The sequence below is a fragment of the Candidatus Peregrinibacteria bacterium genome, from assembly GCA_030700255.1.
Classification (GTDB): Bacteria; Patescibacteriota; Gracilibacteria; order UBA1369; family JABINC01; genus JABINC01.
In genome coordinates this window covers 1-56,134 of record JAUYJN010000015.1, presented here as the reverse complement: position 1 = coordinate 56,134, position 56,134 = coordinate 1, and the positions used below count along the sequence as shown (strand labels likewise).

The window sequence follows — 56,134 nt, the reverse complement described above, 5'->3', positions numbered from 1 at the left end:
TTTTTGTGGTAGAATATTTAGATTTAATAGTTAAATTAAAACGTTATGGCTCAAATATCTCATGACAAAGGTTTGGATCTGGCTTCTAAATTGAAGGCAAAGTGGAGTTTTTCACATAAAATAGTTGCTGTTTTGACAGTAGCTACTGTTTTCTATGCGGTGTTTTTGGCTTATTCGATAGCAAATGTTGCCGGTGAGCAATCTTTGGTAGATTCTGAAATGAAAGAAGTTGAAGCGGAAATGACTAAGTTGGAAGCTGATCAAATAGAACATTTGATGATTGCGAGCCAAGCTGTTGAAAAGATAAATTCAGTTGATGTGAAATGGTCAGAAATTTTGACATTGTTACTTGATGCGACACCTGATGATATTGTTTATCGTTCTTATTCAGGTAATGAAAATGGGACAATTACTACTGCAGTACTCGCTCAGTCGTTCAATAGAGTGGCTGATCTTATAAATATTTTGGATAACAAACCATTTGTTAAAAATGTTTTTGTACCATCCGTAGTAAAGGGCACTAGCCCTACAAATGCAGCTGTTTACAGCTTCGCACTGAATGTTGAATTTGAAAAATGACGCAAGGCGTGAAGCTTGCCTTGCGAAAAAAGGTACGAAGTAACAATTAAATCAATAAAAACTAATTATTAAATCCAATGCAAAATAAGAAAAACATCATTTCGCTTATATTAGTACTTGCCATACTGGTGGTTTATATGTATTATATACAACCTTCGCGCGGAGTTTTGGCTCAAGATACACAAAACTTGGTAGCGTCGGAGCAAAAGCTTAATGATCTTAAAAATTCGGTTGCCGAGTTGGAGAGTTTGAAAGCTTCAATTCCGGAGAGCGCGGCGCAGAGACAACTGCTACTTGCACAAGTACCAACTGAGGTTGACCAAGATGGTCTTATAAAAGATTTAAACAGATTGGCTCAAAGTAGAGGTATCGAGCTCAAAAATATCGGGTTTTCACTCGCTAAAGCAGATCCTAATACAAAAGTTGGAGTGATCACGATGTCGACAGGTTTTGAAGGGACTTATCAAGATCTTATCAATCTACTCGCAGACATTGAAAAGAATGCGAGAAGAATGAGAGTCAAAAATATTTCCGTACAAGTACTAGAAGTTTCACGTGATGTATCTGCAAATGTAACGTTTACGCTCGCAATCGAAAGTTATTACCAAGAATAAATATAAAATAATATCATTTGTATATGCCAAATAGAGACGATTCAAAAGATACTAAAAAAATTCTAAATGAGTTAAATTTAGGAGATACCTCTAACAGAAAAGATATCGTATATGGTGTTTATGATAACTCGGATGATACTCTTTTTTCACGAATTAATGATTTCTTTATAGATAATCATAACGTTAGTTTAAAAGAGAAATCATACTTTTTCCATTTACTTGCAGTAATGCTTGATGCCGGTATGTCGATACTTGAAGCTCTCAAAACTCTTTCAAAGAAATTTGAAAATGAGAGGCTTAGACGTATTATCAATACGCTTGCATACAATGTTGAAAAAGGTAAGACGCTTTCTGCTGCGATGGAGAATTTTCCTGAAGTTTTTGATGATAGTGAAATTGGAATAGTAAAAAGTGGTGAATCCGTTGGGCATTTGGATAGAATGCTTTTTAAACTTTCAAGTCAGCTTGAACGGTCTTATGGTATGGGTCTTAAACTCCGCTCCGCACTTGTTTACCCGGCGACAGTACTTATCGCTCTTTTCTTGTCCGGTGGTGTGATTGTACTTTTTGTATTACCAAAACTACTTAAGTTTTTCTCTGAATCAGGGCATGCACTTCCATTTTTGACTAGATGTCTACTTTGGATTTCAGACTTCCTTACAAATTATTGGATTGCTGTTGTTATTGTTTCGATCGGACTCGTCATTGCATTCAATGCTTATCGTTCAAGTGTGATGGGTAGATTTAAATTAGATTATTTGAAATTAAAACTTCCGGTTATAGGAGAACTGTTTAGACATTCTGAAATTGTTCGTTTTGTAAGTTTACTTGGAATTTTGGTTGAATCAGGGCTTCCAATCACGAAGTCTCTTAAGATTTTGAGTGAGTCTATGAAGAATGTTTTATATAGTGAGAAAATTTCTGATGTGCAGATGTCAGTTGAGAGAGGTGAGAAGATTTCTTCATCCCTTGAAGATGCGCCATTGCTTTTTCCATCTACAGTTACTCAGATGATTGCGATAGGTGAGAAGTCAGCGACACTTGCTTCTATTTGTGAAAAAATAGGAAGTCAGTATGAAAAAGAACTTGATCACTCGATCAAGAATTTGATGACTATACTTGAGCCGCTTGTAATTTTGTTCGTAGGTATACTTGTGGCAATTATGGCTTATGCAATTCTTGGACCAATTTTCCAATTGAGTCAGTTTGTTTAGCATCTAACTCAATTGAAGATGAAGTCCCCGAATTCAAAAAAAGGTTTTACACTAATCGAATTGCTAGTTGTGATTACTATTTTTGGTCTTATCATGCTCACTGCTTTTTATACTCTTGGGAGAGCTTCACAGCAGGTGAAGTTGCAAATGTCGGTGGAGCAAGTAGCTAGTAATCTAAGGTTTGATCAAACTGAGGTTAAGAGTGGATTCCTCTCACCAAATGGAAATCAAATTTGCAGAGGATATACTTTTGAAGAAAATAAAAATTCTTATGTTCCGGTTTGGAGTAATTATGCTGCCGGTCAATGTAGTAATACTTTGAATGTTTCTTCAGCACTTTCTCATGCATCCGGAGTTGAACTTCAATCGATCGTTCCTTTGAATAGCTTACCTATTCATGTTTTGACTGTTTTGTTCCAGCCGCCTACGGGGTCAGTTCAATTCTTTGATGGAAGTGGTGTATCACTTGGAAATAATTTAGGATTTGGGTCAGTTGATTTGACTTTTGCATATACATTGTCGGATTATCCGAATGATGGAATATTAACTATTAATAAATCAGGGCAACTTAACTTTCGATATCAGTGACTTTTTTTCTAACAAGTTAAATGAAATTATGAAAATATCTTCGATAAAAAATTGGTTTAAGAAAAGAAGCTTATGTAGTGAGCTCCGCCACGTTCGTGGCTTCGCTCTTGTAGAAGTATTGCTCGCGATCTCACTTCTGTCGGCAACTATTATCACGATTTCATCGTTGACTATATCTATGATGCGTGCGAATTCTTTGAATCAAAATCATCTAATTGCAACTGAGCTCGCTCGTGAAGGAATTGAAATTACTAGAAATATTCGCGACACAAACTGGAGGAATTATAGGAATTGGTTGACTGATATTTATAGTGGATCCGGATCTTATGCTTTTGCAGTTGATTCACATGGTCAGATTGGAGAGGATTTTAATGTTTTCGCCCCTTCACCTCCTGATGATGATTTATTATATAAGGATGTTAATCTAAATGGTAGTTATACTGAGTACTCACATTTGGAAAGCGAGGATGCTACACCTTTTCACAGGATTATTACTGTGACACCTGTACTTTTAAATTCAGATGCTCCTGGTGGCTCATACGATTTGACGCTTCCTGACAACTATATTTTGAAAGTATTGGTGGAGAGCAAAGTTTACTATGTGGATAGGGGGAACGATAAAGAAATAAAACTTTATACAGAATTAACCGATTGGAATAATTAATTATGAAAATATCTTCGATAAAAAATTTGGATTTGAAAAAAAACCGAGGTAATCGTAAGGCTTTTACTTTGATCGAACTTCTAGTTGCGATGACTGTATTTGCAATGTTTATTGGAGCGCTTGCGAGTAGCTATTTGTTTTTGACGCGCGCAGCGCGCGATACAAATGAGCTCCGCAAACTTTATTCTGAATCTCGTTTCTTGATGGATGAAATGATAGAAGTCGCGCGTGGAGCTAGCATCGCTTACGACTGTTATCAACCTGGAAATGCAACTTGTGAAGGTTATACTATTGACGCTTTTGGTGAATCTATAAATGGGAATGTTCTCGCAATTATAAGACCGGACGGCAAGAGAGTTGTTATAAAATCAGAGGATGCTTGCGACTCTACCGGTGATCCATGTGTCGTACTGAAAAAAATCGTACAAGAATATAATGAAGGTCAAAACGGCTGGGTGCCAAGTAATGCGGATGGATATTATGGTCCTGCAGATAATGGTTTCCAAAATATGAATCTTGAAAAATTAGAAGTTCAAAATGCATATTTTGTTATTAAGCCGGCTCAGCCCGATCCATCTGTTTCACCATATGTACAGATTTATTTATCACTTACCGGGGATAGTCAAATTCGAGATAGTATTTCTTTTGACATTCAAACGACAGTTTCATCACGCATGCCGTGAAGCGAAGCGAACTGGCTATGCGCAATAAGGCGCGAAGTAACAATAAAATTATGAATAAATTAGTTTCAAAGAAAGGTTCCGCACTGGTTATGTCATTGTTTTTTATGTCGATACTTATCGTGCTTTCTTTTGCAGTGAATTACATGCTTCTCAACGAAGTTCGCTCAGAGCGAAATTTCTTGGAAGGAGTGAAGGCTTATTATAGTGCAGAGGCCGGCGTTGAAGATGCACTTTTGCAAGTTAGTGTGAACAATGCAGGCGAAGATATCTCGCAAACTTCTTCTATCCCATTTGTTACAGATGCGTTTGATGAAGAAGATATCTCTCAAGTTTCACAATCAAAATATTCTTATACAGTTACTGCACGAGGTGGTAGGAATCCATGTGTGTTTGAAAATAAAACAGCAGATGGTTTTGCAGTTTTGAAATCCGGAGAATCAGTCGTGATTCCACTGAATGGTAATAATGTTTTTAATGTTGAATATTATATAGTGAACACTGCTTATCCTGATAATACCACGAGCAATGATCCTTCACTCATTATGTTAAACGACGTGCTTCGTTGGAAGATTTTGGGTAATCGTTCGTTAGGTGATTCCTTGGGTGCCCTTGAAGCGATTTCTGATTATTTCCCAATTAATGATGTAACTCACAATACTCCGGATACTCCATCTACATTTGGTACAAGTGCTGATGCCCTACCTTTTCAAAAAGGTAAGTATTACGACATTATAGAGGGTGCAACTTTCGATGCTACCGCTGATTCGCTTTATCTTGATATAGATGCATATAGTAATAATTTTGCGGATGGTGGATTCCATTATATTTTCCATCCGGATTATATGATTTCTGATTTCCTCTCTTCACATGGAAATAACGAACTGATGCTGACTAATTATTTGAATGTTATACCGCCAACAGACCCTGAACTTCCGCTTATTTACAATGCAAATGACTATGATCTTTATTATAGGGTTAATCCAAACCCTGACATAGCGGCCGGAGAACGCTTTACTATCGCCTGTAGCGCAGTTCACATTAGTGCAGATGGGCATAGTCCAAATGAAGATTTTGTTCAGAGTATTGATGTTATTCGCCCACTAGACCAAGCTTCACCATTTACGGACTTCGTTTGGTATCAAAATCAGCCTGAGATTCACTAAATATAGTGCATCTTGGCTTGTTAGATGTGTTATCTTTGGTATAGAGTGTGGTTACTTTTTTACGAATTTCAAAATTTATGCAAAAGAAGATTACTATTCAGACAGCTATAGCTTATCCAAATGCGAAACCGCATATTGGGCATGCTCTTGAATTTGTGCAGGCGGATGCTTTGGCACGATTTTATAGATTAGCCGGTTTTGACGTGATGTTTACAACCGGTACCGATGAGCATGGGACAAAAATTTATAAAACTGCAAAAGAAGAAGGTATGACCCCTGAAGAATTACTTGATCACAATGTGCCATATTTCAAAGATATGTGTGAAAAGTTAAATATAAGCAATGATCTTTTTCTTCGAACTTCAGACGAAATGTTAAAAGCCGGAGCTCAGAAACTTTGGAGATTACTTGTTGATGCAGGTGATATATACAAAGCTGCGTACGAAGGGCTTTATTGCTCAGGGTGTGAAAATTACATGCTAGAGAAGGATTTGGTAGATGGTATGTGTCCAAATCACATGCGTGCGCCTGAAGTACTCAAAGAAGAGAATTATTTTTTCAAACTTTCAAAATATATTCCTTGGTTAAATGAACATATTGGCATAGAACTTCAGGTTGTTTCTGAGTTTCGAGTTTCGGAAATAAAAAATATGTTAAAGGATTTGAATGATATTAGTTTTTCTCGTCCAAAATCAGTACTTCCTTGGGGAGTGCCTGTTCCTGACGATCCTGAACATGTGATGTATGTTTGGTCGGACGCTTTGGCGAACTATCTGACTGGACTTGGGTATGCGCAGGACTCTGAGGATTATAAAAAATTCTGGCCAACAGATATAAATATTATTGGGAAAGATATTATGAAATTTCATGCGATATATTGGCCGGCTATGCTTAAATCTGCAAATTTACCGTTACCAAAAAAATTATACGTGCATGGATTTGTCACTTCAGAAGGTAAAAAAATGAGTAAGTCACTTGGGAATGTAGTTGATCCGATAGAGTTTGCGGCTGTTTACGGGGCGGATGCGCTTCGTTATTATTTGCTTTCTCAAGTGCCAACTCAAGATGATGGGGATTTCTCAAAAGATCGTTTTCTCGAAAGCTACGAAGCGCATCTTGCAAACAATGTTGGGAACCTGGTTTCTCGTACAGTTGCAATGGTGGAGAAATATTTTGATGGCAAGATAAGTAAATCAATGGCTGATAAAGGTGGTGAACATTCATTAAAAACGATTGAAGAATTGTATGCTGATTATGCCAAGGCTTTTGAAGATTATGATATCAAGCTTGCAACTGAAAAATCTATGCAGGTCGCTGAATACGCAAATAAATTTGTAGAAGATAACAAGCCTTGGGCACTCGCAAAGCTTGCCGCCGAAGGAGACAGCTCAAAAAACGATGAACTGGCATTTGCATTATTTCACTTACTTGAAGTGATACGTGTGATGGCGGTTATGTTGCTTCCATTTATTCCTGATAAAGCTGTTTTAGTTTTTGAATCACTTGGCTTATCCACAGATGATTTCAATTTTGAAAACATGTTTGAAGTTCAAGGAAGTTATAGCGTAAAAAAAGGTGAATCACTTTTTCCCAGGATAGAAGTGATTTAAAAAGTATCGACTTCGATGACGAGTGAGATGACGCTTTTAATGATTACAAATGAAAGTATCACCATTAGGATTCCGAAGATTGTGTATTTGATGATTTCTTTGGCTTTGTCTATTCGGCCTTGGTCACCGCCTGCGGTGACGAACATATAACCTGCGATAACAAGTACGAAAATCGCTACCCCTGCTGTGAGTTCTATAATACTTCCGGCAAGGAATTGTAGAAATGCATTCACTGTGTCACTCGTGTAATTTTGATTTATTGCCTCGGGTGCATTGATAGGTTTGAAAGCATTGTTTATACGTATGCCCGTCTCTTGATCGAGTGTTGAAAGGTCTGTACCTGGTGGAGGTGCCGTTGTTGGGCCTGTGTCTCCGGCGGCATTCGCCGCCGCATCAGTTGCCGCATCAGCATATGCAAGTTTTACTGATGACAATTGCACTAGCAACATTATTCCAAGATAACTTAATTTTTGTAGAATTTTTTTCATGCAATTATACGTTATATTTTATTGTGGTGATTCCGTAGACGATTGCGTAAGCGGACATGATTATAATAACTCCGACAACTGACCAGATCATTGTTTTCTTTGCATTCTCAAGCATTGTCCCGTCACCTTCACCTCTCGAAATTATGTACATTATACCACCGATGCTTAGTGCCAAGAATGTAAGTATGCCGGATATTCGTAATATTATTTTTATAATCTCTATAATTAAATCGATTACATCCGGATCCGGCAAATTCGCCACATTGTTGAGTTCGCTGTATTCAGTCCTACCGTTGATTCTGTATTTTTTGAATACACTTTCCAAGTTAACTTTTGCATTAACTATTTGTGGTAGTGCGAGTAGGCAGAGAACCATTGCTGAAGTTCGAATTTTATTGAATAATTTTTTCATGATTTTTTATGGTACCTGGTATGTAGTATCACTTGTTGCTTCCGGGATTTCATTTGTACTAGAAAGTGGTACGTCGCTAATTATACGAACTATTGTGTATGAGAACATTGCTATCATCAAACCTATTATTGCATAGATAAGATTTTTCTTTGCGGCCTCAAGTTTTGTGTCATCTCCAAATGCTGTTAGGTATTGGATACCCGCATACATGATAGCGATAATAGTTATTCCCCCGAGGAGATTTATAGCTCCGCGAATCAAGGTTGGTATGAGATCAGTGATCAAATATCTTTCATGATTGAGCCCTGTGTCAGTAGCAGTGCTCGGGCCTGGCAATGTGTCTGGTTTTGGGATAGTTGGTGGAACAACGCAAGGGTTGCTGACAGCCGTCCCCGTATCATTACTATCTTGTGTATTGTTTGCACATGTTGTGTCTTCCGCATGAACTATTACCGGTTGCGCAACTGCAATTAAGCATAATATAAGACTAAGTGTAATTATACTTTTTTTGAAAATCTTACCAATTGTGTGGATTGTTTTTTTCATTTGTTTATCCGGCTTGGAAAAAGTTTGGATTGATAAAATATAAGAAGATTGCTGATAAGAAGAGTACGGCGAGTCCACTCAAAGAATTGATAATTCTTTTTTTTGCTTCCTCCGCAGATTCAGAATTAAATGCATATTGCATTCCACTTACTGCGATAACTAGTACACAAATTATTCCGACCATTGCAGCTCCGTAGTTATACATAATTCTCAAATATTGAACGATAAATCCCATTGCTGTTTCTGATTGAACTATGGCGACGTCTCCAATTGGCTCATTGAGCTCAACTGTTATTTTTGTGCTTTCACCCGGTGCATCTGTTCCCGCTGCAAATGTTGTTACGATTTGTATACAACTTAGAGTATAGAACAGTCCCAGTAATCCGATTTTTTTAATTGTTTTTTTCATATTTTAATAAAATAGTCCTTCAACTGCATTTACTATTATGTACGCAGAAAAGGCAACCACCAAGGAAACAATTGATGATTGTAAAATTTCTATAGCTTTTGATCTTTGGTTTTCATCTGCCGGACTAGTTATCATCATAAGCCCTGCAATGACTATAAGTAACATTGCGACAGATCCGATAGTTGCCATTAGATAATTTATAGCTTTGATGATTACTTTTTCGATTGGAGCCGTCCGCCACCCCCAATTAAAATAAGATTGATCTTGTTCGTCTGTATCTAGAATACAATCTATCTTAAGTGCAAAATCCGAAGAATCCGTACTATCCCCATTTGGATATCCGTAGCAATCTTCGTTGAACATTTGTGATCCTGTTAAAGATTCTCTTCTTAGTCGTTCAGCATCTGCATCATTGTGTTCTGAGGGCCCACTGATGGAGCCTTCATCATCTACACCGTATGATTCAGAGTCTAAAGCACTATTAAAAGTTTCTCCTTCATCCAATGCTAGGTCTTCTTCTCCAGGGACTGAATCACCAGGCCCTGCAAATGCTGTTAGTGGCATTGTTAGCTGTAGGATTAAGAGTGTGAGTAGCCAAATTGTAAGAAATAATTTTTTCATTATTGTTGCTGTTGGTTATTTGGTTCGTCTTCCATGATTTCACCGAGGTGGTACATCATTTGATTCTCCGTGATGTGGCCTTGTTGGACGAGTGTTCGCAGTGCGGTTGACATTGTCTGCATACCTTCACGCATTCCGGTTTCCATTGATGAGTAAATTTGATGAGTCGATCCTTTGCGGATCAGGTTTGCGATAGCATTTGTATTCATCATTATTTCGATTGCGGGGATGCGAGTCTTACCATTGATCGTTGGAATTAGTTTTTGCCAGATCACGGCTTTCAGACTCATCGCAAGTTGCGTTTTGATCTGAGATTGTTGATTCGGAGGGAATACATCGATAATACGGTCAATTGTATTAGGAGCCCCTGCTGTATGCAGGGTGCCGAAGACCAGATGGCCTGTTTCAGCAGCTGTTACCGCCATAGCGATCGTTTCAAGGTCTCGCATCTCTCCGACTAGGATTACATCCGGGTCTTCGCGGAGGGCGGCGCGGAGCGCCGTCCCAAAACTATCTGTATGTGTACCAACTTCCCTTTGTTCTATAATTGACATTTTGTTGTCATGTACAAATTCGATTGGATCTTCAATTGTAATAATATGTTTGGCATTTGCTGTATTAATTTCATTTATCATTGCAGCTAGCGTGGTGGATTTACCGGAACCGGTTGGCCCTGTAAGCAATATAAGTCCACTTTCTAATTTGGTTATATCCTTAAGTTGTTCTGGTAGATTAAGCTCATCTATGGATTTTATGTTATGTGGAATTGGCCTAAGTACTGCTGAAGGGCCTTTTCTTTGGACAAACATATTTACTCTAAATCGTCCTAGATTTTCTATATGTATTGAAAAATCCAAATCTCGTGTTTCTGCAAATTTATTTTTTTGGCTATCTGTCGCCAAAAAGTTCAAATATTCCTCGAATATCATCTCATCAACTTCATCATGTTGATCGATAATCACCAAATCCCCATTAATACGTAAAGATGGCTTACTACCACAGGAAATGAACACGTCAGAAGCCCCATATTCAACCGCCGTCTTAAGAATTTTGTTTACTTGGTCACTCATGAGTGGATTTACTTATTAATATCTATATATATTAGCAGAAAATCCCCTTTATTTGAAGGGTAAGAAGTAATTTCATGAGTTGTTTTGGGAGATTTTGAGGGCTTGCGCTTGACGTGGGATTGGTTTTCTTGGTTAAAACTACTTGCGTGTCACAATCATAGCGAAGCGAGTATGCGCAAAGGTGATTAAACGCCACTTCACGACAGTTGTCCAAATTTTCTGCGCAGAAATTTTTGACTGATGTGTTTTTTTGTTATGTTATCAGCATATTGGCTTCAAAATTTAGGAATGCGTAATTACTTCTACTTGCTTGATTACTTAATATAGCTTTACAATTCTCTTGATTAGAATTTCTCTTGTATAAGATGGTATCTGAATTCGCTAGAAAACTGTATGAAAAACTGGGAATGGGCCATGTATATGCCAAAAATCCAAATTCGCGTGAGCGACTTCGGGCGGTTATGGCTTGGTATCCGAATAAAAAGTTTTATAAACGGCAGTCAAATAAATCTGGGAAAACGATAATTTCAGTTTATCCACCAGAAAGTACTTGTCCGATTTATTCTCATGATGAATGGTACAAAGACGATTGGATGTCTCCAGGTATAGAAATTGATCCTCAAAAATCTGTATTTGAGCAGTTTGCTGATCTTCAAAAAATCGCTCCTGTCGTGACTCTGCTTTCCACTCAACAACAAAATGCTGAATATTGTCATGATGTCGAAGGTCTTAAGAATTCATATATAGTTTTTGATGCGATCACTGGGGAGGATATTTATTACTCTGTGAGAATGTATAATTGTAAGTCTTGTGTGGATTGTTATTTTGCAATGGAATCAGAGCTTCTGTATGAGTGTGTATATATGTTTAATTGTTATAATACGCGGTATAGCTATAACTGTAAGCAGGCGACAGATTCGTATTTTCTTTTTGATTGTAGGAATACTCAGAACTCGTTTATGTGCTCAGGGCTACGCAATCAGCAATATTGTATTTATAATCAACAGTATACAAAGGAGCAGTACGAAGAGTTTATTTCAAAAATTGATTTTTCGGATTTTGAAACAATGGAAGAGTTTAAAAAGTATTTCAGAGATACTATTGTTGGAAGTAAAAATCTTGAGGAAGAGTGGCTTGAGAATTGTGAAGATGTTTCTTCAAGTAAATATTTAAAAAATTCAAAGGATTGCGAGAGACTTTTTGAAAGTTTTGATCTGAGGGATTGTTTCAATGGTTTTCAAAATGCTAAGGGCAAAGATATCATTGATTCGTATATGTGTAATGATCGAATTGAAATGTGTTATCAGTGCATCGCCACAGGAATTGATTCTCAAAATGTTTATAACTGTGCTTTTACCTGGCATAGCTCAAACATGAGATATTGTTACTTAACTATTAATTGTCAGGATTGTTTTGGTTGTATTGGGCTCCGCGGTAAGAAATATCATATTTTTAATAAAGAATATTCTAAAGAAGAATACGATATTAAAGTTGCCGAGTTGATTGAAAAAATGCGCATTTCTGGTGAATTTGGGCGATTTTTCCCAATGAATTTAAGTCCGTTTAAATACGAAGACACAATTGCATATGATCTTTTTGATGCAGATATGGCTGTGAGATGGGGCACTGTTACGGATTTCTGTGATTTGAATTATTCAAAGCAAGAATTAGAATTTTATGAAAAGCATGGGATTCCAAAACCGGTAGAGCCTTTTGAAGTAAGATATAGAAAAAGAATGGAATTGATGGGGACTAAGTTTTAGTCCATCATAACCACTTTGGTCTCCAAATCTCCGAAATGTTCGTTTATTTCGAGGAGGAGTTTTTTTGCTTCGTCATAAGTCTCCATTCGGACGAGGCGCTGGCGGTATTCGGATGCTCCATGGAAGTCTTTTACGCTCATCGCAAGGTATTTGCGCATTTCCATGACTCCGCGTTTTTCGCCTTTGGTCTCGACAGAGAGCTCCATGTGTTTGAGTGTCCATGGGAGCTTTTCGGAAAAAGTGAGTGGGGGTACATATGGTGTGTAATCTGGGGAGTTTTTGTCGTCATGAAAAGCATGCCAAACCTCAGCCATAAGCCATGGGTTGCCCATGGTGCCACGGCCGATCATGAGGCCGTCCAGGTTTCCTAGCTTTTCTTTTGCGGATTCTACGGAAACGACGTCACCATTCCCTATTACTGGGATTTTTACATTCTTTTTTACTTCATAAATTAATTCATAATCAGCTATTCCTGTGTACATTTGTTTTGCAGTGCGGCCATGAATAGTAATCAAAGCAGCTCCGCATGATTCCATTTCTTTACAGTAATCAATTAGAAATTTTGCATCCTTATCTTTGGTTCCAAGTCTCATTTTTATTGATACCGGCAAAGATGTCGCCTTTGCAGTGGCTTCTACTATTTGTGCAGCCAAGTTAGGGTTTTTGAATAGTGCAGACCCGTGATCCGAAGATACAACTTTTTTCGCAGGACATCCCATATTTATATCTATTGCATCAACTCCCATTTCTTCTAGCATTTTTGCCGCTCCTGCGAAATCATCAGGTTCTTTTCCAAATATCTGGGCAACTATTGGTCGTTCTATTTCCGGGTTAAATCCAACTTGAGCTAGCGTTCTTTTGGAACCATATTTGAGACCTTTGACATTTGTAAATTCAGTAAAACAAATAACCTCCGGGGCTATCATTTTGATGAGTTGGCGATACGCTGAATCTGTATAACCCGCCATCGGAGCGAGGCAAATAATTGGGTGGGGCAAATTGTTCCAGGAGAATTTTGGCATGCTACGCTTTTGGTATTACATTTTCAATAGCGCCCCATTCTGAATTATCATCTTCCGGTATGATAAGTGTGATCTGGTCGTTGATAGTAGCTTTGAAATATGTCACAGATGCCAGTAATACTTTATAGCTTTTTGAACCTACTATAACTTTGTATTGTCCATCATCGTTGATTAACTGTCCTATGATATGTTTACGTGGGATAGGTCCGATTTGTTTGTATAAGAACTTTCCATCGTCTTTTATAGTTAATTTTAGAACATCTCCCTCTATAAGTTTCGATTTTGATGCATAATTAGCAGGTACCGGGTACATTTTTTCATTTGGTCCGATCATTTGTTCACCATTGAATACACCTTCTATTATCGTACCTTCTTCTGTACTACTTTCAGACATAGAGGCTGCGAAACTTGCATAGTCTTTTGTACTTTCAATTTTACCACCGGCAAGCTCAATAAGTAGGCTACGAGCGGATTTAAGACTACTCTCTGCTGAGTCCAACATCTCTTTCAATAGAGCTATTGTGTCTTTTGAGTTTTCCATTTTTGTTTTCTTTGAGAGGTTAATTTGTGTTTTATTTCCGTGTAATTATACCAGGGAAAGCATTTAAGCACAATGTTTTGGTTTTTAACAAGCCTTTTTAAGTTGTTTTTACTTTTTGTTTGTCTTTACAGTTTTTTCACTTATCCACTTTTCAATCATAACTCTTCTAACTATTCCAACATTTGAGAAGATTCTGAACGTAAATACAACAGTTGCAGCAAGATATAGATCAAGTCCAAGTCTGTCTCCCAGATATGTAATACCTACTGCTAGCACGGTGTTAAAAAACAGACCTGTAAGGAAAATAAGCGGATCATAGTCGTCTTTGGTGAATTCTGCACGGATAGCCCCAAAAAGAGCATCTAGCATACCTATAATAATAACCGCTGTATATCTTGTGAGTTCAATAGGGATGTCGATATCCATGCTCAACCCTATGATAATTCCTAAAAGTATTCCAATCAGAGACCAAATCATGAGTAATAGGTTAGATGGTTACATCGTTAGGCTATCATTTTTATCTTCTTTTGAAAATGACTTTTTCACCATTATTGCCGGAAATCCTAAGATCTATATATTCCAAGACCTCCGTATTTATATTTAATTTTTGCTCTGCAGCCTTTAATTTTGATAATTGTGATTTGTAATCTATCTCAAGACTTAGCCATACATCAAAGTTTTTCTCAGTTTTTAGATGAAATTCTCGAGCTTTTTCTAAGTATATAACGTCTATAACTTGCATACCGAACTTTTGTTCAAAAAGTTTTTCAGCTTTTAGTATTTTATCAAGTTGCCCTGGTGTAAATATCTGCTCTTTTGAGTTGTAAGCTTTGTCTCGTGTCATCGTTATGTATGGTAGCGTATTGTCTTCCGCATCGGCCTTCATGATACTCCCTTCTGTATTTATTATATATTTCCTTTGTACTTCATCTACTTTGACTATTAGGTTTGCCGCCGCAGGATATTTTGAGATGTAAACATAAAGTTTATCGGGCATTTTCTTTTTTATTTTCACTGATTCTATTTCCGGGTATTTCGCCTTCAATTCGGTTGTCAAATCCATTTTGTTGATACCCAATAAAGACCCTCCTTTATGAGAATTTATTTCACTTAAGATTATGTCATGATCAATACGGATATCGTTTTCAAATAAAGCGGTTTCTTTGACTATCATACTTCCAGAGAAAAATACGTAATAACCGCCAAAAAACACAACAACTATTAAAAATAAAATAATAAATATTTTAAATATTATCTTTATATTTTTTGAAACTATGGCACCGCCAAGGCTCCCCGCCTTCTTTGGATTAAACTTGCGTCCATCACTCCCCCTGGTATAGCTTGAATAACTTGTATATTTTGATTTGGTTGTTTTTTTTCTTCTAAAAATCATGGTCACGGTTTTTAAGTGCCATATAGAAAATAGATGTTTTGAATGGGTTTGTTAAGCTGACTTTTGGGCAGCTGCTCGTTCAGCCATTATTATCGCTTTGCGTGCGTTATTATTTTCTTTGTTTGCTCTTTTCCTGAGCTTGCTTTTAGGTCTTATATTACCTATTAAACAGTGTTGTTTTGAACTCGATTTATTTGTCATTGTCCTTCAGTTTTTTTAAATATATTTGAGAGATTAGCTTGCGCCCGCCCCATAAAGTGCTGGAAGTATATTGAAGTGCTAATATTAAGTCAATATTAACTATTCAGGCAGAAATAACCCACTTTCTAAGCCTTTTAAAAGCGATTCAAGAGTGTCGCCCCATTCATAAGTAATATTAAAGTCTACTTTTAGCCAGTTTAGTCCTGCATATGCATGAATACTCATAAAGTCTAATTTATTTAAAGTATTAATTGTTTGCTCTTCAGAACCTATTGTAGGGTATTTATTTTCTAGTTTATCGATATAGCTACTTAAAGATTTGAAATCGATAAATGCAGTACCTACGCTATTGATTGGGCCTTTAACATTTTTTAGGAAATTTGTTCTAGCATTGTTGTGTATTATTCCCGCTGTTTCATCGTTTGAAGCGATTAGGATCCCACTTTCATTTATTCCAAACTTAATTGTAATATCATCTACTCCAAGAGCGAGCACCGAGTCATCATCTAAACTTATGGTTATTTCGTATAGGTCGCTTTTAATTGTTCTAATTTCTACTTGATTTGGATTTTCCATCCCCATTTCTTTGTACCAGTCATCCTGAGCTTTGGTAGTTTCTTTTATTTGCCCTATTAGGTTTTCAAGTACATCTTTTGCTTTATTTTTATTGTTCCTTTTGAGTTCTGCCATTAGCGTGATGCGTGGCACTAAGTCACCTTCTACATATCTTGTTGAGAATGCCATATTTGTATCCATTATTTCAAACAATCTTAGTACTTCTTTCATCTCATCTCCGAATTCATCGTCTATAGCGTTATTTAAAATACTCATTCTTTTTGCAAGGTTGCTTGATTCTGTATAAAAAATCATATTTTTAGCATCCACATAATTGTAAAGATCCGGGTTAAACATGAAGTCTGAATAAGCAAATGATAAATTTTTCATCATGTTATTGTGCTCAATGTATAGTCGTCCAGATGTTCTTATATCATTTGTTGACATGCTAAATCCTTCATAGTTTAGGCTTTTAACCATGTTAGTAACCAGGTCGCTTAGTTCACTTCTGTATGGGTTTTCAAATGCTTTTAGTATTTCTTTGTTTATCCATTTGAAATCTAAATATGCGCTAATATATGAGCCGAAAACCTTTAGGTTTTGTGAATTCATATATTCCTTGTTTTGATTTAGTACGTCTCGTTCTCCTTTTGTGAAATTCATTACGAGCTCATCCATATTTGAGGCTCTGTTTGTTAGGTAAAAGTATGTTCCAAGTTTTGCAAAACATACGTCTTTTGTTTTTGTACATTTGTAATCTACTATTTCCCCAAGTGCTTCCAGCCCACTTGATGAACCGTAAGAATTAGTAATTGTTTTAAATTGTCCATTTGACACTTTTACAGACATAAACATATCTCGTATTTCATTATTTTTATCTACACCTCTGAATCCAGCTATTATTTCATTGCGTTTACCAATATCTATTAGCTCTTTGATTGATTCATTTTCGTTAGATGTGAATTGTTTAAATGTATTTGTGATTTCCGGTGATTGTTTTAAATCCAGGTTCAATACCATATCTAAATTTTGTGGTAGTACTTGAAGTGGAGTCATTGCATTTGGGTTTGCATATGTAATTCCAGCCTGTGCAATAATTGCTATTATTGTGAATAGCGATATGAGGGATTTTTTTAACATGTTATTGTTTTAGATTGTAAATCTCGAAGATTATATGTTTTTGGATATGTATTTACAATAACTCTTGTTTTTGGTTATACTGCCGGCGCTCTAGAATTTAATTATTAATTTATTTAACATGAATGATATAAAAGCAACTTGTACAGAATGTGCGGCAGAATTTACTCTAGCAGCAGGAACTGAGGCAGGTGAGATTGTTATATGTGAGGACTGTGGATGTGAATTAGAGGTTCGTAAAGTCGATGGCATGGAAGCTACTTTGGAGCTTGCACCTGAAGCTGATGAAGATTGGGGTGAATAAGCGGAATCTCGCGAAGCGAGATGGAGCTTCTTGCGTAAGCTGTTGAGTGAAAGTTTGTTGTTGATGCCAATAGTACGTTAATGAGTAATAATAAAAATTTAACTTGATATATATGACTCAAAAACCAAAAGTTGCAATGATCTTGTCTCGAATTCGTTTGGATGAAAAATATCTTCTTGAAGCGTTTGAGAAGCGAGGGGTAGTAGTTGATAGAATAGATGATCGTGAACTTATACTTAATGTGACTGATGTTTTGACCCGACTTAAGGATTATGATGTTGTCGTTGAAAGATGTATCAATCATTCACGAGCTCTTTATATTTTGGATGTGCTGAATGCACATGGGATCAAGACTGTAAACTCTTATGAAGCTGCGAATATTTGTGGAGATAAGATGAAGAATTCGGTAGCCTTGTATAAGGCAGGTGTGCCGACGCCTCAAGTGAGGGTCGCATTTACTGCAGAGTCAGCCCTTAAGGCTATTGAAGAAATGGGTTACCCTGTAGTTCTCAAGCCTTGCGTCGGCTCATGGGGTAGATTGATTTCAAAGATAAATGACCGTGATGCTGCAGAAGCTATTCTTGAACACAAAGAAGTTCTTGGTAGTTATCATCATTCAACTTTTTATATTCAAGAATATATAGATAAGATAGGTGGTCGTGATATTCGTGCCTTTGTAATTGGAGATAAAACTATTGCAGCTATATATCGTGATAGTGAGCATTGGATCACAAATACTGCGCGTGGTGGTAAGGCCTCAAAATGTGAAATTACTCCTGAGCTTGATGATATATGTGTGCGTGCGGCGAAAGCTTGTGGTGGAGGTATGCTTGCTATAGACGTTTTTGAAATGAAGGACGGAACATTCTCGATCAATGAAGTGAATTATACTATGGAGTTTAAAAATTCTATTGAGACATCTGGAGTTGATATTCCAGGTTTGATGGCGGACTATGTTATCGCGGTTGGAAGAGGTGAAGAAAAATTACACTGGGATGCGTGTTATGCGCATTGTGGAAATGGAGAGTGTAAGGTTTAGTTTTTAAATTTTAGAAATGGCTATAAAAGTTTCGATAGTTGGGGCGAGTGGGTACACTGGAGGAGAATTATTGCGTTTATTGTTGTTTCATCCAGAGGTGGAGATAGTGGCGGCGACGTCTGAAAGACTCGCCGGCAAACCAGTCAAAAGCGAGCATCCTAATCTGAGGAATGTTACTGATTTGAAATTTTCTTCTATTGCAGATTTACCTCACAGCGACGTGATGTTTCTTTGTTTGCCGCATGGCACTTCGATGCACAAGATCGGAGAATTTTTGGATAAAGCCGATAAAATTATTGATTTGTCTGCTGATTTTCGTCTAAAAACTTCTGCTGATTATGAAAAATGGTATGGCACTCCGCACCCTCGTGCGGACCTCCTAAAAGAATTCGTGTATGGTATACCCGAGCTCCATCGCGAAGCGATTCGCAAGGCCAAATATGTTGCAGCTTGTGGTTGCAATGCTACGACTACTATTTTGACTTTGTATCCACTTTTCAAAGCAGGCGTAGTTGAGTCTGAATTTCATGTTGATGCTAAATGTGGGGCTTCTCAAGCTGGAACAAAAGTTACACCCGGTTCACATTATGCTGAGAGATTTCAATGTCTCAGGTCCTATCAACCAACCGGGCATCGGCACATTGCTGAGATGGAGCAAGAGCTTTCGGATGTCGCTGGTCAAGATTTGACTGTGAATTTTTCCGCAACTTCAGTAACTCTTGTTCGAGGAATTCTTGTCACGGCTCATTTGAAATTAAAAGAAAAAATGCAAGAAATTGATATTTGGAAAATTTATCGAGAAGCCTATGGAAATGAAAGATTTATCCGTTTAGTAAAAGATAAGCAGGGAATCTTCCGATATCCGGAACCAAAACTTCTCGCAGGTACAAATTTTTGTGATATAGGATTTGAGCTTGATACTGATGGGCAGCACCTTGTGATGATAGGAGCTATCGATAACATGATGAAAGGGGCGAGCGGTCAAGCCGTACAATGTATGAATCTTATGTGTGGATTTCCTGAGGACATGAGTCTTGAGTTCTGTGGCTTACATCCGGTTTAGAATTTTGCTTCGACTATATCTCCATCTTTGAGTTCAATTGTGACTTCGGATTTTTTGCCATTTATTCTTAATTCTTTTGTACTTGTATGATTACGTTTATGTACCGTTTTTATGAAATCCGCTGCAGTTGAGGTGTTTTTTATATGATATAAATTATTTTCTCCATCAAATACTGCAATATGATCATTATGGAAATATTCTCTTAATGCATTCTCAAATTGCTTGGGTGATTTGACGCCTTCTTTTAAATTTTGTAATTCTCGTAATAGATCAATTTGTGACGTATTCGTTTTTAGCTGATAAGTGTAATTTTTGTAGTTTTCATGAGCCGCAGTACCATATTCACAAATACGATGCATGTTTTTTGATCTGATTTGTATTTCTATTGGCTCTTCTGTCACACCCTTGAGTGGGTAAATGACAGTGTGAATAGATTGATACCCATTTATTTTTGGAGCGCCAATATAGTCTTTTAATTTCCCAGGAATCGGGTTGAAAATTTGATGTACTATTCCAAGGACCTTATAGCAATCTTCGAGTGTTTCTGTAATTATTCTAATCGCCAATCTGTCTGTAAGTTTATCAAATTGCCTATTCTTAAATATCATTTTTCTATACGTTGAATAATATGTTTTGACTCTGTTATCAATTTCACATTGAATGTTTTTTTCTTTTAATTTTCTTTCTAAAAGTGCTTGTGTTTGGTACATGCATATTTCGTCTATTTCCTTGTAAGCTTCAAACTTTTTTGAGACCTCATCTGCTATTGTCGGATATACTTTGAAAAAACATACATCTTCCATTTCATGTCTCCATGTGTGCATACTGAGTCTTCCGGCTATCGCTGTATACATATGAAGTGTTTCAGTTGCGATTTGTAGCTGTAGGTCTTTTTCGAAATTTTCAAGCTGCCTTACATCATTCAATCTGTGCGCCATTCTTAATACTAAGATTTCCCCATCATTTGTAAATGCGTCGAAAAACTGTTCTAAGTCCTCTGTGTTTGAGTCTATATGCAGTCTACGAAGTATGTGCATTTTTCTTACTAGATTTTTTTCTTTTTCAGTAAGTGGTGCTTCTTTCATTATTGTTTCTCCAAATGGATGTACGAGTAAGTCATGTAATAATGCTACGCAAATTAGTGATGGATCATAAATTGCCTCTTGTAGAGTTTGTGCGACTTCTGAGCAGTGCTCTGCATAAGATTCACCACTTCTACGATTAATGTCTGAGAGGTGTTTTTTTGTAAATTCAAAACAGGCGTTTATTTTTTCAAAATCTTGTAAATGGATTCTATGTTTTGTGATTATTGGGAACTCCATAAGCGTAAGTTAGATCCTCCCACAGGGTAACAAGTTTTTGGTGGATTTTCAACACGGCTTTTTGTATAGTGCTTTGGCGATTTAATCAAATAACTATGCTTATAGTTAAGGTCGGTGGGCCGTCACAAGGAGAGATCGAAAATGTGCTAAAAGATTTTGCAGCTTATAGCGGGCCGAAGATTTTATTACATGGGGCTTCAAATTTTCGAGATCAACTTGCAGTTGACCTTGGTAAGCCTGTGAAACATGTTACATCGCCGACCGGTATAGAAAGTGTGCGAACCGATAGTGATGCGATAGATATTTTTATGATGTCATATCCCGGTTTTATGAATTCACGAATTGTTGAGAGATTGCAACAGCTCGGGTGTAATGCAGTTGGGCTTTCCGGCCTTGATGGCAGACTTTTTCGAGGGGAGCGGAAAAATGCTATTCGGTCAAAAGTTGTAGATGAGGATGATCGCGAAAAAGTTGTTATGGTGAGGGATGATTTGTCCGGTCGTGTTTCTGAAATCAATAAAGAGCTTTTGGATCTTGTAATGAGTGGAGGGTATGTGCCGGTTCTTTCGTTACCGTTTTTGAGTTTTGGTTCGGACGATGAATTGCCACAAGCTTGTAATTCTGACAATGATTCGGTTGCTGCGTTACTTGCAAAAACATATGAAGCGGAAGTTTTACTTTATCTATCAAACACTCGTGGGCTTTATACTGATTTTCCAAATGAAGATTCTTTTATTTCTGAAGTAAGGTATGATCAAATAGATGAGGCTCTTGAATCTTGGGCGAAACGTCGGATGAAGAGAAAAGTGCTTGGGGCTCGCGAGGCGATAGAATATGGAGTCAAGAAAGTTGTGTTTGCAGATATGAGAGTAGATGAGCCTATTAAAAAGGCTTTGGAAGGTGAGGGGACAATATTTACAAAATAAAGTTAATTTTTAAACCAACTTAATATGTCAGTTACAAAGGAACAATTTATTGAAGAACTAAATGTTGCTCTTGAGTGGGAGTACGCAGCGGCTGTGCAGTATGTTCAACATGCATCTGTTATTACCGGCCCTGAGTATGATGCTATTTCAAAAGAACTTATAATACATTCAAATGAAGAAATGGCGCATGCGGTTATGGTTTCGAATGCTATTTCTGATCTTGGAGGAGTGCCGAGTATTGATGTGGAAAAAAGAGAAGTTTCTGAAGATGCGAAAATAATGCTTGAACAAGATCTTTGGGGAGAAGAAAATGCTATTTCGATTTATAAGAATTTGATTGCAATGGCAGAAGAGTTAAAAGAATATGGTGTTCGTGGAATTCTTGAAGATATTTTAATTCAAGAGGAGGAACACAAAAGAGATATATTAAGTTCACTTGGAAGATAAATTATGAATATGGATTACAGACAAATTGAAGAAAAATATTTTCTTGCGACTTATGCGAAACGTGGCGAATTGATGCTTGTACGTGGGGATGGTTCTTATGTGTTTGATGATAAAGGAAAGAAATATCTAGATTTTACGACTTCACTTGGAATTGCCGCCCTTGGGCATGCGCATGCTCGAATTGCTAAAGTTATGGCTGAGCAAGGTGGTGAAATAATTGCTTGTAATACGAGTTATTACTCTCCGCTTCGTGCACAGCTTTGTGAGAGGTTAGCTATGTATTTTGAGAATGCCGGAGGAGGGGAATCTCAGGTTTCACTTTTGAATTCGGGTACTGAAGCAACTGAAGCAGCACTTAAATTCGCGAAGGGTGTCACTGGAAAAAGTGGCATTGTTTATACTAAAAATGCATTTCATGGACGAACTATGGGGGCGCTCTCCGCATGTGGTACGAAGAAATATCAGCAGCCGGCAGAGCCACTTATTCCTGATTTTCATATGATATCTTATGGTGACGTTGAATCTATGGAAGCGATTTTTAAAGAAAGAGGTAAAGATTTGGCAGCAGTTATTCTCGAGCCTATTCAAGGTGAATCCGGTGTGATTGAAGCCTCGGTTGAATATTTTGTAAAAGTGCGTGAGTTATGTGATGAATATGGTGCAATCTTGATATTTGATGAAGTTCAGACAGGATGTGGAAGAACCGGCGAATTCTTTTGCTTTGAACATTTTGGGGTTGTTCCAGATATGGTTTGTCTTGCAAAAGCTCTTGGTACCGGATTCCCTATTAGTGCGACAATTGTTAAAAAAGAATTTGCTGAAAAGATTCCGGATAAATTTCATGGATCAACATATGGGGCAGGGCCACTTGCATCGCGCATCGGTCTTGAAGTCCTGAATATTTTTGAAGAGGAGGAAATTCTGAATAATGTCACGGAGATGGGTGCGTATTTCAAAGGTGAACTTGAGAAATTAGCTTTAGAGTGTGATAAAATTCGTGAAGTTCGAGGGCGTGGACTTATTCTTGCTATCGAATTAAAAGAGCGAGTTGTTGGATACTTGCGTCAGCTTCAGGAGGAAGAAGGTTTGCTTGTGCTTGCATGTGGGTCACTGACTATGAGATTTCTCCCACCATTTAATGTTAGCAAAGAAGAGATTGATGAGGCACTTAGTAAAGTGCGAAAAGTTTTGAATGCTTAATTTTTTTTGAATGACAAATATTGTAGAAAATATAGGGGATTTAAAAGAGTTTTTTCTTGAATTTGTAAATCATTATTCTCCATCAGGTAGTGAGATGGAAGTTAGTAAATGGTTGGTTGAAAAAATGCTTGAGTTTGGTTTTGATAGATCTTTTTCTGATGAAGTTTATAATGCAATTGGTGAAATTGGACCGGAGAATGCACCGAATCACATTGTTTGTCTTGGGCATATTGATACTGTAAATGGTGAGTTGCCTGTGAAATTTGTTGATGATGATGGTATTTTTTGGGGAAGGGGATCCGTAGATGCGAAGGGGCCTTTTTCAAATTTCATATTGTCTGCTCTTAAGGCGAAGGCGGAACTTGAAGAATATAATTCAAAAGTTTTTATTGAAGAACAGTATAAAATTATAATTATTGGTGCGGTCGAAGAAGAAATTACTACTTCAAAAGGGGCGCACCATGTTAGTACGAATGGATTTTTAGAAAAAGATAAATTACGTGCAATTGTAATTGGTGAGCCGAGTGATTATCGGAAGATGACTATTGGTTATAAGGGTAGGTGGGTTTGTGAAGTTAAGGTTGATGCACCTCGTACACATACCGCCCATGGGAATATGGGGGCTGCTGAGATGTTGATTTATATTTACAATAAATTGAATGATCGTGTGAATGAGTTCAATAAAGATAAAGGGGTTTTTGATTCTTTCCAATTGCATATTCGCTCTATTGAAACTCAGAATGATAATGTTCAGGATGAAGACTCTGATATTGGTGTTATGAAGCTTGCACTTAGAGGTGGGCCGGATTTTGATGTGAAGGAATACGAAGAAGTTTTGCAAAATGCTATTGATGAGGTGAAGGCTCTTGCTATTACTCATGCAGTTGAGCCTCAATTTGTTGAGGAAAAACTAAAAATCACTCTTTATACGAAAGTATTTGATCCAACTGTTGTTTCGCCAAAAAACACTATTTTAGTTAAGGCATTTTTACGTTCTATGCGTGAATATGATATTCAGCCTCGATTTAGTTATAAGACCGGTACCTCGGACATGAATGTCCTCGGCGCTTACTTCTCAGAGGTGCCAATTTTAACTTACGGACCTGGAGATAGTAAATTAGATCATACAGAAGAAGAGCACCTCTATCTCGACCACTTATTGCGGTCGAGCGAGGTGCTCTCAAAAGTTTTCATTGAATTGTTGCCGAATTTCTCAACCGGTAACTAAACCATAGTCCATACGAAGTAGAGAAGTCCACCACCAAGTATCAAGTGTACAAATCCTGCGAACATTACAAATCCATTTTGTTTTACTTTCTTTTTCCCGAAAGCAGTAAGCTCGTCTGTGAACCATGTCATAAGTAGTCCACGTAAAGTGATAAGCCAACCAAGTAGTGCGAATAGTCCTTGAAAGCTTAAACTAAGAACATGATTTTGCACTAACATAATAAGTCCGAATACTATGTTAAGTAGTCCTAATACAAAGAAATCACTTGGACTATCAAGTAATTCTTTAAGAAGTTTTTGCATTCTTTTTGTATCAAGTAAAACTGCCAGCGATATTGTTAACATCAATACGCCGAGTATCAGTGAGAGTTCAAACATAATTTTTAGGTTTAGAAGCTAGATTGTTACCAATCATACGTTGTTTTTTCAAAAAGTGCAAAAATTAAAATTAAAATCTAAGTATTTACATAAACGTAAATTTCTGTATGTTTTATTCTTGAATTAAGTTTTCATTAATAATATGTCAGAAATTATTTCGAAAAAAATATCTTTAGACCCTAGTATATTGAGACTTGATGGTGACGATCGCATTTCTCGTTCTAGTGCTTTACGTGCAAATGTTAGTGATTTGATGTCAAAAGATGCAACTCGCGTTAGAAATTTGGTTGCGGCTGTTATTGCGACATGTGATGAAGTAGATGATGATATAGATCGTTTACAGGAGAGGTTGGATGGGATGTCTGTTGAATTTGAACTAAATGGTCATGGTCCTGAACTTGTATTACATCATGTTCCGGAATGGGTATTTGCACACAATGGAACAAGTAGAACTACGCGTCTTTTGAGTATGTTAATGAATGATATAGCTGCGCCAATAACATCCGGTGATTTCATTAATAGTAGGGGACGTGAACGTTCATTACACAGAGGGGCTAGGAGGTCCGGTATACTTGGATTCTCAAATGCACATATGGTTACAACAGTATTCGGTGGCCACAAAGTACCCCAGACCGAATATGATTTTGCACGGCAGATCGGTGCGATTGATGCACAACTTGGAGGTAGAATGGTTACCGGTTCCGGATCAGGTATGATGGAAGCTCCATTTGAAGGAGCCGCTTCTATTTATGAAGGACAAGGTAATCATGATGTCCCAATGATTGGTATAACTGAACTTGCTATTCTTGCGGCTGAAGCTCCAAATAAATTTATTACGCATCTTTTGACTTTGCCTGATATAGAAAAAAGGATGGAGACATTTCTTAGAGTTTGCCATCGTTTGAGGGTTCATCCTGGTGGCGCCGGTACTTTGGAAGAGATAATGTTTGTGCTTGCTACTTTATTGCATCCGAAGAATCAAGGTTTGCATTTCCCAGTTGATCTTGTGGAAAGGGTTGACGGTCAATATATGCCTGTTGTTGAGAATTATTTACAAACATTATCGCGTAATGCTATTCCGAATGGAATGATGAATTTCCATCATAAAACCCCACATGATTATGGTGAATATTTGCTTGGTACTAATCCTGAAATTGATACAACCAGTTTATGGAGGGATAGTAGTAATATGTATGTTCCACATGAATTAGTTGAGCCATTTGAGATAAGTTTTGAAGCGATGGAGGGGTTGAATTTACATCGCAAAGACCAAGAATTATGGCAATTGTGTGCTCAATTAAGTAAATTCTTTTCTGCCCTTGTATGGTTAACCGTCAAAAAACCTGAGGTTCTTCGAGAATGGCAATCTCAAAATCAAGTCCCCTTAGTTTCCGGAGATCGAGATTTAGTGCTCGCTACTCATGATTTAGCTAGGTCGTTTGCACAGCAAGGTAGAATGCATTTAAAAGTTCCATTGGAAGAAGCGTATAGAGTTGAATAATCCTTTATCTACCATAAATCTTATTTCTTCTTTTTTCATCCTGTTTTGAATCGTCATATGGGTCCGGGTGGATTAGGACTTCGGCGTGTGGGAATTCTTCTTGAATCATGTGTTCAACTTCATGTGCTATGCTGTTAGCTTCGATTAATTTTATGTCATGCGGGAGTTCCAGGTGAAAATCCATGAATATTGTAGAGCCGGCTTTGCGTGTGCGGAGATTGTGAAAATCCGTAGTTTTTGGATGTGAAAGTATGATTTTTTTTAATTTTGCTTTGGTTTCATGTGGCAGTTCATGATCCATGAGGCAGTTTATGGCACTTATAAAAATATCCCATACTTGCTTGATAATATATGCTCCAATTATAAATGCGACGATTGGGTCAAATATTTGGATTCCGGTTAAATATATAAGTGTGATAGTGATGAGTACTCCGATATTTTGATATATGTCTGTTGCATAATGTAGTGCATCTGTCTTCAGAACCTCTGAATTAAGTTCTCGTCCTACTTTTCTGAGTCTGTAAGTTAGTGCGATACTTACGATCGTTGAAAATACCATTACAACTATACCATCGCTTAGATGATCTATATGAGAACCATTTGTGATGCTTAATATGCCTTTATAGATTATAAACAGCGCTGAGCCGAAGATAACTATGGATTGGAATAGAGCGGCTAGGCTCTCTACTTTACCATGGCCGTATCTATGTTCTTCATCCGGTGGTTTTGCACTTTCTTTTATTGAGATATAATTAAATGTTGAGGCAACTATGTCTAATATTGAATCAATACTTGAAGCAAGTATAACGAGGGACCCTGTCGTGATACCGAATCCCATTTTTAATATTGCCAAAAAAGAAGCGGCTATAACTGAAGTAAGTGCAGTTGTACGTTTTTTATTGTAATTTGATTTATTCGTAGAGGCTTTTTCCATACCTCTATATTATACTATTTTTTTCCAAAAGATAATTTTATCGAAAAGATTTGTCAGAAATTCATCTAACCTTGGTCTCATAACACCTAAACAATATAAAAACAGTGTGATCGCATAAAACGCAAATATTACGGCTAGAATTTTTGTAATGCTATTTTCAGGTACCGGCTCTGAAGTCCCGATAGTTGTGATGATCATTCCTGTGTAGTAGAACGAGTCAATATAATGCCAGTTTTCAAGGTGATGGAATAATATTGTTCCCATTGTTTGTATAACAACTATGTTTACAAGTGCGAAGGCGACGGGTGTTCGTCTATGCATTTTTTTATTTGTTTAAATGTATTCATAGTATTATAACACATTTCGCATGGCTTTCTGAAGGTATTTTTGATATTTTCCATACCCGACTTAATTAATGAATTTATGAATGATAAGCATGCTCATCTTTTTGAGAAGGAAGAATCGAGTGTCTATAAAGTACGTACAGGTAATACTTCGCTGTGTGAAGCGGTAATCAAGGCGCTTTATGGCTTTGTTGAAGAGATGGATGAGGCAATGTTGAGTGAGCGTGTATTTGAAAAAATTCGCAATCAGGTGACTAAGAAATTTCAAGGTCAAGTCCCAAGAAACATTGAATTGGTCCAAGCCTATCGTGATATGATCGAAGATTCTCGTATAGAGCCATCTGAGATCGTACTTTCTGTTATTATAAAAAGAAAAGTGCGTACACTTTCCGGTATCGCAAATATTACGGTGCTTATGAAAGATTATGGGTGCCCAGGGGAGTGTATATTTTGTCCGACGCAGCCAGGTATGCCAAAGAGTTATTTTTCGACGCAGCCGGCTATGATGAGGGCGGTGCGCAATGATTTTAATTCGTATTTGCAGGTGAAGGCGAGGCTCAATGGGCTTTATTCGCAAGGGCATGATGTTACCAAGATAGATGTGCGCACCGCTGGTGGCACTTGGTCATCTTACCCACATGATTATCAGGAGGATTTTGTAAAAGGAATTTATTTTGCATTAAATGAAGGGAGGGGAGATATGTTGGATTTCGCTGAAGTTGAAGAAAGGCTAAAAAATATCACTTTGGAAGAATTGATAAAACAAAATGAAACGGCAGTTTCACGTTGTGTCGGGCTCTTCGTTGAAACACGACCTGATTGGATAACAATAGATGAGTTGACGAAACTCCGTAGGTTTGGTGTAACCGGGATAGAACTTGGAATTCAAACAACTGATGACAAAGTGAATGAGTTTAATAAGCGTGGGCACGGACTCGAAGAGTCCGTGCGAGCAACCAAGCTTTGTCGTGACGTAGGTCTTAAAATCTGCCATCATATTATGCCAAATCTTCCGGCATCTACTGTTGAATCTGATTTACAAACTGTGCGTGATCTTTTTTCAAAAGGAATTTTGAATCCTGATTATATCAAAATTTATCCATGCATGGTGCTTCCTTACACTGAACTTGAAGGCATGTATAAAAAAGATTCATCTATATATTCTCCATATTCTGATGAAGAATTGATAAAAATACTTACTGAAATTAAAAAAGAAGTTCCGGAATATTGTAGAATTATTCGTCTTCTTAGAGATTTCCCATCTGAGTTAGTACTTAGTGGCTCAAAACTACTTAATGTAAGGCAGATCATGCAAAATCGCGGCATTTCATGCCGCTGTGTTCGTTGTCGTGAAATTAAAGATGATAAATTTAAATTTGAGAATATAGGATTAGTAGAACGTAATTATGATGCAAATGAGGGCAAGGAATATTTTTTAAGTTTTGAAGATACAAAAGAAGATAAGCTGATTGGACTTTTGCGGCTCCGCCTCCTTACAAACGGTCTTGATCCGGAATTAGCAAAAGTTTTCCCGGAATTAAAAAGCTCGGCAATTGTGCGTGAACTTCATGTTTATGGGCAGCAAAAAAGTTTATCCAATACGGGGTCTGCAGATTCTAACACTCAACATTTAGGTTATGGTCGTCGGCTTATGCAGCGCGCTGAAGAGATCGCCAAAGAAAATAATTTCCAAAAAATAGCAGTTATAGCAGCGATTGGTACACGAGAGTATTACAAAAAACTTGGATATTCCTTGGAAGGAACTTATATGGTTAAATCTTTGTAAAGTAAGTTTCTTCTTATGCGAAGTAACCGTAGTAGCATAGAGTTACACCTAACGCTAAATGGATAAGTCCGCCAAAGCGTACGTATTTAGCCTGTGCAAGTTTTAGAACTGATTGAATCCATTTACCCGGAGCAAAAAAGAAGAATAATCCTTTTAGGAGCATTCCCCAACCTGTAAGAGTTATAATCACAAAAGGATTCCATTCCCATACGTTATATGTGCGAACAAGCAACAGTCCAAATGTTACCATTACAAAACTTAGCGTAAATAGTCCGAAATGATAACTTTTAAAATCTTTAATAAGTTTCATCCACGATTTGTGATGAAACAAAATAGAAAATCCGAACACCAAGTAAATTGGTCCGATCAATGAAGATAGAAAAGCTTCCATAGTTTTTTTATTTATATTTTACCTCTGGTTATCATATCAAAAATCCTCCAGAAATAAAGCAATTCTTTATTGCTCGTCATCCATATCATCTTCATCCATATCCATGTCGATATCAATTTGCGCATCGTTGAAATCTTCATCGTCATCAATTAGTCCACCAAAACACTCACATTCGCATTCAGGCATTTTGCACTCAGGGCAGTGTGAGCAGTTGTAACCGCATTCGCAAGCATTTGTATTCATATTTTTTTATTCAAGAATTATACGCAAATTATCTTCATTTTTTATTAAAAGTAAATAGCAAAATAATGGCTTGTACAAGCCTCCTTGCACGCACCCATTAAACTAGCCAGGTTGCGTATTTGGTGGTAAAAAATATCTTTACAGGCTCCCTTTCATTTCATTGTTTTTATTTTAAATGTAATAGTGTAAATTTGGAGTGGAATGATTTTTCATTATAAAAATAATAATTCCTATGCCATACATACAATTATCAAAATGTGAAATCTGCTGAAGAGTATGGTGGAATGTGGGATGAAGGAGGCGTTAAGCTTGTTCCAGCTGATGACGGTGGCGTGTATATTGTTGGTAAGAAATATGTTGGTTATGGAGAATCTTCTAAAACTTATAGTTTGCGAATTAAAGTTGATGAAAATGGTAAGATGAATGATCTTGGTTTTTTTAAACAAAAGCTAGTTAATTTGTATGATAAAATTGATTATATTAAAGAATGGAGATGGCTTCCTCTTCTTAGCTTTGATTAAACGCTTTAAACAAGCCAAAAAAATATGTGGCTCGGCATGGTAGATGATATCCGAACTGTTTGCACTTGTGCAATCGTCTATTAATCGTCTATAATATGACTGTATTTATTCTAAATTATGTTTAATCCAAAGTATCAAATTTCAGCGAAGATTCTTGCTAATATCAAGAGTATTGCAACTCTTATATATGATTTGAATAATAGGAATTTCTCAAAAGTTGTTTTGATGGACTTGATTCAACGAGCTCATGAAATTTCAGCACATGCCTCAACAAGTATTGAGGGGAATCCTTTACCTTTAACGGATGTGAAGACTCTTTTAAAATCTAATCCGAAGCATATTCGTGATAGTGAGCGTGAGGTTTTGAATTATAACAAAGCTTTAACTTGGCTCGATAGTTTTGCGAAAAAAAAGGATGTTCAGTTTGACCTTAGCTTAATTTTAGATATTCATAAGTTTGTTGTAAAAGATTTAATGTCTGATTCTCGATGTGGGAAAATTCGAAAAGAACCAGTTTTTGTAAATGATCCTCTGATAAGAAAAACGATATATTGGCCACCTGATCATCAGGATGTTAATGCTTTAATGAAAGACTTATTTGTTTTTCTTGATAAGAATAAAGGGTACACCGATCCTTTAATTCTTGCTGGTATTTTTCATAAGCAATTTGTTGTTGTTCATCCTTTTGTAGATGGTAATGGTCGTACCGTACGTCTTACTACTAAGATTTTACTTCGTGCTATGGGGCTCAATATATTCAATCTTTTTAGTTTTGAAAATTATTATAATCAGAATGTTTCAAAGTACTTTGAGAAGGTTGGAGTGAAGGGGAATTACTACGATATTTGTGATCAGATTGATTTTACTTCTTGGCTTGAATACTTCACGGATGGAATTATTGATGAACTACTGCGTGTTTCTAAGATACTTGCGAAAAAAAGTATTACTCCGAAAACAATTTTGAAGGAGCATCATAAGCAGATTCTTGATTATATTGAGAAGAATGATTTTATTACCGATAAGATTTATTCGACTCTGACGCAGAGGGCGAAGCCAACTCGTAACCAAGATTTTAATCACTTGATTGATTTGGGATTAATTGAAATGGTAGGTAAGGGAAAGGCTACTATTTATAGGCTTAAGTAAGTGGGAGTCTTTTTACTTGTTTTCAATTATATAAAAATATAATATTATATTCCTTTAAATAGCAAATATTACTATACGATGAGTCATCCAACTCTTGATCAACTGAAAGAATATGTGAAGCTTGCGGAAAGTAGATCTATAAAAGATTATACTCAGGTCCTAAAGAGATTTGTAAAGATGCATGGAGATTATTTTGCTGTTAAAGATGAGGATTTCGCAGAGATCTTATTTCTTCATTGTAAAAACATTTTGTTGACTGATGAACTTAGTGTTGATGCGCACTACAATGCTATGAGACTTTGTAAATTTGCGATGGGAAGTGGGAAATTTATTGTTATGCATAAGGAAAAAATATGGGAATTTTTGATGGACAATTTTCATCATGATAATGGAAATGTTCGTAGTGCAGCTGTGCATGCGTTTTCGCGATTTTGGTTCGCCTTGGATCTTGTAATGACTACTCCTCGTATAAGAGGATATATAGGTAGAAATAAAGGATTATTGGAGGAAGTGGAGAAGTTTATGATGCATTGCTTTGAGCATACATATTTTTTATTGAGAGAGTTTGTGGAAAAAGAATTTGTGATTGATCAGAATATGGGTGAATCTTTGCATGGTATTTTGCTTGAGCTTAATTCTGATGATGTAAAGAAGGATAAGATGAGTTTTGTCACTTTGCGAAGAGTTATGGAGGAGACGTTCAGAGGACGTCTTGCTGACATTATGGCAAAACATGAGTCGTATTTAGAATTTGCTTATAAACAGTTACGTGACCCTTTGTCATATGGGCTTGCTTATGATGGGGAAGAGCTTTTGGCGCCTTTAGTTGTAGCGCCGAGAGTTTATTGTTTTAAGGTTCAGATGAAGTATAAGGGGAATCCATGGAGAAATATTGAAATGTTGCCTGCTATGTCTCTCAGTTACTTGGCAGCGACTATTCTTGAGGTTTTCAATTTTGAAAATGACCATTGCTATGGTTTCTATTCCAATTTGGAGGATTCTTTTGCGAGTTCACAAGAAAAATATGAAGTTTTTGCTGATATGGGTGAAGAAACCGATGCGAGCAGTGTTGAAAATACGCTTTTGAGTAAAGTGTTTTCTAAAATTGGAAAGAAAATGCTTTTTCTCTTTGATTATGGTGATAATTGGGAATTTATTGTGACATTATATGATGTGATAGAAGTATCTGAACCAAATAGATATCCACGTGTTGGGAGTGAATTTGGGAGCGTGCCTAAGCAGTATGATTATGATGATATGTAAGTTCGTGAAATATAAATTTTAGTGGCTCCCCCGACAGAACGAAGTTAGAGCTAAGATTTCTTGTAGAGCTTAAGTAGTTGCTGGTCAAATGTCAGGAGAGTTGCATCATATTTTTGACTTAAGTGTAGCAGTGCTAAGTCTGTAAAAGACAAATTCGCCTTGATGGTTTTGAAAAATTCAATTTCGGATTGTACGTCATTGTTTATGATAAGAGTTGTATCTGCGTTTTGTATGTCGTTGAGAAAATCATCGGCTACTTTTTTACCAAGTTTGTATGTCAGAATTGTGCTGACTTCTTGAATGACGCAGTAAGGAATGATTATTTCGTAATCATCTAAAGAGCTCAGCAAACTAAGAGCTTCTTCATGCAAGGAGTCTTCTTTATAATAAAATGCAATAAAAATATTGCTATCAAGAATGATTTTATTTTTTGCCATACAAAATCTTATCCGTGTTGAGCGCTAGATCTTCTTTCTTTCCCCTTGTTTTGCAAATATGTTTTTTTGCCAAATCAAAAAGTGTTTTTTTCTTTTTCTTTGTAGGTAATTCGACCTTTACACTATATTTTTGTAATATCTTTAGCACCATTGCTTATGTCTAAATTAATAAAGTTATCTGCAAACCAATACTATCATAATAGTAGCAAAGTTTGCAAAATATAAATTTAAACGTGGCTCCGGAGGCCGGATTCGAACCGGCGACCAATTGATTAACAGTCAACTGCTCTACCACTGAGCTACTCCGGAATAATACGTTTTTTATGGTTTGCTTTTGCAAGCCCGTGCATTATAGGCATGCAGTTGTTAAAAGTGCAATATTTTTTGTAACTTTTCTTTGGTTGTTGCGTTTTAATATTTGAACAAAGGCCCTTACCACTATAAATGATATAAATCCTCTCTCTTATGTCACTTTACTTTCCACAATTCGTTTCGGCATTAACTTTGGTTATGCTGGCTTGGCACGTCTCGTTTGGAGTGTTAGCACTGTACTTCTAGTCAATTATTTCTGAAATACGTGTATTCTTCTACCGACTATTTGATCTGGACGGCTGTACAGGTAGCTTAAAACGTCACCTTTTTTGCCAGGATTGATTTTTGGAGTTAGATTCCTGGATATGAGTGGCACTTGCTTGAAACCAAGTCTCTTGATTCTTTCTAATAGATCTTTTGGTTCGCGAGATTGATGCTTTTTTATGTAGTTGGGTATGCAGATAGCGATAGTTACTTTGTCATGCATGTGCCAAAGGTTTTTGAAAAAATCTGCGTATAAAGATGTAATGATTTCAAAATTTCTTTTGATTTCTTCTTCTGATGGGTAGACCGTCATAGGGTCACCTAGGTAGCCTTCTGTTGCGATCAATGCCATGCGTTTTGCCTTTGGGAGGCGCTCCGTTGCATCATGTGGAAAAACTATACAATCTTGTTTTTTGTGAACACCATAGTTTTTGCGTAGCCAGTCGACGTTCATCTTTGAATCGCTGATCATTTTTGGGTTTATATCCGATCCGGTTGCATGGAATCCCATGAGGAGTGCTTCGATAAGAAGGCTACCGGATCCGCAGAATGGATCGACAATTGTTATATTTTTAGGATCTACGTGGTGCATCCCTGCCAAGCTCAAGTTTATGAGTATTTGTGAAAGCTTTGGTGGGAGCATTCCATTTATGGCATCTCTACATGGTTTTTCATAATCTCTTTTTGAATATCCATCGATATCCTGACTCGCTACCAAAAAAGAAACCATGTATAGCGTGTCTGATTTTTGGATAATGTTTATCTCTATTGAATTATCTTTATCGAGAATTTCTTTTTTTGATTGAATGTTTTCTATGTTTTTGGCCTCATCTCTATTGAATTTGTTCATGAATCTTACTTTGGCACCTTCTGTTTTTAGAGTTTTTTTAGTTTCTATCAGTAAAGATTTTAATAATTTTTTAGATTTGTATGTTATAGGTTCAATATTAATCGCATATGTAATTTTTGAGTCTATGTCACAATGTTTTAAAACAGCCTCTGAGATTTTCGCCGCTAAATCAGCTTTTTCGCACTCAGCAACGATTTGTGAGATTTTGATAGTTCCTCCAAGGCGATCTATGGATTGTTGGTTTAGCTGCTCGCCCGTGTGTACTATTAAATGGTTATCGATCATTTCTTCTACTTTTTTTTCAGTAAAAACGGCAGCTATTTCTGCGATTGATAATTCTTTATTTCTACCTAGTTTAAAACTGTAAAGCATGAGGTTATTTTTAATCTATATTTGGAATATTCTAACTGACAGATGGAATCATATACTATGCTTGATGCTTTTAGTATATGTTTTGATACTTTTGTCTAGATTTTTGTACTTTTATTATATGTATTTGAATCGAAGTCAAATCATATTTTTCGAAAACATTTAAATTCGGTTGTGTTAAGAGATATCGAGACATATAATCGCATGGCACGTGAGTAGTGAATTGGACTCGCTTAGCGAGACCTTCTTTCGCAACTCAAGCCGTTGGCGAGTTGCGTTACGTTGCACTTTTAGATTCTAACCCCTGTACATATGTATTCACTCAATAGAGCTCAGTTAATTGGTAATATCACTCGTGACCCGGAAACGCGACAACTTTCTACCGGAGTTACTGTTTGTAGTTTTTCTGTTGCTACAAATCAAGTATGGAATGATCAAAATGGAGTTCGTCAAGAAAAAGCGGAATTTCATGACATTGTAGCATGGAGGAAGCTTGCAGAGATCGCAGGACAATACCTTACAAAGGGATCTAAAGTTTATATCGAAGGACGTATTCAGACTAGAGAGTGGGATGCTGAAGATGGTACAAAAAGAAGAAAAACAGAGATAGTAGCGGAAAATCTTATCATGTTGGATAAAAAAGGTAATGCTGTAGATATGGATAGAACAGCTGCCGGAATTGGAGCTGCAAAGGTTGCAGCGGTACCTGCTGATATGGGAGATCCACTTGAAGATAAATCACCTGTTGCCGTTTCTGCTGCTGACTCAAATATAGATGGAGATGTCGCTATAGATGATTTACCATTCTAGTGTGATTGCTATTATAGTTTTATTAATTCCAACTTCTAATAATTTTTTATGTCGAGTAGGGGTAAGTTTGTTTTAATTTTGGGACCTTCCGGATCCGGTAAAGGTACTGTACTTTCTTTTTTGAAAGAGAGTCATTCTGAGTTCGTATTCCCTATATCTTGCACTACTCGCGCTCCTCGCCCTCATGAAAAAGATGGAGAGGTATATAATTTCGTCACAGAAAAGGAATTTAAAGATAAAATTGAAGATGGTGAATTTTTGGAATATGCATATGTGCATGACATGAATTATTATGGAACGCTCAAAAAACCGATCCTAGATTCCCTGGAGGATGGTAAAACTGTTGTGCGTGAGGTTGATGTACAAGGAGTTCGTTCAATCAAAGAGATACTTCCTGAAGATCAGGTAATGACTATATTTTTGAAGGCAAAATGGGACAATCTTGAGAAACGAATTCGCAATCGCGCACCTATCGGTGATGAGGAATTAAATGAACGCTATGAGAGTTATCTTCGTGAAATGCAATGGCAGGATGAATGCGATTTCGTTATAGAGAGTATTGAGGGAGAAATAGAGCAGCAATGTAAGCTAGTTGAAAAAACGATCTTGGACAACTTATAATTATTGAAATGCCAAGTCGGTTTCTTTCATTCTATATAAAAGTTGAATTACATCTTTTCTACTCATAGCTTCGTTTGGATTAAGTGAATTTTCACTGACCTCTATTAGTTCTTTGGTATGTGCGAAGTTGGTGTATTTGATGAACCATTCATTTTCGGCAGTGGCTTCTATGTCATCATAAAGACTTTGACCTATGTCGACAGTTGAAAAATCAGTTTCAGCCATTTCAAGTACTACTTTTAGAAGTTCAACTTTGTTTATGGTTTGTTCAGGTTTAAAAGTACCATCAGCATAACCTTCTACTATACCGTTGATTTTTGCAGTTTGTATATATGGTGCGTACCATTGCGTAATATCTACATCAGAAAACTCACCATCTATAGGCACTTCTAATGTAAAGTCAAATGCTTCTGAAAGTACTTTTGTCACCTCTGCTCTGTTTATAGGTCTATCTAGTTCCAGTTTACCTTCTGCAGTTCCAGAGAAAATCCCTGCATTTTTTACAAAACCTATAGCGTCACATACTGATGATTCTACATCTGTCTTTTTTACATCAGGAAATCCTGCGCAATATTCTGTAATTACATTAGCTTCAAGTTGAACTTGTTTTTCAATCTTACTTACTACATATCCTTCATAACTTTCATTTGGAAATGATACTTTAATCTCAATCCCATCATTTTGGAGTCCGGAATCATCAACCGCAGTTATTTTGAATTTGTAGCTTAGGTATTTATTTGGTTGAACCAGTGTGATTGAAGTTAGCTTACCAACTCCGGTACTACCGGTGTATGCTCCATTACCTGTCACTTGGTAGACTCTGTATTCTTTTAAGTCGTTCTCTGAGTTTGAACTTGGTTGCCAACTTACCGTCATAATCCCATGTTCATTGATTGTTGCATCGAGATTTGTAACATTTTCCGGTGGGTAAATATTTTTACTTGTTTGTATGAAATGTTGAATGTTCCCATTCGCAGAGCCTACAAAGAAATCCATTTGGCCATCGTTATTAGAATCAAGTGGTGCTATAGATGTGTAGTTACCGAGGTCGTCAGTGATTTCGCCTACTTCTAGAAAATTCCTCCCTACATTGCCGGTTACATTTTCTATATAAAAAACTCTTCCATGTTTATTACCTACCAGTAAATCAGCGTCCCCATCTCTGTCTAGGTCCATGAACCTGGGGCGTGCATGTGAATCAACGTTTATATCTTCGAATTTATTACTTTTAAATGTAAAATTTGCTTCTTTTTTTGTACCTGTATTTTCATAAAAATAAATAGTTCCAAGATCAGTCCCTACGAATAAATCCAAGTCACCGTCTTCATCGTAATCATATAATTCCGGAGCACTAGCCGTTCCAACATCTATATTTTTGAAAAAATCTTCTTCTATTAGGAATTTTGGCGTACGTACTGAACCGATGTTTTTGTATAGATCTAATTTACCTCCATTGTCACTATTTAGTAGACCCAAGTACCCTACAACCAAATCCAGATCTTTATCTCCATCTATATCGATGAATCTAAATTGGCTCGCTCCTTCTTTTGTATTTATAAAACTTTTATCTTTTAACTCAAACTGAGGATCTGCAGTCGTATTGGTATTTTCATAAAAATAAAATCCACCCGTACCGTTGTTCATAAATAAATCAACATCTGAGTCGTCATCCAGATCTGCAAAATCTATATTTGAATGAGTTCCGGTGTCAAGATGAAAATATTCGTCAGTGACTTTTTTAAAATTCGGAGATTGTATAGTCCCTTCATTTCTATAAAAATACATTGCCCCAAGATTGTTTCCTAAAAACAAATCTAAATCTTTATCTCCATCTATATCTACGAAAGCAGGATAGATATATGATTCTTCTATGCTGAAATAACCTGCATCCACTAACTCAAATTCTGGAGTATGTGGGCCACCGGTGTTCTTGTAATAGGCTATTTTACCATTGTCACTTCCTATAAATAAATCAAAATCCCCATCGCTATCTATATCTTCAAACCTTGGGACTGCGACCTCGTTGAATTCTAATCCCTTGTAGTTGTTACTTGTAAGTATGTATTGTGCGACCTTTGGACTTCCTGTGTTTTCATAAAATGAAATTTTTCCATCGAAATTTCCTACAAAAAGATCTAAGTCATTATCAGCATCTATATCTACAAATGCCGGAGCGGCGAAGTTTTTTACATCAACTGTGGCCTCAGCTCCTTGTGCAAATACAAGGTCAGAAACTTCCGCATTACCTCTGTTTTTATAGTAGCTTAATTTATTCCCCCATTCTCCGAAATACATATCAAGGTCTCCATCGCTATCCGTATCAGCAAAAGTAGGGAACATTATAAATTGGCTTTTATCTATACCTAAAAACGTCCTGTCTGTGAGTGTGAAGTTAGGAATTCTTGATCCGCCATCATTTTGGTAATAAATTATCGTTCCTTCTCCAGTCCCTACAAAAAGATCCATATCCCCATCGTTATCGAGATCAGCGAATGTAGGGTAAGTCGCTTCAGGTTGTCCATATCCAAATGGGCTTTCTAATATGTGTTCATCTATTTTTACTTGTATGTCTGTATTTCTTTCTTCAAACGTTAAATCTCTTACCGCGAATACAGTCATAGGTATTGCAGCAATAAGCACAGATATCACTCCGATATAGCAGAGATATTTTTTATAAGTTCCCATAATTATTTAGGGTTATTTGTATTCTCGTAAAAATTCCCATAATGCGCGAAGTAATACACCTCTACCTCCTTTTGGTTTGTATGAGCTTTGCGCCGAGTCTCCATGAGCAGTCCCTGCCATGTCGCAATGTATCCATGGAGTTCCATTGTTTATGAAATTCTGAAGAAATAATGTTGCAGTAATTGTTCCACACCTTACCCCATCTCCAGTATTGTTTAGGTCTGAAATAGTTCCTTTCATAGCTTTTGCATATTGTTTATAAAGTGGTAGTTGCCACATGATTTCATCAGTTCTTTTACCCATTTCAAGCACTTTATTTATGTATTCTTGGTCCGTTCCGAGGATTGGTGTGATGTCATGTCCGGTTGTGTATAGTGCTGCGCCGGTTAGAGTAGCGAAATCCATCATGTGAGCAGGTTTGTATTCTTTTTCTATATAAGTTAAACAATCTGCTAATACGAGGCGTCCTTCAGCGTCTGTATTTAGAATTTCTATCGTTTTACCATTCAAAGCTTTGATGATATCTCCCGGTTTATATGCTTTTTCAGAAATCGCATTTTCTACTACACCTACAACTCCAACTACGTGCAAGTTTGGTTGGAGTTCGCCGAGCATTTTGAAAATCCCCATGACTGTCGCTGCTCCGGACATATCGAGCTTCATATCTTCTATGTATTTTGTAGGTTTTAAATTTAATCCTCCCGTATCAAAACAAACTCCTTTACCTATAAATGCCATAGGCTTTTTGTTGCGAGGCTTGTTTTTGTATTCAAAAACAATCATACGTGCCTTTTCAGTGGCTCCTTGCCCAACTGCCAGTATGGCTCCGGCTTTCATCTTCTCCAGTTTTTTATGATCAAGTACTTTTACTGATATGTTTTTTAGTTTACCTATTGTTTTCGCCTCTTTTTCCACTTGGTTTGGAGACATGTCGCTACCTGGGATATTGATCACGTCTCTTGCCCAAAATACAGCTTCTACAATCGATTCTGCTTCTTTAATTTTTTTGAGAACTTTTTTGTCAGCACCTATCAAAGTAATAGTTGCGATTAAGCATTTATCAGCTTTTTTTGATAAATATTTTTCAAATTTATATCCTCCCAGCATAAATCCTTCGGCGAACTCCTCAAAATTTTCATCATCATCCATTCCCTTTGGTAGCATGATTGAGATCGATTTTGATTTCTCTGTTTTTTGTCGTGCGCTCGCTCCCACAGTTCTAAGTATGTCTGCGCATTCGTCAGATCCTTTTTTTTGTTTTTCTCCCAGTCCAAAAACAATAACTTTTTCAAAAGTGCTTTCAGGGTAAAGAGTTATAGATGTATCGGCTTTGCCTTCGAAATCTTTTGCTTTTATTCTTTTTTGAATAAGTTCTGAAATGTTTTTTGGCAAATCGCTAAACTGTTTTGACAACTCAGTTTTTTCGAACATGCAAATAGCCAAGCAATCTGTTTTTGTGAGCTTTGAAGAGACAGAGAATTTCATATATATGTGATTTTTAAATTTTATTTTTATTTATTTTACGCATAACAAAAGATACTTGAGCTATGGTTTTATTGCAATATCTAAACTCTTACTTAATTTCAGCATTAGTCTTTGTTTGGTTTTCTTTTTCAACGATTCCCCTTAAGTCATTGCTTATATCTTTCCTGTTTGAAAATCCTTCGAATATTTCATGCCAACACGATATATTCTTCTCTCCCCTCCTCCAGCATAGATATATTATTCTTGTGTCAATTTTTGCAGGGAAGTCAACCAGGCCTTTCTCAAAACCTTTGAATTCCGCCCCTATTTCTTGGAGTTCTTCTATATTATTTTCAATCTCTTCAAGTAGGTCATCAAGCCTGTCTTGTTTTTCGTTTAGAATATTTTCGCTTTCCAGATGATTTAGTATTATTGCATCACAATCTTCTTTGAGTTTTTTTACCTCTACCCATTTTGTTTGGATATCTTCAACGATTGGTGTTACTAATGCTAATGACTTGTTCGCCTGTGATATTGAGAAAAATTTCATATTTGTGATGTTGTTCATATTATAACATGTTTATTTGCTTAATGTTACGTAATATTTGGTTTGCTTCGCATCCTTATTTGGCAAAGCAAGTTGTCACGCTTCGCCTGTTGTTACGTTTTTTTAAGTGTATTTCTTCTTTTTAGGAATGCATATATTCCTATGATCGTAAGAGTTATTATTATTTTAATTAGTTCGAATGATCCTGGTGAATTGACCACCTTCGTCTGTGCTGTTTTTTGTTTTATTAGTGAATAGTCCTTGATTTCATTGTTATCGTCGTATGTTAGCTCAACTATGTTCCCCGGACTCAATGCAATCTCGCTGAGTTCATTGTCGTCTTTTAGTTTTAGGGATTTTGCCTGGATCAAAATTAAGTCAGCATTTTTCTCCTCTACCTCACCTCGAAGTTTATAAAGTTTCTGATTTGCAGCCCCCTTAGTAATCATAGGTGTCCATATCCATTCGGTTTCAATTTTATCTTCATATATCATTGTAGTTTTCGCAAAACTTAGGTTTTCCTTCGCTTTTTCGTAGCTTATTTCGTCTTGGATTTCTTCTTCGAAATTAAAAAGCCTTACTGTGTCCAGCCTGTTATCGAGACTGATTTTGCTTTCGGTTCTTGGTATTATGAGATAGCCTTTTGCTTTGATAATTGTTTTATCGGAAAGAGTAAAAGGTTTGCTGCCGTTTTCATTATCATCGAGTCGCCAGTTACCGAGATTTATATCAGCATCCCCTGCATTGTATAGTTCAACCCATTCGTTTGGGGCGTCCTCGCCGAGTGGATTCGGTAGGATTTCGGATATATATATTTCAGAGCTCAAGTCGCCGGTTTTGTATTTACTTTCTTGATTTGTTTTTTCTGTGATTTCCAATTCTTCTGACATTATCTCATTTGCAAAACCCGGCGTCGGGAAAGTCGTCCAAAGCCATTCGTTTTTTACGCGAGCATAACTTTGAGCTTCGAATCCATCGATGAAAAATATTTTGTCGAGTAGGGCGCCATTTGGATCTAGTAGTTGAATTTCTTCATTTGAATTATTTAAATTTACCGAAGGATCGTATATAAGGTAGTAACTTTTTGGCAAAATTTCGATTTCTTTGAGTTTCATTGCTGCACTTCCTTGGTCTGTGTAGTCATCTAAAACATAGCCTTTGGTGTTTACTAAGAATTCGTTTGGATTGTAAATCTCTACCCATTCTTGTCCATTATCACGGCCAGCCGGATTTGGAAAAATTTCATTTAATAATAAGGTAGGGTAGGTTGTTTGCTTCTCGACCTCTTCTTCAAGTTTGTCCGCGGGGGCTTTTTCTACCGGATCGTTTTTGATTTCTTCTGATTGTTCTTTTTTTGCCGTTCCCCCTACCTCATCTTCCGGTAAAACTTTGATGGTTATGTTGGTTTCGTCAAAAATACCATCTTCATTTGTTACACGAAGAGTAATTATATAATTCCCTACCTCTTTGAAACTATGTGATGGAGGGTTTTTATTTTCATAAGTGTACTTGTCTCCGAAGTCCCAGTAATACGTGAGTTTTTGTTTGTTCGGGTCAGCCGAATTCCTTCCATCGAGATTGATTGTGACTTTTTTAGTCGCTTCCATTACGCCGGATTGTATTGTGATTATAGCTTTTGGCTTTAATGTTTTGATTCCTCGTACTTTGACATCCTCTGTGTTTTCAGTTTCTATTTCTACATTTTCAGTGGCGGGTCTTTCAGATACAATCTCTTCTTCTTTGAGATCCACTTCTTCTGTTGCAGGTATTTCTTCCAAGATTTCCGTTTCATTGAAAACGAGTTCAGACATCAGGTTTTCTTTGCCCAAAGTTGAGAGTGAATTTATCCAATTGTTTGCGGAATAATCATTTTTGGAATTATCTATTCGTTGTAGTGAGTTTTCAGTGTTTGGGATGTATGTGAAAAGTTCTATGAACTGACTGTTGTTATTTTTGAGTCCGATTTCTTCGCCATTTTGGTTAAGCGTTGCCCATGTTGAATCAAATATTGTGTTTTCGAGGAGCGGATATTTAGTTTTAAGCTTTGATGCCTTGTTTGCGATTATTGCGATTTCATTTGCTCGTAGGTCGAAGCTCCCTTGAAACAATGTGAGCCCATGGTTTGTATTGTTCTCAAAAAACTTCCAGCCTTCGAGATTTATCATTTGGTCGCTTGTATTTTGTATTTCTATCCATTCTAAATTTGAAGGCTCCGTCGCCATGATTTCAGTTATTACGATATTATTTTGAATAACATTATCTTCAGCCATAGTTTTTTTGATTGGGGACGTCATCTCTTTGATTGTGTAAGCCAACAGAAGGCTTGCTATTATAAGGAGGAGTAATTTTTTCATGGTGGTGATATAAAAAAGTAGGCTTCGAATGTAACAGGCGAAGTTAAAATTTCTTTAAAAAACAAAGGGATTTTTTTTTAGAATTAGTTTAAGAATTTTTTAACTCTAATAATCTCTAAAATTTTTATGAGATTGCTATTGCTGTTGCCCCTGAAATCGCCTAAAATACCTCCGCATTTGAGAAAGAATGCACATTGTGGTGGTCGTAGCTCAGTTGGTAGAGCGCTAGGTTGTGGTCCTGGATGCCGTGGGTTCGAGCCCCATCGACCACCCCATTTGGTATTAGTTCCTAATTAACTAGGAACTAGGATTTTTTTTTGTTGCACTTGCATTTTCCATGCTTTTTCCATATAATTAGCATGTATTTTTAATTGAAAAACTATGAGTTTGCTTCAAATCAATATAGATGATGATCTTAAAAAGGCTATAAAAGGTCGTGCAAAAAAGTACGGAGTGCCGGTGAGCTCTGTGGTGAAAATCGTTTTGGTTAAGGCGTTTTTGGATGAAGATGACAAGCCTGGAAATGTTTTTAATGCTGATCGTGATAACGCCGGGAAGGGAATTAATATTGATGATGTGATGTCGATGTTGTAGGATTACCCTCCTATAACTATTACTATGGTAGACAAAGTGCGGAAATTCTTTGATTCTCTTGATGAGAAAATGAAGAAAAGAATTCATGATAAGCTTACTGAAATTAAGGCTCATCCTTTTAAGGCATCTGGTGTTAAGAAATTGCAAGGCTGGGGTGAGAATGTATATCGCGTAAGAATTGGGAAAATTCGAGTTATTTATAAGGTTTTAGAAAATGATATTGAAATAGTGGATATCAATTTCCGTGGAAATATTTATTGATTCGAATAACGTCCAAGATGCCACCCCAGACAATTCATATTGTTATTTATCTTTTGAAGCATCGTACGTAATGTTTTTCGCTTTTCGGTTTTGTCGATGCACCTACCGTCCCATGGCTTTCAAAATTAACTACGTATGCTTCATTATCATCTATCATGGATTCGCCTGACGCCCAGTATCCTCCTTCCGGATTTTGAAGATATGTGCTACCTATTATATTTAGTAATAGTGCGTTTTGTTCTTGCAGTTGCATTCCGTTTTCAGTGCAAAACGCCAATGCTTCATCGTAAGTCATTATAGGAATATCTCCTGTATTCCATATAAGTCCGTCAACCTTTATTGTATCCATATTATTATTAGAATTATTTGTATTTGATGAATAGCCACACCCGTTTAAAATCAAGGTTATCATTATCGTTGACGTGATTATGTATTTGTTTAATTTCATTTTATATAGATTATTATTTTTCGTTTATCTTAATATAAGCATTCAAAAAAGAAAAGCCATTCCGAAATTATTTTGTATTTTAATTTGTCGTGCTACAATGCGCTTGATTAATTTTTAATATAATTATATGATTGTTAGAATATCTGATTTTGCAAATCATGTAGGAGAGGAGGTGACTATTCGTGGGTGGATGTACAATAAGAGGGGGAGCGGGAAGATTTATTTTTTGCAGTTGCGGGATGGGAGTGGGTTGACTCAAGGAGTGGCGGAAGAGGGCAGAGCTTCGGCTGAAGTCATGGAGAATGCTGAGAAACTTACAGCTGAATCATCATGCAAGGTTACCGGTAAAGTTGTAAAACATCCAAAGCATGATGATGTGTTTGAATTGCAAGTTACTGATATTGAGATTGTGCATATTACTGAAGATGAATACCCTATTTCAAAAAAAGAACATGGCCCGGATTTCTTGCTTGATAATAGACATCTTTGGCTCCGGTCGAGTAAGCAGTGGGCGATACAACGTGTGCGTGATTGCGTGATAACCGCTGTGTATGATTATTTTCATGGAGAAGGATTTGTAAAAATCGATACTCCTATATTTACGCCAAACGCATGTGAGGGTGCGACTACACTTTTTGAAATTGATTATTTCGATGAAGGCACTGTTTATCTTTCTCAGTCCGGGCAGCTGTATCTTGAAGCGGCGATTATGTCTGTTGGTCGTGGGTTTGATTTTGGTCCGGTGTTTCGGGCTGAAAAAAGTAAGACTCGAAAACATTTAATAGAGTTTTGGATGATGGATGCGGAAGCGGCGTTCGTTGAGCATGAAGAAAATATGAATATTCAAGAAGGTATGGTGAGGTTTATAGTTGAAAGGTGTATGGAGAGATGCGCGAAGGAGCTCGTAATTCTTGAACGTGATATCGAACCTATGAAAAAATTAAGTCAGCCATTTAAGAGACTTGAATACACTGACGCAATCAAAGAGCTCCAAGCTAAAGGATCTCAAATTAAATTTGGAGATGATTTGAGTACGGAGGATGAATCGTTACTTACAGATGACAGTGAGGTTCCGGTGTTTGTTCACAAGTGGCCAAAATCTATCAAACCTTTTTATATGAAAACTGATCCGGAAAATCCAGAGCTTGTACTCAATAATGATTTACTTGGTACTGAAGGTTCCGGAGAATTGATTGGAGGGTCGCAACGTGAAGATAGCTATGAGATTTTGAAGGCTGCGATTGAACATGAGGGATTGAAAGGTGAAGAGTATCAATGGTATTTGGATCTCCGGAAATATGGGTCGGTTCCGCATAGTGGATTTGGGCTTGGGCTTGAGAGAATGGTGAGGTATGTCACTGGTACTCAGCATATTCGAGAGACCATTCCATTCCCAAGATTGCTCAATCGCATGAAGCCATAAATTTACTCGAAATTTTTTTGCAAAAGTTAATAGTTTTTTCTTATTTTGGTATTGTATTTTTGAAAGAAAAATAAGACAATGTATCAAGTTTATTCTTATCCCCTAAATACACCTATATGGCTGTAAAGAAACCAGTTAAGAAAGCGGCTCCAAAGAAGGCTGCTGCTAAGAAACCTGCTGCTAAAAAAGTAGTAAAAAAGGTTGTCAAGAAAGCTGCTCCAAAAAAAGCAGTTAAGAAAGTAGTCAAGAAGGCTGCTAAGAAAGTCGTAAAGAAAAAGGCTGCACCTAAGAAAAAGAAATAGTTATTTCTTTTTTATTTTGTACCAAGGATTAAGATATGTAGATAAAATCCTCCACACTAATGTTTGGGGGATTTTTTTAGTTAAATAATTCTAGTGATAAATTTTCTTGTATCAGTATAATAACTTTAATGAATTCTTTCATAAATAAAATTTTTAGAAAAAGAGAAGAGGTAGGTGGGTTTAAAAACTTACTACTTCATACTGCGTTTGCGCTGACTTTGACTTCCGGGTTGAGTTATTTTTTGGGACTTGTGCGTGATCGTGCGTTTGCTCATACATTTGGGGCATCTGCCGCGCTTGATGTTTATAATGCGGCTTTCGTTGTTCCGGATTTTTTCTTGGCATTACTTGTGACCAGTGGACTCTCTGCCGCGTTCGTTCCGATATTTTCGGGACTCGATGAAAGTAAGAAAAAAGAAGCGGTTGTCTATACAAATCAAGTTCTTTCATATGGGCTTTTGTTGCTTGTATTTATTTTGATTATTTTTGCAATTTCACTTCCTTATATTACTGAGTATTTGGTGCCGGGATTTGATGAGGTCAAAACTGCTGAATATATAAAGGTTACGCGACTTATGCTTTTGTCCCCGATATTATTTACGATCAGTAATACTTTTGGAAATGTACTTATAAGTATAAAAGAATTTTTTTGGTTTGGACTTGCTCCTGTGATGTATAATTTGGGAATCGTTATGGGTGTTTATTTTATCGTTCCGCAATTTGGTATGATGGGTCTCGTGATTGGAACTATTATTGGTGCATTTTTGCATTTGGCGATTCGGCTACCTTTAGTTTTGAAATATGGATTTAGATTTAGATTTAATTTGAAATTTGATGGAAGGATGAAAGAGACTGCTGTTTTGATGATTCCAAAAATGTTTCAAATGGGAATGTGGCAAGTGTTACTTTGGTGGTTTGTGAATTTGGCGAGTAGGCTTCCTGAAGGGTCGGTGACGATTTATTCTTTTGCGAGAAATTTTCAAAGTGTACCGGTGAGCTTGATAGGAATAGCCATTGCACTATCGGCTTTTGCTCGGCTCTCACATATTGCTGCAAAAAAAGATTATAAAGAGTTTAAAAGTGTTGTGTGGAAGAAGGGGCTTTATATTTTGGGTGTTACCGCCGTTGCGGCGGTCGCGCTCGGAGTTGTGAGCAATTTTGTAATTGGAATGTTTCTCGGTGGTGGGAAGTTTGATGAAGCAGCGGTCTCCGCGACCGCCGCCCTCCTTATAATATATTGTATTTCGATTCCACTTGAGAGTCTTATGCATTTGCTCGCGCGCGCACACTATGCTCTGAAAAACACACTTCGTCCTTCCAGTATACATGTGTTCACTATATTGCTTACAATGTTTGCGAGTTATTTTTTACTTCCAAAAATCGGTCTGTTTGCAATTCCTACAGGTTTTGCAATCGGACTTGTCGTGCAGATCACACTGTTAGGTTTTTCGTTATATCAACTTCTCGAGGCAACTACATTCCTTTCAAGACTAAAATCCTTTTTGCACCTTCGTTCATAAGAGATGGATCTTTGAGTGAACCGTCCACCCAGTCATGAAGTGCATTCATCAGTACTTTTTCGTCGTATACGAAATTTTTACCACGACGTGTACCAACATCATTTGTTATAAACCGAAGTCCGTTTGGACCCTCTTCATATCCGCGAATTACAAGCATGTGATATATAGGTCCCTCTGCCGTGAAAAATGGATTGCCGAGCGCCCTTCCTGCAAATGGTGCAATGACCGGATAACCTTTTACTAAAAATCCTTTGATTTGATCGACAGTTGGATTGTCTATGACTTCAAAATTTGCAAATCCTAAATATTTTTCAGCTATTATTCCGAGTTCTTCGATTGTTATATCTTTGTGGATTCCGTAAGTGTCGATTTGCCACTGTACCATATCTCTGAGAGCTTGATCGAACTCTTCAACCGTCATCTCACGTAGATTAATATAATTGTATGCCAAAATCATACTAGCTTCCTCACAAGCTTCTTGGTAAGGCATGCCCCAGTCAGACTGTGGTGCTTGAGAGTAAAATTGTATATCGAGGTTAAATGATTCCGGTAATTTATCAGTTGCAATTGGGACTTCTGTTTCTTCGATTGGCTCATTGACCGGAATATTACTTTGAAAATCCGCATCACTTGGGGTGCAGCCAAGAACCATTATCAAAAGCGTATATATTATAAGGTGTCGGAGGATTTTCATTATATTATTGTTTATGGGCCAGTCATTCTCACATAGTCTTTACATTATTGTCAAACTTATATAATTTGTATATGTATATTATTTATGTGTTATCTTAAAGAAAGAAAGGGCAGACGAATTAAGAATTTTAGAGTGTTTTAAGCAGTTTCATTGATTTTCGCGCATTATTGTAGCGCACCTTCAAGTCAAAAACAGGAATTTACAGCGAACAAATCTTTTTCTTTTAAGGTAATCTAAACCTTATTATTATGGATGCAATTACTATTCTGCTTGCGCTTATAGGCGCGGTCATCGGTGCTGGCACAGGGTATATGGTCAAAGTTATTCGGGATTCTAAAATGAAAGAAGGGGCTGCTATTGAGTCTAAGAAAAAGCTTGCTGATGCTGAAAGCAAAGCGAAAGAGATTTTGTTTGAGGCAAAAGAAGAAGCTATGAAGCTTGAGGAGAGTATTAAGAAAGACGAGACAAAAAAAAGGTCGGAGCTCCGGGAATTGGAGCAGAAGCTTCTTCAAAAAGAGCAATCTCTGGATGACAAGATAGAGAACTCTGATAAGAAAAAAGAGGAGCTCGAAGAAAAGCTTGAAGAGGCAAAAAAAATACATGAAGAGGCTAAAGCGGTTTTTGATTCTCAGGCCATCGAGCTTGAGAAAATTGCTAGTCTTTCAAAGGAAGAGGCAAAGGGACTTCTACTCAAAAATGTTGAGTTAGAATACAAGGATGACATAGTTAAACATTACAGAAAAGTTTCATCTGAGGCGCGTGAAGAAGTTGAAGAAAAAGCTCGTACTATTCTCGCTGAGGCGATTCAAAAATTTGCAATGGATGTGACTGCTGAGACTACTGCAACAACTGTAAATATTCCATCTGATGACATGAAGGGTCGTATCATTGGTCGTGAAGGTCGTAATATCCAAACTTTTGAAAAGGCTACAGGAGTTGATGTGATTGTAGATGATACTCCGGGGGCGGTTGCGATTTCTTGTTTTGATTTACTTCGTCGTTATATAGCAAAAATCGCTCTTGAGCGACTAGTCGAAGATGGACGTATCCATCCGGCTCGTATTGAAGAAATTGTCGTAGCGGTTCAAAAAGAAGTGGATACCTTAATCAAAGAACTTGGTGAACGTGCTGTTTATGAGACTGGAGTTGCAGGTCTTCATCCAAATCTCGTTAAGCTTCTCGGTCGACTTAAATTTAGAACTATTCGTGGACAGAATGTGCTTAAACATTCGATCTCCGTCGCTCATTTGGCCGGTAATTTGGCGTCACAAATTGGTGCAGATCAAACTGTGTGTAAGAAGGCGGGAATCCTATATAATATAGGTAGAGCTGCTGATCATGAAGTATCCGGTACTTATCCAAAAATTGGTTCTGATATATTGAAGAAATTTAATGTTGATAAGAATGTTATTCATGCAGTTGAGTCAGGGGATTCGAAAGTAGAGGCAAGGACGGTTGAAGCTATGATCGTGCAAGCGGCTGACTTGATTTCACAATCTCGTCCCGGTGCCAACGAAGACAATCTAGAACAATTCATTCACAGAATGGAAGATCTCGAAGAGCTTACAAAGAGCTTTGATGGAGTGAGTGATGTATTTGCAATCCAAGCCGGTAAATCAATCCGCGTTATCGTAAATCCTGACAAAATTGATGACCTGGAAGCTATCAAGCTTTCTCACAGTATTGCTCGCAAGATCGAAAAAGATCTTATGTACCCGGGTGAGATAAAAATCCACGTACTTCGTGAAACTCGAACTGAGGATTTTGCACGCTAATGCCTATCCTTGTTTCTATTGACTATTTTTTCGTCTGATGTTTAATGCGGGTGAATTTATATTTCTAATTTAACTTTATGAGTGGAAGTACTACTGCCCATGATTTACGAGTTGCCCCTGATGTAACTTCAGAGCTTGACCCAGCCCTTAGAGGAATGGAAGACGTTAAAGGTTATGACATATCCGGCCCATCTGCGATTGGTTCTCAACTTGAAGAATTACGTTTATGGCTTGCTGGCATTGGAGTGGCTACCGGTGCTCATTTTGGTGTACGTCAAGTTGATGGGGAGCCTAGAATTGTACGTTTGAATGAAGGCAATGAGGTGCTTGGTATTCTTCCTAGCGATCAGCCTATCGCTCAGTCAACTACAGCACCTCAATTACAAGTTTTGGAGGGAGGAAGAGGGAGGGTAATCGCTCTTGACTTATATAGGTAGTTTAAATAGAATTGGCACTGCTCTTTTGAGAGTGCTAATTTATTTACAAATATAATTTAATCAAAAAAAATGAATATTCAACCATTAGGAGATCGTGTTGTTATCAAACCACTTGAAGCATCTGACACTACGTCTGCCGGGATTTATATTCCTCAAACAGGATCAAAAGAACGTCCACAAGAAGGAGAGATCGTTGCGGTAGGGCCCGGTCTTACTTTGGAAGATGGTTCAATTCGGCCAATGACTGTGAAGGTTGGGCAGAAAGTTCTTTTCGCTAAATACGGTCCAAATGAAGTAACTGTAGATGGTGTCGAAATGCTGATTGCAAATGAGGCGGATGTGTTGGCTGTGATCGGGTAATCAATAATTTAAAATTTAATTTTACAAAAATGGCAAAAGAAATTATGTACAGTGATGATGCACGGGTGAAGATGTTGCTCGGAGTTTCTAAACTTGCAGATGCAGTTCGTATCACTATGGGACCGAAAGGTCGGAATGTTATTCTCGAGAAAAAATACGGGTCTCCAACTATTACAAATGATGGAGTGACTATCGCAAATGAAATCGAATGGGAAGATAAATATGAAGAGATGGGGGCGAAGCTCGTGAAAGAAGTTGCGACAAAGACAAATGATGCAGCGGGAGACGGAACGACGACCGCGACTGTACTCGCTCACGCTTTGATTGCAGAAGGTATTCGAAATGTTGCAGCTGGCGCGAATCCTATGGTTATTCGCAGTGGGATCAATGATGCTGTTGAGAAGGTTGTAGAGGCTTTGTACGTTGCTAAGACTGATGTTGATCCAAATAACAAAGAGCAGGTCGCAGAGGTGGCTACAGTGTCCGCTCAAGATAGTGCAGTTGGTGAGATGATCGCAGAGGTGATCGCAAAGATCGGACCAAATGCACCAATCACTGTTGAGGAATCACAAACTATGGGAGTGACAAATGAAGTTGTAGAAGGAATGCAATTTGATAATGGATATTTATCTCCTTACATGGTGACTGATACAAACAAGATGGAAGCTGTTCATGAAGGAGCTCATATTTTGATCACTGACAAAAAGATTTCAAATATTCAATCAATCATCGAACTTCTAAATTCTCTTGCAGGACAAGGAATCAAGGATCTTGTGATTCTTTGTGAAGATATGGACGGAGACGCACTTGCAACTTTGGTTGTAAACAAGCTCCGCGGTTCTCTAAATGTACTTGTTGTAAAAGCTCCAGCATTCGGAGACAGAAGAAAAGAAATGTTAAAGGACATTGCAGCTCTAACCGGTGCAACTGTTATCTCAGAAGAACTTGGAAGGAAACTCGACAGCGCCGTAATAGAAGATCTTGGTCGTGCTGCTAAGGTTATTTCAGATAAAGACAAGACTGTTATCGTTGGAGGCAAAGGAAACCATGAAGCTATCGCTAATAGAGTGCGAGAAATCGAAGTTGCACTAGATCATGCAACTTCAAATTTTGACAAAGAAAAACTAGTTGAACGCAAAGCAAAACTTACAGGTGGAGTAGGTGTGATTCGAGTTGGTGCCGCATCTGAAGTTGAACTCAAAGAAAAGAAACACAGAATCGAAGATGCAGTAAATGCAACCAAGGCAGCTCTCATCGCAGGTATTGTTTCCGGTGGAGGTACAGCATTATTGCAAGCAGCAGTCGTACTCGACAATGTAACTGGCGACACTGATTACGTGACAGGGTTCCACATTGTTCGCAAAGCTCTCGAATCTCCGGTTTACCAAATCGCAATGAACGCGGGACAAAAGGGTGACGTAGTCGTAGATGCAGTTCGAAACTCTACAACAGGCACTGGTTATGACGCAATGAAAAACACATACGTTGACATGAAATCAGCCGGAATCGTCGACCCACTTATGGTTACAGAATCCGCTCTCCGCAACGCCGCATCTATCGCCTCAATCTTCCTAACAACCGAAGCTGCAATCGTTGAACTTCCAAAGAAAGAAGAAGCTTACGCCGGTGGCGGAATGCCAGGTATGGGAGGTATGGGGGGAATGGGAATGGGTGGGATGATGTAGCCGTATCAACTAATCCTCATATATATGTCAAGTTTAAGCATAACACCGAAAGACGTGTTTCTTCGTCTGTTTAATATTTTGGTTTTTTATATGCTTGTGACGAGCTTTATAACTTTGTGTATTCAGTATGTGAATGTGGGATTTCCAGATGCGTTGAATTACTATTTTGACAGTATTGCGGGAACGGTGCGTTTTGCTTCTGCGATGTTGATTATTGTGACTCCCGCTTATTTACTCAGTAGCTCCGCTTTAGAAAAGGATATGCGTAAAACACCTGCGAAACATAATCTTGGTCTTGTGAAATGGCTTGTGTATTTAACTCTTTTTGTTGCGGCGGTGACAATCGTTATTGATCTTATTACTTTTGTTTATAATTTTTTGAGTGGAGAACTTACCATTCAGTTTTTCTTGAAAATAATGATTGTATTGATTGTCGCAGTGGCCGTTTTCGCTTATTTCCTTTGGGATTTGCAACGTACAAATCTTAAATCTCATACTCCAAAAATATTGGCATGGTCATTGCTTGGAGTTGTTTTTTTGAGTGTGATTGCCGGATTTTTTATCATCGGTACTCCTTTTGAGCAACGTGCACGTAGGTTTGATTCTCAACGTCTTGAGAATTTGCAAATGTTGCAGGGTGAAATAGTAAATTTTTGGACACAAAAAGATATACTTCCGGAAGACTTAAGTGCGCTTCAAAATAGTATTTCAGGTTTCATCGCTCCGCAGGATCCGGAAACGAATGCGGACTATGAATATACGATCAAAACCCCACTTATTTTTGAACTTTGTGCTACTTTCATGACAGTGAGTGATGGTTCGGGGGCTCGGACGCAAAGGATGAGTTATCCATATGACATGTATCAACAAAATTGGGCTCACAAAGCTGAGCGAACTTGCTTTGAGCGCGTTATTGATCCAGAGCTGTATAGGCCAAAACCTATTCTTGAGCGTTAAAAATGTATAAGCATTGGCATGGAATGTGATGTTGTGTTGTAGTTTGTTGTTCTTCTCTACGTCCTTTGTTACAATGTTTGAGATTTATTAAATGTGCGCTAAGTGAACATATATCCATTTAGATTTTTGATTGGTAAGGAGAAGCGGGGTGCGGCGCTTAAGTTTATTGAGCAGTTGAAGACCGCGGAGACTTTCCGGCATGCGAGATTTGATGTATTTGTGCCGCGCGCCGGAACGTCAAAAGTGATAGTTTGCCTTGGGCAAAAACATACTGTGCATAGAGGGAAAATTACCAAATGGGGTGCGAAAAGTATTGCGAAGGTGCAGGGTCGGCTTTTTGATTATTATAGGTATTTTCATCATAAGTGGAATGTTGTGTCGTTTGGCGCCGAAGGCGCCATAGCAAATGGTAAGGGCAGTCGGTTCCGGTATCATGATGATTTTTTGGATAAAGTTTTACTCCCAAAAGAAATGCAAAGTATCAAGGCTGAAGATGAGGCTCTTGGGTCGGATACAGTTGGTAAGATTTTGAAAAGGTTGGCTGGAGAATGGTGTAGGAAGATGAAGATTTTTGGTCAAGATTTGCAATATGGAGAGCGAGAAATCGCTCCTTATGCCTCCGCTGTAAATGGGCTTCGGCTTTATACTTATGTTGCAGATGAGGTGACTTTTTATCCTATAGAAGGTGAGAGCGCTTACTCTCAAGTGAGTTCCGGAGTGAGGAAAAACCAGGAAGAAATGATGAAAATGGAAAAAGATATGAATTATAGGTCGGCACAGTCAAAAAAAGGCAAAGGTCTGACGAAAGAAGAATATGATGCAATGACCAAATACGGTGAGCTTGTTCGGGCTTTTAACAAAGCTATTAAGTCAAATTATCGTGAGAAAGCATCTCTCGCATTGGCACTTGAAAATCTACATGTCGTGGCAAGCGATGAGTCTTCAGATGAATTTGGTTTAACTGTATTTACCATGGGAATAGGGCACCGCATTAATTATAAATGGCTTGCCCCTCGTTTCCTCAAATCCCCAAACGTCGCTTTTGTACTCATAACGGTTCCAGAACTCTGGTGGTGGAAGCATGTTGTCGGGTTGGCATTTCAAATTCTATTATTGCTGGCTGTGGTGCTAGGAGGTGTGTGGTATTTCTATTATTAAATATTATTTCGTGGTTCGTCCACTCCGAAGTTTTGAGTGTAGTTTTTGTTGAAGCCGAGTTCTCTGACTCTTTTGTGGAAATCTTTGCTTCTTTTGTCTTGGATTGCATGTGAAATAGACATTCCGTTCAAAAGTTCTTCGAGTAGTTCAAATAAATCTTCATAAAGGTGAAAATTTACCAAGACCGTATGATTCCAAGATTTACTTACCATTACTGGTTTGCCGTCAATTGCCATTTTGTGGTATTTGGCGATGTCTTTCCTGAAATTACTGACGGACACTTGAGTGGGTATTTTCATGGTTGGGTTGGTTATGAATTTCGATGTTTTCAAAGTTTAGCATTCAAAGTTAAAAATTCTGGGATAAGGGAATTTTTTGCGGGCTGATGTTATGAATTTTCGAGTAAATAATGCATCATCTTTTGCTTCCTTTTTTTCGCCAATCCTCTGTGAACCCCCAGCTTGCCTTTCCAGTGTGCAAAGGAACCATCACAGCTGTT

61 protein-coding genes and 2 tRNA genes are annotated in these 56,134 nt (G+C 37.4%); 35 read left to right on the top strand and 28 right to left on the bottom strand.

Annotated elements, in window-relative coordinates; all coding sequences use genetic code 11:
• The first annotated feature begins 45 nt into the window (after positions 1-45).
• From Q8P68_02085 to Q8P68_02050, 8 genes are all read left to right on the top strand, one after another.
• Positions 46-579, top strand: coding sequence for a PilN domain-containing protein (locus tag Q8P68_02085; protein ID MDP4007958.1), 534 nt, complete (start codon positions 46-48; stop codon positions 577-579).
• Between the two features lie 77 nt (positions 580-656).
• On the top strand, positions 657-1,193 hold the full coding sequence (pilO, locus tag Q8P68_02080) for a type 4a pilus biogenesis protein PilO (protein MDP4007957.1): 537 nt from the start codon (positions 657-659) through the stop codon (positions 1,191-1,193).
• 23 nt (positions 1,194-1,216) lie between these two features.
• Positions 1,217-2,407: a type II secretion system F family protein gene (locus tag Q8P68_02075; protein MDP4007956.1), complete on the top strand. Its 1,191-nt coding sequence runs from the start codon at positions 1,217-1,219 to the stop codon at positions 2,405-2,407.
• A gap of 18 nt (positions 2,408-2,425) precedes the next feature.
• Positions 2,426-2,995: a type II secretion system protein gene (locus Q8P68_02070; GenBank protein MDP4007955.1), complete on the top strand. Its 570-nt coding sequence runs from the start codon at positions 2,426-2,428 to the stop codon at positions 2,993-2,995.
• A 28-nt stretch (positions 2,996-3,023) separates the two neighbouring features.
• Positions 3,024-3,659, top strand: coding sequence for a hypothetical protein (locus Q8P68_02065; GenBank protein MDP4007954.1), 636 nt, complete (start codon positions 3,024-3,026; stop codon positions 3,657-3,659).
• 2 nt (positions 3,660-3,661) lie between these two features.
• Positions 3,662-4,342 (top strand): prepilin-type N-terminal cleavage/methylation domain-containing protein, encoded by a 681-nt coding sequence (locus tag Q8P68_02060; protein MDP4007953.1) that lies wholly within the window; start codon positions 3,662-3,664, stop codon positions 4,340-4,342.
• Between the two features lie 50 nt (positions 4,343-4,392).
• Complete coding sequence (locus Q8P68_02055) at positions 4,393-5,505, top strand: pilus assembly PilX N-terminal domain-containing protein (protein MDP4007952.1); 1,113 nt, start codon at positions 4,393-4,395, stop codon at positions 5,503-5,505.
• A gap of 77 nt (positions 5,506-5,582) precedes the next feature.
• Positions 5,583-7,115 carry a class I tRNA ligase family protein gene (locus Q8P68_02050; GenBank protein ID MDP4007951.1) on the top strand — a complete coding sequence of 511 codons (1,533 nt, stop codon included), beginning with the start codon at positions 5,583-5,585 and terminating at the stop codon, positions 7,113-7,115.
• Here Q8P68_02050 and Q8P68_02045 read toward each other — a convergent pair.
• Genes Q8P68_02045 through Q8P68_02020 form a run of 6 tightly spaced genes read right to left on the bottom strand, consistent with a single transcriptional unit; the run spans position 7,112 to position 10,661 of the window.
• Positions 7,112-7,603: a hypothetical protein gene (locus Q8P68_02045; GenBank protein ID MDP4007950.1), complete on the bottom strand. Its 492-nt coding sequence runs from the start codon at positions 7,601-7,603 to the stop codon at positions 7,112-7,114. The two genes, Q8P68_02050 and Q8P68_02045, sit on opposite strands and share 4 nt — an antisense overlap.
• 4 nt (positions 7,604-7,607) lie before the next feature.
• On the bottom strand, positions 7,608-8,015 hold the full coding sequence (locus Q8P68_02040; protein ID MDP4007949.1) for a hypothetical protein: 408 nt from the start codon (positions 8,013-8,015) through the stop codon (positions 7,608-7,610).
• A 6-nt stretch (positions 8,016-8,021) separates the two neighbouring features.
• A complete protein-coding gene (locus Q8P68_02035; GenBank protein ID MDP4007948.1) occupies positions 8,022-8,561 on the bottom strand; it encodes a pilin in 540 nt (179 codons plus the stop codon).
• A gap of 4 nt (positions 8,562-8,565) precedes the next feature.
• A complete protein-coding gene (locus tag Q8P68_02030; GenBank protein MDP4007947.1) occupies positions 8,566-8,970 on the bottom strand; it encodes a hypothetical protein in 405 nt (134 codons plus the stop codon).
• A 3-nt stretch (positions 8,971-8,973) separates the two neighbouring features.
• A complete protein-coding gene (locus Q8P68_02025) occupies positions 8,974-9,591 on the bottom strand; it encodes a pilin (GenBank protein ID MDP4007946.1) in 618 nt (205 codons plus the stop codon).
• A complete protein-coding gene (locus Q8P68_02020) occupies positions 9,591-10,661 on the bottom strand; it encodes a type IV pilus twitching motility protein PilT (GenBank protein MDP4007945.1) in 1,071 nt (356 codons plus the stop codon). Before Q8P68_02020 ends, Q8P68_02025 begins: the two co-directional genes overlap by 1 nt.
• 365 nt (positions 10,662-11,026) lie before the next feature.
• Here Q8P68_02020 and Q8P68_02015 point away from each other — a divergent pair, with 365 nt between their 5' ends.
• Positions 11,027-12,424 (top strand): hypothetical protein, encoded by a 1,398-nt coding sequence (locus Q8P68_02015; protein ID MDP4007944.1) that lies wholly within the window; start codon positions 11,027-11,029, stop codon positions 12,422-12,424.
• On the opposite strand, the gene Q8P68_02010 is transcribed toward Q8P68_02015, so the two are convergent.
• From Q8P68_02010 to Q8P68_01990, 5 genes are all read right to left on the bottom strand, one after another.
• Positions 12,421-13,446, bottom strand: coding sequence for a tRNA-dihydrouridine synthase (locus tag Q8P68_02010; protein ID MDP4007943.1), 1,026 nt, complete (start codon positions 13,444-13,446; stop codon positions 12,421-12,423). The genes Q8P68_02015 and Q8P68_02010 overlap by 4 nt on opposite strands.
• Before the next feature lies 1 nt (position 13,447).
• Positions 13,448-13,987: a hypothetical protein gene (locus Q8P68_02005; GenBank protein MDP4007942.1), complete on the bottom strand. Its 540-nt coding sequence runs from the start codon at positions 13,985-13,987 to the stop codon at positions 13,448-13,450.
• Positions 13,988-14,095: 108 nt separating this feature from the next.
• On the bottom strand, positions 14,096-14,464 hold the full coding sequence (locus tag Q8P68_02000) for a small basic family protein (GenBank protein ID MDP4007941.1): 369 nt from the start codon (positions 14,462-14,464) through the stop codon (positions 14,096-14,098).
• 40 nt (positions 14,465-14,504) lie between these two features.
• Entirely contained in the window at positions 14,505-15,380 is an 876-nt protein-coding gene (locus tag Q8P68_01995) for an FtsQ-type POTRA domain-containing protein (protein MDP4007940.1), read from the bottom strand.
• Between the two features lie 300 nt (positions 15,381-15,680).
• Positions 15,681-17,276 carry a hypothetical protein gene (locus Q8P68_01990; GenBank protein ID MDP4007939.1) on the bottom strand — a complete coding sequence of 532 codons (1,596 nt, stop codon included), beginning with the start codon at positions 17,274-17,276 and terminating at the stop codon, positions 15,681-15,683.
• A 127-nt stretch (positions 17,277-17,403) separates the two neighbouring features.
• On the opposite strand from Q8P68_01990, the gene lysW reads away from it, so the two are divergent.
• The 3 genes from lysW (at position 17,404) to argC (ending at position 19,679) form a co-directional block, all read left to right on the top strand.
• Entirely contained in the window at positions 17,404-17,577 is a 174-nt protein-coding gene (gene lysW / locus Q8P68_01985) for a lysine biosynthesis protein LysW (protein ID MDP4007938.1), read from the top strand.
• Positions 17,578-17,689: 112 nt separating this feature from the next.
• Positions 17,690-18,616 carry a lysine biosynthesis protein LysX gene (gene lysX, locus Q8P68_01980; GenBank protein MDP4007937.1) on the top strand — a complete coding sequence of 309 codons (927 nt, stop codon included), beginning with the start codon at positions 17,690-17,692 and terminating at the stop codon, positions 18,614-18,616.
• A 16-nt stretch (positions 18,617-18,632) separates the two neighbouring features.
• Positions 18,633-19,679 (top strand): N-acetyl-gamma-glutamyl-phosphate reductase, encoded by a 1,047-nt coding sequence (argC, locus tag Q8P68_01975; GenBank protein ID MDP4007936.1) that lies wholly within the window; start codon positions 18,633-18,635, stop codon positions 19,677-19,679.
• On the opposite strand, the gene Q8P68_01970 is transcribed toward argC, so the two are convergent.
• Positions 19,676-21,001, bottom strand: a complete 1,326-nt coding sequence (locus Q8P68_01970; protein MDP4007935.1) for an HD domain-containing protein — start codon at positions 20,999-21,001, stop codon at positions 19,676-19,678. The genes argC and Q8P68_01970 overlap by 4 nt on opposite strands.
• A 95-nt stretch (positions 21,002-21,096) precedes the next feature.
• Here Q8P68_01970 and Q8P68_01965 point away from each other — a divergent pair, with 95 nt between their 5' ends.
• The 4 genes from Q8P68_01965 to Q8P68_01950 are packed head-to-tail and all read left to right on the top strand — an operon-like array spanning position 21,097 to position 24,802.
• Positions 21,097-21,927, top strand: a complete 831-nt coding sequence (locus tag Q8P68_01965; GenBank protein ID MDP4007934.1) for a [LysW]-aminoadipate kinase — start codon at positions 21,097-21,099, stop codon at positions 21,925-21,927.
• A 24-nt stretch (positions 21,928-21,951) separates the two neighbouring features.
• Entirely contained in the window at positions 21,952-22,374 is a 423-nt protein-coding gene (locus tag Q8P68_01960) for a ferritin-like domain-containing protein (GenBank protein ID MDP4007933.1), read from the top strand.
• A 9-nt stretch (positions 22,375-22,383) separates the two neighbouring features.
• A complete protein-coding gene (locus Q8P68_01955; protein ID MDP4007932.1) occupies positions 22,384-23,574 on the top strand; it encodes an aspartate aminotransferase family protein in 1,191 nt (396 codons plus the stop codon).
• Positions 23,575-23,584: 10 nt separating this feature from the next.
• Complete coding sequence (locus Q8P68_01950; GenBank protein ID MDP4007931.1) at positions 23,585-24,802, top strand: M20/M25/M40 family metallo-hydrolase; 1,218 nt, start codon at positions 23,585-23,587, stop codon at positions 24,800-24,802.
• Here the strand turns inward: Q8P68_01950 and Q8P68_01945 are convergent.
• A complete protein-coding gene (locus Q8P68_01945; GenBank protein ID MDP4007930.1) occupies positions 24,799-25,179 on the bottom strand; it encodes a hypothetical protein in 381 nt (126 codons plus the stop codon). The two genes, Q8P68_01950 and Q8P68_01945, sit on opposite strands and share 4 nt — an antisense overlap.
• 142 nt (positions 25,180-25,321) lie before the next feature.
• Here Q8P68_01945 and Q8P68_01940 point away from each other — a divergent pair, with 142 nt between their 5' ends.
• Entirely contained in the window at positions 25,322-26,680 is a 1,359-nt protein-coding gene (locus Q8P68_01940; protein ID MDP4007929.1) for a DUF3412 domain-containing protein, read from the top strand.
• Between the two features lie 4 nt (positions 26,681-26,684).
• Here Q8P68_01940 and Q8P68_01935 read toward each other — a convergent pair whose 3' ends face one another.
• On the bottom strand, positions 26,685-27,614 hold the full coding sequence (locus Q8P68_01935) for a cation diffusion facilitator family transporter (GenBank protein ID MDP4007928.1): 930 nt from the start codon (positions 27,612-27,614) through the stop codon (positions 26,685-26,687).
• Positions 27,615-27,623: 9 nt separating this feature from the next.
• Positions 27,624-27,935: a potassium channel family protein gene (locus tag Q8P68_01930; GenBank protein MDP4007927.1), complete on the bottom strand. Its 312-nt coding sequence runs from the start codon at positions 27,933-27,935 to the stop codon at positions 27,624-27,626.
• 102 nt (positions 27,936-28,037) lie between these two features.
• On the opposite strand from Q8P68_01930, the gene Q8P68_01925 reads away from it, so the two are divergent.
• Positions 28,038-29,744, top strand: coding sequence for a tRNA uridine(34) 5-carboxymethylaminomethyl modification radical SAM/GNAT enzyme Elp3 (locus Q8P68_01925; GenBank protein ID MDP4007926.1), 1,707 nt, complete (start codon positions 28,038-28,040; stop codon positions 29,742-29,744).
• Between the two features lie 13 nt (positions 29,745-29,757).
• On the opposite strand, the gene Q8P68_01920 is transcribed toward Q8P68_01925, so the two are convergent.
• Together Q8P68_01920 and Q8P68_01915 are read right to left on the bottom strand one after the other, a co-directional pair.
• Positions 29,758-30,135, bottom strand: coding sequence for a DUF2065 family protein (locus Q8P68_01920; protein MDP4007925.1), 378 nt, complete (start codon positions 30,133-30,135; stop codon positions 29,758-29,760).
• Between the two features lie 66 nt (positions 30,136-30,201).
• The gene (locus Q8P68_01915) at positions 30,202-30,378 is read right to left on the bottom strand and encodes a hypothetical protein (protein MDP4007924.1); all 177 of its coding nucleotides are present in this window, start codon (positions 30,376-30,378) and stop codon (positions 30,202-30,204) included.
• Between the two features lie 257 nt (positions 30,379-30,635).
• On the opposite strand from Q8P68_01915, the gene Q8P68_01910 reads away from it, so the two are divergent.
• The 3 genes from Q8P68_01910 (at position 30,636) to Q8P68_01900 (ending at position 33,308) form a co-directional block, all read left to right on the top strand.
• The gene (locus tag Q8P68_01910) at positions 30,636-30,899 is read left to right on the top strand and encodes a hypothetical protein (protein MDP4007923.1); all 264 of its coding nucleotides are present in this window, start codon (positions 30,636-30,638) and stop codon (positions 30,897-30,899) included.
• A gap of 117 nt (positions 30,900-31,016) precedes the next feature.
• Positions 31,017-32,045, top strand: coding sequence for a Fic family protein (locus Q8P68_01905; GenBank protein MDP4007922.1), 1,029 nt, complete (start codon positions 31,017-31,019; stop codon positions 32,043-32,045).
• A 78-nt stretch (positions 32,046-32,123) separates the two neighbouring features.
• Complete coding sequence (locus Q8P68_01900; protein MDP4007921.1) at positions 32,124-33,308, top strand: hypothetical protein; 1,185 nt, start codon at positions 32,124-32,126, stop codon at positions 33,306-33,308.
• A gap of 50 nt (positions 33,309-33,358) precedes the next feature.
• On the opposite strand, the gene Q8P68_01895 is transcribed toward Q8P68_01900, so the two are convergent.
• From Q8P68_01895 to Q8P68_01880, 4 genes are all read right to left on the bottom strand, one after another.
• Complete coding sequence (locus Q8P68_01895) at positions 33,359-33,745, bottom strand: PIN domain-containing protein (protein ID MDP4007920.1); 387 nt, start codon at positions 33,743-33,745, stop codon at positions 33,359-33,361.
• Positions 33,732-33,896 carry a hypothetical protein gene (locus Q8P68_01890; GenBank protein ID MDP4007919.1) on the bottom strand — a complete coding sequence of 55 codons (165 nt, stop codon included), beginning with the start codon at positions 33,894-33,896 and terminating at the stop codon, positions 33,732-33,734. The genes Q8P68_01895 and Q8P68_01890 overlap by 14 nt, the downstream gene beginning before the upstream one ends.
• Before the next feature lie 83 nt (positions 33,897-33,979).
• Positions 33,980-34,054, bottom strand: a tRNA-Asn gene (locus Q8P68_01885).
• Positions 34,055-34,307: 253 nt separating this feature from the next.
• Positions 34,308-35,543: a hypothetical protein gene (locus Q8P68_01880; GenBank protein ID MDP4007918.1), complete on the bottom strand. Its 1,236-nt coding sequence runs from the start codon at positions 35,541-35,543 to the stop codon at positions 34,308-34,310.
• 309 nt (positions 35,544-35,852) lie between these two features.
• Here Q8P68_01880 and Q8P68_01875 point away from each other — a divergent pair, with 309 nt between their 5' ends.
• Positions 35,853-36,350 carry a single-stranded DNA-binding protein gene (locus Q8P68_01875; GenBank protein ID MDP4007917.1) on the top strand — a complete coding sequence of 166 codons (498 nt, stop codon included), beginning with the start codon at positions 35,853-35,855 and terminating at the stop codon, positions 36,348-36,350.
• A 48-nt stretch (positions 36,351-36,398) separates the two neighbouring features.
• Positions 36,399-36,971, top strand: a complete 573-nt coding sequence (gmk, locus tag Q8P68_01870) for a guanylate kinase (GenBank protein ID MDP4007916.1) — start codon at positions 36,399-36,401, stop codon at positions 36,969-36,971.
• Here gmk and Q8P68_01865 read toward each other — a convergent pair whose 3' ends face one another.
• The 4 genes from Q8P68_01865 to Q8P68_01850 form a co-directional block, all read right to left on the bottom strand.
• Complete coding sequence (locus tag Q8P68_01865; protein ID MDP4007915.1) at positions 36,972-39,656, bottom strand: FG-GAP-like repeat-containing protein; 2,685 nt, start codon at positions 39,654-39,656, stop codon at positions 36,972-36,974.
• 12 nt (positions 39,657-39,668) lie between these two features.
• Positions 39,669-41,141, bottom strand: coding sequence for a leucyl aminopeptidase family protein (locus tag Q8P68_01860; protein MDP4007914.1), 1,473 nt, complete (start codon positions 41,139-41,141; stop codon positions 39,669-39,671).
• A gap of 88 nt (positions 41,142-41,229) precedes the next feature.
• A complete protein-coding gene (locus Q8P68_01855; GenBank protein ID MDP4007913.1) occupies positions 41,230-41,688 on the bottom strand; it encodes a DUF2203 domain-containing protein in 459 nt (152 codons plus the stop codon).
• A 92-nt stretch (positions 41,689-41,780) separates the two neighbouring features.
• Complete coding sequence (locus Q8P68_01850) at positions 41,781-44,021, bottom strand: lamin tail domain-containing protein (protein MDP4007912.1); 2,241 nt, start codon at positions 44,019-44,021, stop codon at positions 41,781-41,783.
• A gap of 199 nt (positions 44,022-44,220) precedes the next feature.
• On the opposite strand from Q8P68_01850, the gene Q8P68_01845 reads away from it, so the two are divergent.
• From Q8P68_01845 to Q8P68_01835, 3 genes are all read left to right on the top strand, one after another.
• Positions 44,221-44,296: transfer RNA gene (locus Q8P68_01845), tRNA-His, on the top strand.
• 106 nt (positions 44,297-44,402) lie between these two features.
• Positions 44,403-44,615: a hypothetical protein gene (locus tag Q8P68_01840; GenBank protein ID MDP4007911.1), complete on the top strand. Its 213-nt coding sequence runs from the start codon at positions 44,403-44,405 to the stop codon at positions 44,613-44,615.
• A gap of 24 nt (positions 44,616-44,639) precedes the next feature.
• Positions 44,640-44,876 carry a type II toxin-antitoxin system RelE/ParE family toxin gene (locus tag Q8P68_01835; GenBank protein ID MDP4007910.1) on the top strand — a complete coding sequence of 79 codons (237 nt, stop codon included), beginning with the start codon at positions 44,640-44,642 and terminating at the stop codon, positions 44,874-44,876.
• A 46-nt stretch (positions 44,877-44,922) separates the two neighbouring features.
• Here the strand turns inward: Q8P68_01835 and Q8P68_01830 are convergent, their stop codons facing one another.
• Positions 44,923-45,225 carry a hypothetical protein gene (locus Q8P68_01830; GenBank protein MDP4007909.1) on the bottom strand — a complete coding sequence of 101 codons (303 nt, stop codon included), beginning with the start codon at positions 45,223-45,225 and terminating at the stop codon, positions 44,923-44,925.
• A gap of 226 nt (positions 45,226-45,451) precedes the next feature.
• On the opposite strand from Q8P68_01830, the gene asnS reads away from it, so the two are divergent.
• From asnS to Q8P68_01815, 3 genes are all read left to right on the top strand, one after another.
• The gene (gene asnS, locus Q8P68_01825) at positions 45,452-46,747 is read left to right on the top strand and encodes an asparagine--tRNA ligase (GenBank protein MDP4007908.1); all 1,296 of its coding nucleotides are present in this window, start codon (positions 45,452-45,454) and stop codon (positions 46,745-46,747) included.
• A gap of 116 nt (positions 46,748-46,863) precedes the next feature.
• Positions 46,864-47,049 carry a hypothetical protein gene (locus Q8P68_01820; GenBank protein ID MDP4007907.1) on the top strand — a complete coding sequence of 62 codons (186 nt, stop codon included), beginning with the start codon at positions 46,864-46,866 and terminating at the stop codon, positions 47,047-47,049.
• A 128-nt stretch (positions 47,050-47,177) separates the two neighbouring features.
• Positions 47,178-48,569: a lipid II flippase MurJ gene (locus Q8P68_01815; GenBank protein MDP4007906.1), complete on the top strand. Its 1,392-nt coding sequence runs from the start codon at positions 47,178-47,180 to the stop codon at positions 48,567-48,569.
• Here the strand turns inward: Q8P68_01815 and Q8P68_01810 are convergent.
• On the bottom strand, positions 48,523-49,263 hold the full coding sequence (locus Q8P68_01810; protein ID MDP4007905.1) for a C39 family peptidase: 741 nt from the start codon (positions 49,261-49,263) through the stop codon (positions 48,523-48,525). The genes Q8P68_01815 and Q8P68_01810 overlap by 47 nt on opposite strands.
• Before the next feature lie 248 nt (positions 49,264-49,511).
• Between Q8P68_01810 and rny the strand changes: the two genes are divergently transcribed.
• The 6 genes from rny (at position 49,512) to Q8P68_01780 (ending at position 55,635) form a co-directional block, all read left to right on the top strand.
• A complete protein-coding gene (rny, locus tag Q8P68_01805) occupies positions 49,512-51,038 on the top strand; it encodes a ribonuclease Y (protein MDP4007904.1) in 1,527 nt (508 codons plus the stop codon).
• Positions 51,039-51,115: 77 nt separating this feature from the next.
• Complete coding sequence (locus Q8P68_01800) at positions 51,116-51,475, top strand: hypothetical protein (protein MDP4007903.1); 360 nt, start codon at positions 51,116-51,118, stop codon at positions 51,473-51,475.
• A gap of 69 nt (positions 51,476-51,544) precedes the next feature.
• Positions 51,545-51,835, top strand: coding sequence for a co-chaperone GroES (locus Q8P68_01795; GenBank protein MDP4007902.1), 291 nt, complete (start codon positions 51,545-51,547; stop codon positions 51,833-51,835).
• 29 nt (positions 51,836-51,864) lie between these two features.
• The gene (gene groL / locus Q8P68_01790) at positions 51,865-53,520 is read left to right on the top strand and encodes a chaperonin GroEL (protein MDP4007901.1); all 1,656 of its coding nucleotides are present in this window, start codon (positions 51,865-51,867) and stop codon (positions 53,518-53,520) included.
• A gap of 24 nt (positions 53,521-53,544) precedes the next feature.
• Positions 53,545-54,477, top strand: a complete 933-nt coding sequence (locus Q8P68_01785) for a DUF5671 domain-containing protein (protein ID MDP4007900.1) — start codon at positions 53,545-53,547, stop codon at positions 54,475-54,477.
• A 102-nt stretch (positions 54,478-54,579) separates the two neighbouring features.
• Positions 54,580-55,635 (top strand): hypothetical protein, encoded by a 1,056-nt coding sequence (locus Q8P68_01780; protein ID MDP4007899.1) that lies wholly within the window; start codon positions 54,580-54,582, stop codon positions 55,633-55,635.
• Here Q8P68_01780 and Q8P68_01775 read toward each other — a convergent pair.
• A complete protein-coding gene (locus tag Q8P68_01775) occupies positions 55,632-55,934 on the bottom strand; it encodes a hypothetical protein (GenBank protein MDP4007898.1) in 303 nt (100 codons plus the stop codon). The genes Q8P68_01780 and Q8P68_01775 overlap by 4 nt on opposite strands.
• Between the last annotated feature and the right edge of the window lie 200 nt (positions 55,935-56,134).

What these genes read in the sequence shown, in the direction of transcription:
- Q8P68_01995 (MDP4007940.1), bottom strand. Translation starts at nt 15,380, where the DNA reads ATGATTTTTAGAAGAAAAAAAACAACCAAATCAAAATATACAAGTTAT.
- asnS (MDP4007908.1), top strand. Translation starts at nt 45,452, where the DNA reads ATGATTGTTAGAATATCTGATTTTGCAAATCATGTAGGAGAGGAGGTG.
- Q8P68_01855 (MDP4007913.1), bottom strand. Translation starts at nt 41,688, where the DNA reads ATGAACAACATCACAAATATGAAATTTTTCTCAATATCACAGGCGAAC.
- Q8P68_01785 (MDP4007900.1), top strand. Translation starts at nt 53,545, where the DNA reads ATGTCAAGTTTAAGCATAACACCGAAAGACGTGTTTCTTCGTCTGTTT.
- lysX (MDP4007937.1), top strand. Translation starts at nt 17,690, where the DNA reads ATGACTCAAAAACCAAAAGTTGCAATGATCTTGTCTCGAATTCGTTTG.
- Q8P68_02085 (MDP4007958.1), top strand. Translation starts at nt 46, where the DNA reads ATGGCTCAAATATCTCATGACAAAGGTTTGGATCTGGCTTCTAAATTG.
- rny (MDP4007904.1), top strand. Translation starts at nt 49,512, where the DNA reads ATGGATGCAATTACTATTCTGCTTGCGCTTATAGGCGCGGTCATCGGT.
- Q8P68_01810 (MDP4007905.1), bottom strand. Translation starts at nt 49,263, where the DNA reads ATGAAAATCCTCCGACACCTTATAATATATACGCTTTTGATAATGGTT.
- Q8P68_02050 (MDP4007951.1), top strand. Translation starts at nt 5,583, where the DNA reads ATGCAAAAGAAGATTACTATTCAGACAGCTATAGCTTATCCAAATGCG.
- Q8P68_01925 (MDP4007926.1), top strand. Translation starts at nt 28,038, where the DNA reads ATGAATGATAAGCATGCTCATCTTTTTGAGAAGGAAGAATCGAGTGTC.
- Q8P68_01950 (MDP4007931.1), top strand. Translation starts at nt 23,585, where the DNA reads ATGACAAATATTGTAGAAAATATAGGGGATTTAAAAGAGTTTTTTCTT.
- Q8P68_01970 (MDP4007935.1), bottom strand. Translation starts at nt 21,001, where the DNA reads ATGGAGTTCCCAATAATCACAAAACATAGAATCCATTTACAAGATTTT.
- groL (MDP4007901.1), top strand. Translation starts at nt 51,865, where the DNA reads ATGGCAAAAGAAATTATGTACAGTGATGATGCACGGGTGAAGATGTTG.
- gmk (MDP4007916.1), top strand. Translation starts at nt 36,399, where the DNA reads ATGTCGAGTAGGGGTAAGTTTGTTTTAATTTTGGGACCTTCCGGATCC.
- pilO (MDP4007957.1), top strand. Translation starts at nt 657, where the DNA reads ATGCAAAATAAGAAAAACATCATTTCGCTTATATTAGTACTTGCCATA.
- Q8P68_01935 (MDP4007928.1), bottom strand. Translation starts at nt 27,614, where the DNA reads ATGGAAAAAGCCTCTACGAATAAATCAAATTACAATAAAAAACGTACA.
- Q8P68_01795 (MDP4007902.1), top strand. Translation starts at nt 51,545, where the DNA reads ATGAATATTCAACCATTAGGAGATCGTGTTGTTATCAAACCACTTGAA.
- Q8P68_01990 (MDP4007939.1), bottom strand. Translation starts at nt 17,276, where the DNA reads ATGTTAAAAAAATCCCTCATATCGCTATTCACAATAATAGCAATTATT.
- Q8P68_01900 (MDP4007921.1), top strand. Translation starts at nt 32,124, where the DNA reads ATGAGTCATCCAACTCTTGATCAACTGAAAGAATATGTGAAGCTTGCG.
- Q8P68_02055 (MDP4007952.1), top strand. Translation starts at nt 4,393, where the DNA reads ATGAATAAATTAGTTTCAAAGAAAGGTTCCGCACTGGTTATGTCATTG.
- Q8P68_01820 (MDP4007907.1), top strand. Translation starts at nt 46,864, where the DNA reads ATGGCTGTAAAGAAACCAGTTAAGAAAGCGGCTCCAAAGAAGGCTGCT.
- Q8P68_02030 (MDP4007947.1), bottom strand. Translation starts at nt 8,970, where the DNA reads ATGAAAAAAACAATTAAAAAAATCGGATTACTGGGACTGTTCTATACT.
- Q8P68_01835 (MDP4007910.1), top strand. Translation starts at nt 44,640, where the DNA reads ATGGTAGACAAAGTGCGGAAATTCTTTGATTCTCTTGATGAGAAAATG.
- Q8P68_01945 (MDP4007930.1), bottom strand. Translation starts at nt 25,179, where the DNA reads ATGTTTGAACTCTCACTGATACTCGGCGTATTGATGTTAACAATATCG.
- Q8P68_02075 (MDP4007956.1), top strand. Translation starts at nt 1,217, where the DNA reads ATGCCAAATAGAGACGATTCAAAAGATACTAAAAAAATTCTAAATGAG.
- Q8P68_02010 (MDP4007943.1), bottom strand. Translation starts at nt 13,446, where the DNA reads ATGCCAAAATTCTCCTGGAACAATTTGCCCCACCCAATTATTTGCCTC.
- Q8P68_01850 (MDP4007912.1), bottom strand. Translation starts at nt 44,021, where the DNA reads ATGAAAAAATTACTCCTCCTTATAATAGCAAGCCTTCTGTTGGCTTAC.
- Q8P68_02005 (MDP4007942.1), bottom strand. Translation starts at nt 13,987, where the DNA reads ATGGAAAACTCAAAAGACACAATAGCTCTATTGAAAGAGATGTTGGAC.
- Q8P68_02060 (MDP4007953.1), top strand. Translation starts at nt 3,662, where the DNA reads ATGAAAATATCTTCGATAAAAAATTTGGATTTGAAAAAAAACCGAGGT.
- Q8P68_01875 (MDP4007917.1), top strand. Translation starts at nt 35,853, where the DNA reads ATGTATTCACTCAATAGAGCTCAGTTAATTGGTAATATCACTCGTGAC.
- Q8P68_01955 (MDP4007932.1), top strand. Translation starts at nt 22,384, where the DNA reads ATGGATTACAGACAAATTGAAGAAAAATATTTTCTTGCGACTTATGCG.
- Q8P68_01940 (MDP4007929.1), top strand. Translation starts at nt 25,322, where the DNA reads ATGTCAGAAATTATTTCGAAAAAAATATCTTTAGACCCTAGTATATTG.
- Q8P68_01840 (MDP4007911.1), top strand. Translation starts at nt 44,403, where the DNA reads ATGAGTTTGCTTCAAATCAATATAGATGATGATCTTAAAAAGGCTATA.
- Q8P68_01800 (MDP4007903.1), top strand. Translation starts at nt 51,116, where the DNA reads ATGAGTGGAAGTACTACTGCCCATGATTTACGAGTTGCCCCTGATGTA.
- Q8P68_01905 (MDP4007922.1), top strand. Translation starts at nt 31,017, where the DNA reads ATGTTTAATCCAAAGTATCAAATTTCAGCGAAGATTCTTGCTAATATC.
- Q8P68_01775 (MDP4007898.1), bottom strand. Translation starts at nt 55,934, where the DNA reads ATGAAAATACCCACTCAAGTGTCCGTCAGTAATTTCAGGAAAGACATC.
- Q8P68_01830 (MDP4007909.1), bottom strand. Translation starts at nt 45,225, where the DNA reads ATGGATACAATAAAGGTTGACGGACTTATATGGAATACAGGAGATATT.
- Q8P68_02015 (MDP4007944.1), top strand. Translation starts at nt 11,027, where the DNA reads ATGGTATCTGAATTCGCTAGAAAACTGTATGAAAAACTGGGAATGGGC.
- Q8P68_01860 (MDP4007914.1), bottom strand. Translation starts at nt 41,141, where the DNA reads ATGAAATTCTCTGTCTCTTCAAAGCTCACAAAAACAGATTGCTTGGCT.
- Q8P68_02020 (MDP4007945.1), bottom strand. Translation starts at nt 10,661, where the DNA reads ATGAGTGACCAAGTAAACAAAATTCTTAAGACGGCGGTTGAATATGGG.
- Q8P68_02045 (MDP4007950.1), bottom strand. Translation starts at nt 7,603, where the DNA reads ATGAAAAAAATTCTACAAAAATTAAGTTATCTTGGAATAATGTTGCTA.
- Q8P68_01865 (MDP4007915.1), bottom strand. Translation starts at nt 39,656, where the DNA reads ATGGGAACTTATAAAAAATATCTCTGCTATATCGGAGTGATATCTGTG.
- Q8P68_02000 (MDP4007941.1), bottom strand. Translation starts at nt 14,464, where the DNA reads ATGATTTGGTCTCTGATTGGAATACTTTTAGGAATTATCATAGGGTTG.
- Q8P68_02035 (MDP4007948.1), bottom strand. Translation starts at nt 8,561, where the DNA reads ATGAAAAAAACAATCCACACAATTGGTAAGATTTTCAAAAAAAGTATA.
- Q8P68_01920 (MDP4007925.1), bottom strand. Translation starts at nt 30,135, where the DNA reads ATGGAAGCTTTTCTATCTTCATTGATCGGACCAATTTACTTGGTGTTC.
- argC (MDP4007936.1), top strand. Translation starts at nt 18,633, where the DNA reads ATGGCTATAAAAGTTTCGATAGTTGGGGCGAGTGGGTACACTGGAGGA.
- Q8P68_02025 (MDP4007946.1), bottom strand. Translation starts at nt 9,591, where the DNA reads ATGAAAAAATTATTTCTTACAATTTGGCTACTCACACTCTTAATCCTA.
- Q8P68_01965 (MDP4007934.1), top strand. Translation starts at nt 21,097, where the DNA reads ATGCTTATAGTTAAGGTCGGTGGGCCGTCACAAGGAGAGATCGAAAAT.
- Q8P68_01960 (MDP4007933.1), top strand. Translation starts at nt 21,952, where the DNA reads ATGTCAGTTACAAAGGAACAATTTATTGAAGAACTAAATGTTGCTCTT.
- Q8P68_01930 (MDP4007927.1), bottom strand. Translation starts at nt 27,935, where the DNA reads ATGCATAGACGAACACCCGTCGCCTTCGCACTTGTAAACATAGTTGTT.
- Q8P68_01815 (MDP4007906.1), top strand. Translation starts at nt 47,178, where the DNA reads ATGAATTCTTTCATAAATAAAATTTTTAGAAAAAGAGAAGAGGTAGGT.
- Q8P68_01915 (MDP4007924.1), bottom strand. Translation starts at nt 30,378, where the DNA reads ATGAATACAAATGCTTGCGAATGCGGTTACAACTGCTCACACTGCCCT.
- Q8P68_01890 (MDP4007919.1), bottom strand. Translation starts at nt 33,896, where the DNA reads ATGGTGCTAAAGATATTACAAAAATATAGTGTAAAGGTCGAATTACCT.
- Q8P68_01880 (MDP4007918.1), bottom strand. Translation starts at nt 35,543, where the DNA reads ATGCTTTACAGTTTTAAACTAGGTAGAAATAAAGAATTATCAATCGCA.
- Q8P68_01895 (MDP4007920.1), bottom strand. Translation starts at nt 33,745, where the DNA reads ATGGCAAAAAATAAAATCATTCTTGATAGCAATATTTTTATTGCATTT.
- Q8P68_02065 (MDP4007954.1), top strand. Translation starts at nt 3,024, where the DNA reads ATGAAAATATCTTCGATAAAAAATTGGTTTAAGAAAAGAAGCTTATGT.
- Q8P68_02070 (MDP4007955.1), top strand. Translation starts at nt 2,426, where the DNA reads ATGAAGTCCCCGAATTCAAAAAAAGGTTTTACACTAATCGAATTGCTA.
- Q8P68_02040 (MDP4007949.1), bottom strand. Translation starts at nt 8,015, where the DNA reads ATGAAAAAATTATTCAATAAAATTCGAACTTCAGCAATGGTTCTCTGC.